The organism is Rhodococcus sp. NPDC003322 (genome assembly GCF_053589555.1).
The window spans coordinates 1-56836 of record NZ_JBSFSC010000011.1; the positions used below are offsets into that span (position 1 = coordinate 1).

Sequence of the window (56836 nt, forward strand, 5' to 3'; positions counted from 1 at the left end):
CGCTCCTCCGCCAGCACCGCCAACTCCACCAACTCCCGCGGACCGAACTGCTCCGCCGACGCCTTGTACCCGAGCTTGAGTGCCACCGTTCCTCCAATTCCGCAGGTGGCGATTCGCGCCCAGCACACACGCCAACCTTGCACGCTTTCGCGCATCAATTGCCTGCAATCATGCAAACCGCGCGTTCGACTGTCAATATGTGAGCGCTAGGACGGCTACTATCGGGTGCACGTCGCCCCCGAAGCAGCCGGACACCGCCCGAGGAGGAACCCGCTTTGTCTGCGAGCACACGACGACACGAGATACTCGAGCGACTCGCGACGGACGGTTACGTCGAGGCGAAGACGCTCTCGCGCGACCTCGGCGTGGACGCGTCGACGATTCGCCGCGACCTCGATGCGCTGGCACGAATGGGCAAAGCGGAACGGACCCACGGCGGCGCCCGTCCGGTCGAGGGCGCACTCTCCGAAATCCCCTACGCGGTAAAGGAAAACACCCGCAGGGCCGAGAAGGCCGCGATCGCACACGAAGCGGCGGGCCTCGTCCGCGACGGCGACAGCGTGATCCTCGACAGTGGCTCGACCACCTATCAGATCGCCACCGCCCTGCGGCAGCGGTCCGGCCTGACGATCCTCACCAACGACCTGCGCATCGGCAAGTACGTCGCCACCTTCCCCGATGTCCGACTGCTGGTGGCCGGTGGCGAGCTGCTGGGGTCCGTGTTCACCCTCGTCGGCGAACGCACCGTCGAGTTCCTGTCCGACTACTCGGTCGACTGGACGTTCCTCGGAGCGGACGCCATCGACCCCGGCGCCGGAATCACGAACACCAACACCCTCGAGATCCCGGTCAAGCGCGCCATGATCGCCGCGGCCGCACGCACGGCGGTGGTCGCGGACAGCTCGAAGTTCGGGCAACGCGCCCTCGCCCGGGTGGCGACCCTCGCCGAGGTCGACACGATCGTCACCGACGCCGGGCTGACCTCCGAGCAGATCGACGGGTACGGCGAGGGTCTGCGACTCGTCGAGGCGGACACCGCCGCGACGTGAGCGCCGCCCTGATCGACAATGCAGGTCACCGGAAGAAGGAGTGACCATGGTGACCGCAGGCTTGACCCTCGCCGCGCTGGCGGCTGCCCTGCACGTCTACATCTTCGTGCTCGAATCCCTGCTGTGGACGGCGCCGCGCACCCGCGCGACGTTCGGGACCTCCGCCGACGAGGCACTCGCCACGAAGGAACTCGCGTTCAACCAGGGGTTCTACAACCTGTTCCTGGCGATCGTCACCACCGTCGGAGTCATCACGGTCGCGATCGGCTCGACCGCGGTCGGAGCTGCGCTGGTCTTCGCGGGAGCGGGCTCGATGCTGGCCGCGGCACTGGTCCTGCTGGTCTCGTCGCCGGACAAGGCCCGCGCGGCGCTCACCCAGGGCACCCTGCCGCTGCTCGCCGTCGTCCTCCTCGCGCTCGGACTCGCGCTCTGACGAACCCTGCCGACGGTCGCGCCCGATGTGGCACGACCGCGGCCAGGCGCGGGACTACGCGGGGAACCGGACGTGCGCCTGCGTCTTCCCCAGCACGGTCTGCCCACCACAGGTGACAGTGATGTCGAGCCGCGCGGTCCGCGTCTCGTCGTCGAGGCGCGCCACCTTCGCGGTGACGGTCAGGTCGGCGCCGGTGATCGGGTCGACGACGACCGGCCGCGTGAACCGGGTCTCATAGGAGGTCACGGCGGTGGGGTCGCCGACCCAGTCGACCACGACCTGCAGCGCCAGGCCGGCGGTGAGCATCCCGTGGGCGAGCACACCGGGCAGCCCGACACTCTCCGCGACGGCATCGTTGTAGTGGATCGGGTTCGTGTCCCCCGACGCACCGGAGTACCGGACCAGGTCCTCCCGGGTGACGGTGAGGTCCGACTTGGCGACGACCGCACCGAGCTCGAGGGCGGCGAAGGGGGTGGTGCTGGTGGTCATGCGTCATCTCCTCGGACGAGCAGGCTGGAGGTGATGGTCGCGACCGACCCGCCGGCGGCGTCGCGAATCTCGAAGACGGTGGTGAGGATCGCGTTGCCGGCGCGCTCGGTGACGTCCGTGATCGTCAGCGTGGTCGCCAGGTCGTCGCCGGCCACGATCGGGCGATGCGGCTCGATCCTCTCCGATCCGTGCACGACGCGGCTGGGCTCCAGGCCGGTGTCCGGGGACTCCACCAGCTGCAGGATCGCCCGGCCCGCCATCACCGTGGTGAACGTGGGCGGCGCGATGACGTCGTCGAAGCCGGCCGCGCGGGCCGCCTCGACGTCGTGGTGCAACGGGTTGGTGGACCGCACGGCGCGGGCGAACTCCCGGATCTTCTCGCGGCCGACCAGGTAATTCGTCGGCGGGAAGACCCGGCCGGCAAGGGTCGGGATCGGTGATGGCATCGCCCGAGCCTATCGGGGCGCGACGTTTTACTGGGCGGTACCGGTCGAGATTTGTGACCGGAACTACGAGGTCACCGTCTCCGTGCACACCGTGAACTCCCGCTCCGGGTGGGTGAAACCGCCCTCGGAGCACCGTTCGACGTCGGTGACGCCCTCGACGATCTCGGTCACCCGCTCGACCGACGACGCGGTCGGGTCCGTGCATTCGACCCGGAACGGTTCCTCGTCCCCGTCCGGCACGCTCATGCAGCCGCCGACCACCCAGTCGATGTCCAGGCAGAGTGCGCCCTGCTCGATCGACCCGAAGGTCTCGTAGTAGACCTGATCGGCGTCCGACGGGCACTGCGCGTTCTTCGACGCCTTGCCGATGACCTTGTAGTTCGAGTCCGCGCTTCCGCAGGTCGCCTTATCGATCTCGGCCGCGTCCACGGTTCCGCCGAGCTGCACGCAGTCGCCGACCTCGGCCCGGAAGTCCGTCCGGCCGCCGCCGTCGCCGACGTCCTGGCCCACGATCGTCGGCACCGGCGCCGAGATCGTCGTGTCCTGCGCCTCGGCAGTGCCCTCGACGGTCTCCGCCGAACAGGCCACGGACGCGGCCACGAGGAACGCTCCGGCGACCACCCCGGCCACCCGTGCCGCCGCTCCCCAACCAGTCACCGCGCAACCTCCGTCATCGTCGAGTCCGTCACCGGTCCGGCGATGCGCCGGATCGGCTCCGATCCTCACCGATCGGCTCGGCGCACCGCTCGGCACCCACCCCGTCCCGCCGACCGCGGGGTCTGCTATCGGCGGCACCGGGGGCCGGCGGCGGTCAGGCGAGCGGCCCGTCCTCCCGCGGTCCCTCGTACTGCTCCAGGAACTTCTCGACCAGCGCGAAGGATTCCTCGTGTCCGCCGGCCATGCCGAGGTGGGACTCCATGACGAGCACCCGGGAGAGGCTGGTGATCAGCACCGACACCACCTCCGGGGTGTAGTCGGGGTCCACGCCGTACCGGGGCAGGATCTCGGCGAGCGCCTCGGCCTGCGCGGCGCGGAATCGCTCGGAGTAGTCCGCGATCGCCTGCCGGATCTTCGGGCGGTGGTTGGCCATCGCGATGAACTCCATCGTGACCACCACGGCGTTCGGGTCCGTGCTGAATTCCCACAGCGCCCGCAACGGCTGCGGCGACTTCATCAGCCGAGCCTGGTACTCGAGTCCCATGTCGGAACGACGCTGGAACATCTCGAGCAGCAACTCGTCCATGGTGCGGAAGTAGTAGTACACGAGCTGAGGTTTGAGACCGGCCTTCTGCGCGACCCGACGCGAGGTGACCGCCGCGTATCCCTCCTCGAGAAGGAGTTCCTCCGCCGCATCCAGCAGCACGCCACGGTTCTTCGCATCCGGCGCACCGATCCTGCGCGTCGACACGCTATTGCCACCTCCGCGTACACATCTCGCGTCGCCTTGGCCCCCTTACGAGAATGCAGCAGATACTAGCGTGCACGCACCCACTGCCCTCGCGTCCGTCCCCGGTCACGGCAGGTCCACCTTCGACGCCAGCCACCGGCCGTCCACCAGCTCCATCGTCATCACCACCCGGCTGCGGTCCATCCGCGGCTCGGGGGTGACCGTGTTCGTGACGGCCTGGTCGACGAACAGCAGCACCTCCACCTTGGTCTCGGTCGCGGACTTGATGCCGTCCTCGATCACGGTCCCCTTGGCGGTGGCGTGGTTGTCCATCAGCAGTTGTTTGAGCTGTTCACTCGACTTGGCGTACATCTCCTTGAATTCGCCGGTCGCGCCGTCCAGCACATCGGCGAAGTTCTGGTCGAGCCCGTCGGCGTTCACGCTCGTCAACGTCACCGCGTAGTTTCGCGCGGTCGCCCGCGCCTGATCGGCGGCCGACTCGATGTCGTTGGCCTCCTTCAGCTTCCAGCCGAGAACGGCCGCGCACGCCAGCGCGGCAACGGTCACGAGAACCAGCGCCGCGACACCCAACCGGCGAAACCGCCGCCCTCCGCTCGACCCGACGCCGGGCGGGGGCGGCGCCTGGTCGCTCCCGCCCTGGTCCGGAGAGTCGTTCTCGGCCTTGGACGTTTCGTCGGCCGAGCCCTCGAGTTCGCGACCTTCGGTCTCGATTCGGGTGTCCGTGCTCATGTCACTCTCCTGTTCGTCATCCATCGGTCAGCCACCCTGGCCGGGAAGTACGGGGCCCGCGTAGGGCAGCGGGATGGAGTAGGGGCCGGTCGGGGTCGGCGTGGCCGTCTGCTCACGATCGCCCTGCGGGCTCGGACTGGAGAACGGATCGTTCGCCGGCCGTGGCGCGTTGCGGGCGCCGCGGATCAGCACCGACGGGTCCGGGTCCGGGCAGTCCACGTTCAGCAGCGGTTCCGGGAAATCGGCCTGCCACGGAGGCAGCCGCGACACGTTGTAGTCGCACGAGTTGCGGGGATGGATGTTCACGGCCGCCCAGATGCCGCCCTCGTGGAACACCTTCGAGATCGCGTCCAGCGTGGACCCGGTGCGGTACTGCGGGAAGAAGAACTCCTGCAACGCCGGCACCCGGAGGTAGGCAAGCTGGGAGACGGTGGTCAGGTTGCCGAGCAACTGCACCATCGTCGGCGAGTTGTCCGCGATCATCGCGTCGACGGACGCCAGTGTGGCGGGCGCCCGATCGAGCAGGGCGCGCAGCCCCGCGTCCTTCGCCTCGACCCCCGCGAGCACCTGCTTCAGGCTGCTCGCCGTGGACTGCAACCCGCTGCCGTCACCCAGCGAGCCCAGCGCCACCCGGCTGGTGTTCATCAGGCTGACCGTCTGGGGCAGAACGGAATCCAGCGTCGACACCAGGAAGGTGCCGCCGTCGACGATCGCGGCGAGCTTCCGGGGCCCGTCGGGGCCGACGCCCAGTTCGTCGATGACGGCGTGCAGTTGATCCGGGTCGATCTGGGCCAGCATGCCGTCCAGGTTGCCCATCAGGGAGGACAGCGGAACCGGGGTCACGGTGTCCGCCGCGGCCACCTCCGAGCCGTCCTCCAGGTACGGTGCCCCGTCGTCGGTGGGCCGGAAGTCCAGGTACTGCTCGCCGGCAAGCGACAGCCCTGCCACCCGCACCTCTCCCCCGGTGGGGATCCGGGTGGACGAGTCGATGGCGGCGAGCGCGACGACACCGTCGTCGGTCAGCTCCACCGCCTCCACCTTCCCGACCGGGACACCACGCAGGGTGACGTTCTGGTCGGGCAGCAGGCCGCCGGTGTCGGCCAGGTGCACCCGCACGGTGATCGTCGAATCCGTCGGCCGGACCCCGAAGACGCCGACCGTCATGTAGGCCGAGCCCAGCAGGAGGATGGCCGCCAGCCCGAGTGCGGACGCGCCGAGGCGGTGTGCCGAGACGTAGCGCACCGCCGAGACCAGCCAGCCCGCCGGCCGTTCCAGCATGCCGGTCACCGTCCCGGTCCGATCCACTTGTCCCGCAACCGTTGCAGCGTGTACGTAAGGGTGCCGACGGCAGCGGCGGCGTCACCGCTCTCCGGGATCCTGCTGCCCGGATCGGCCGCGTGGTTCGGATCGGCGATCGCGCCGAGGGCGAGGTCCTGCAGGTCCGCGTTCACGTGCGCGGACGTCGAGTTGGTGATCTTGATGATCGGGGCGAGCATCTCGTTGACCGCGTCGAGGTCCGCGTTCGGATCGTTCGCGGCACGGGCCAGCTCCGCCGCAATGCGGTTGAGGTCTGCGACCATGCCACCCGGCGCGGTCCCCGCGATGGACGGATACCGTTCGAGCTGCCGGGCGACCCGGTCCAGCCGGCCCAGCAGGGCCAGCGCCTGCTCGGTGTTGGCGGACACCGCACCGGTCGCCGGTGCCGCTGCCGCCATCAGATCGGCGATCGCGGTCTGCTGGCCGGCGAGCGTCCGCGCCAACTCCGCGGACTCCTCCAGGACGCCGCGGATCTCGTCGTTGCGGGACGCAAGGTTGTTCACCAGACCGGTGGACCGGTCGATCAAGCCGGACAGCCCCTCGCCGCGATCACCGACCGCGGCGCCGAGACCGTTGACGACCTTCGTCGCATCCCGCAGGACGCCACCGTTGACCAGCAGCGCCGCAGTGGTGAGCACCTCCTCGACCGTGGCGGCGGCCGACGTCGACTCGAGCGGGATGCCGTCACCGTCACCGAGCATCGCGGTGCCCGGCGGTGGGTTGTCGGGGATGTGCACGGCAACGAAGATGTCCCCGAGCGGCGTCGCGGAGCGCAGTTCGGCGGTGCTGCCGACGGGCAGCTGCACCCCGTCCATGATCCGCATCCGCACCACGGCCGTGTAGTTGTCGACGGACATCGACTCGACCTCGCCGACGTCGACGCCGGACAGCTTGACCTTCGCCGCCGCGGGCAGGTTCAACGCGTTGGCGAAGGTTGCGGTCAGGGCGTACGAGTCACCACCGACACCGGGTGCGGGTAGTGGCAGGTCCTCGAGCCCGACGCCGCAACCGGAGACGAACACCGCCGCCGCGACGCAGATCCCGGCCAGTGCGGTCCGCCGGCTGTTCACCGGGCACCCCCCGCCAGTCCCTCCAGCATCCCGGAGATGCCGTAGTCGGGGCCGAAGTCCGCGAGAGTTCCGGTACTGCAACCCAACTGCTTCATGCCGAGCAGGTTGCACACCTCCTTCGTCAGCTGGCTGTCGAAGAACACCTTCTCCAGCTGGGCGTGCACCCGGGCGCTGCCGGTCTGCTGGTCCATCGAGTTGTAGGCGTTGTCGAGCAGCAGCGGGGCCAGGTCCAGGAACTCGGCCAGCTGCCGCTGGTAGTCGACCAGCGCACCGGTGACGGTGGTCGCGCCGGATGCCGTGCCCTGCAATGCTTCCCGGTTGGCGTCCAGGATGCTGGTGGCCTGGTCGAGGATCGCGTTGAGTTTCGCGCCGGTGTCCCCGGAGCCGACCTCCGACTTCGCGAGCACCTCGGCGAGCTGGTTCATCGTGGAACCGAACTCGGTGATCTGCTGCTGGTTGTCGGCCGCCACCCCGCTCAGTGTCGCCAGGTTGTCCACGACGGTGGTGATCGCGTTGCGGGTCTGGTCACCGCCGTCGTCGCCGAGCCGCAGGGCCTGCGACAGGCTGGTCAGCGCGGACTTCATCGCGTCCCCGTTCCCGACGGTGATCGCCGCACTCACGTCCAGCAGGTTCGACACCGGCCCGTGCCCCTGCCCGTCTCCCTGCAGTTCCTGCGCCATCGCGTCCGCCATCGACAGCAACCGGTCGAACTCGACCGGGGTGCGGGTGTGGTCGGGGCCTATCACCGCGCCGTCAGCGAGGATCGCGCCCCCGGTGTACGGCGGGGTCAGTTCCACGTGCCGGTCGGTCAGCACCGAGGTGGACACCGTGACCGCGGATACGTCCGCCGGGACGGCGACGTGACGGTCGAGGCTCATGGTCACGTCGACCTTGGTGCCCTGCGGCTCGATCCGGATCACCGAGCCGACCTCGATGCCCAGCACCGAGACGGCGTTGCCCACGTACAGTCCGGCGCCGCTGTCGAATTCGGCGGTCACCTCGATGGTGTCGTCAGACGTGACGGCGCTGCCGACCAGGCATGACGCCAGGACCGCGAGCACGCCGAGCGCGACGATCCCGAGCAGTGGCTTCGTCACCTTCATCGGCAGTCTTCCAGGTAGGGCGGCAGGTTCATCTCGTTCGCCCGGCCGCTGATCGCACACATCCAGCTGTCGATGAGCGGTCCGGCGGGGGCGGTGAAGTCGACCTCGTTGGCGGTGCCGGTGGCGTTGGTGAAATTGCGCAGCGGCACCGGCAGGATCTCCAGGATGTTGCGCAGCAACGCGTCGTTGTCGGTGAGCGTCTGGAGCAGGCCCCGCAGGTCGGCGACCAGGGCGTCGATCTCCGGCTGCCGGCCGACCACGGTGCTGTCGAGCCGGTCGATGAGTGTGGTGGTCGCCGACAGCAGACGTTCCAGGGTGGCCTGCCGCAGCACCACGTCCTGCACCAGTCCGGTGCCGTCGGTGACGAGCTGTCCGAGCTGTCCCTGCTGGGCGCGGACCGCATCGGTCAGGTCGGCGGTGTTGCGCAGCAGCGACCCGATCTGGTCCCGGCGGTCGGCCAGGATCGACGACAGGTTCCCGATGTTGGTGAGTACCTGTGGCACCAGCTCGGGAGTTCCGGCCAGCTGGTCGGACAGGGTGTTCATGGCCTGCCCGATCTTCGCGGCGTCGACCTGCTCGAAGGTGGTGGTGGCGTCGCCGAGGACCTGCTGCAGATCGTACGGAACGTCCGTGTGGTCCAAGGGGATCCGGCGGTCCGTGAGTTCACCGTCGCCGGCCGGACGCAACTCCAGGTATCGGGACCCCAGCAGGGTGGTGAGCTTGATCGACGCCCGCGTCGACGATCCGAGTGGGACGTCGCGGTCGACGCGGAAGCCGACCACCACGTGGTCGCCCGCGAGTTCGGTGCTGTCGACCGAGCCCACCTGGACACCGGCGACGCTGACCGAGTCGCCGGGCGCGATGCCGGCGGCCTGCGCGAAGTCCGCCCGGTAGGTGACCTCCCCGGCGCCCGAGCGCGACACGCCGAGCACCACCGCCAGCGACACGACGATCGCCGCGACGGTGACGATGCCGACGGTCAGCGGCCGGTGTTCCTCGACCGGACGGCGCAGCGTGCGCAGCGCATTCTTCACATCGATTCGCGACATCGGGTCACCTACAGACCGGGGACTGGGTGATCCGGCCGCCGGGGGTGGCATTGGCGACGACGGTCGGGATCACGTTGCTGAGCGCGGGTACCAGGGTGACGTTGAAGTTGCACAGGTAGGTGTTGAGGTAGCTGCCCTCCTGGCTCACCCGGGCCAGGCCCTTGAGCAGCGGCGGAAGGTTGAATCCGAAGAACCCGAACGAGTCCTTGTTCTCGAGGAAGTGATCGACGAAACCCGGTTCGCGCGAAAGAATCTGGTCGATCTCGGGTTGCGCCTGTTCGGCGAGGCCGGCGGCCTGGTCGGCGACGGTGGCGACCCGGCCCAGCTGGTCGGACAACTCGTCCCGGCGCGCCGAGAGCGAACTCAGGATGGCGTGCGACTGCGAGATGACGGTGTCGAGGTCGCCGCGCTGGGCGGCCAGGGAGCCGACGACCCCGTCCAGGTTGACGATCAGGTCGCCGAGGACCTGATCGGGCCCGGCGAGCGACTCGGCGAGGCTGGAGGTCTGTGCGACCAGTGTGGCCACCGACCCGGTGTCCCCCTGCAGTGCGCTGATCACCGCGCTGGTGATGTTGTCGACCTGGGCCGGGTCGAGGACGCTGAACAGAGGCTCGAATCCGTTGAGCAGTCCGGAGATGTCGAACGACGGCTCGGTGTGCTCGACCGGGATCTCGCTGCCGTCCTCGAGCACCTGCGGATCGCCGAAGTTGCCCAGCGACAGGCCGAGGTACCGCTGCCCGATCACGTTCTGGTAGGTGACGGACGCCTTGGTGTTCCCGAAAAGCAGCTGGTCGTCCTCGACGCGGAACGCGACCCGGGCGAGCGTGCCGTCGAGGGTCACGCCGTCGACCCGGCCCACCCGCACCCCGGCCATCCGGACGTCGTCGCCCTCGTGCAACCCGGACACATCGGTGAACATCGCCGTGTAGGACCGCGTCGCACCCTGCACGGAGCGCTGCAGCGTGACCACCACTGTCGAGGTGAGCAGCGCCGACACCAGCAGGAACAGGGTCAGGCCGATCAGCGGCCTCCGGATGCTCACGGCCCCTCCTCCGGTGTCACGTGCACGACCGCCCCACGGGCGAGCGGACCGAGGAGGAACTCACCGGCGCTCGTCAGGTCACCACCGAGGATGCGCGAGAGCATGTCCTTCTCCTCGGGGCTGCCCACCGGCCCGACGTTGCCGCCGACCGGTCCGGTGGTGTCCACCGCGTTCGGCACCACCGGTTGGACCTGGTTCTCGGGGATCACCGGTTGGGCGACGGTGTCCGGAGCGGTGGTGCAACTCGGTCCTGCGAGGTCGCCGTAGCGGGGGCAGTCGGCGCGGGTGTAGAGGCGATGCGGAGTGAGCTGAAACATGAACTTGCCGGTGGCATTCTGCTGTCCGCGCGGCCAGAACTCCTGGAACCACTTGGCGGAGATGGCGTTCATGCGGGTGACGATCGGAGTGAACGAGGGTGAGCCGTCGGCGAGCACCGAGAGCACCGGCGCCATCTGCGTGGTGATACCGATGATCCGGTCGGTGTTGTTCTCCAGCGCGTCCCCGACCGTGCCCAGGGTGCCGGAGCCGGCACTGAGCAGAGAGGTGAGCGCGGCCTCCTTCTCGGTGAGGGTGCGCAGCGGGACCACCGCGTGGTGCAGTGCGTCGAGCAGGTCAGGGGCGGAGTCACGCAGGCCGCGGACGGCGGTGCCGAGCGCGTCGAGGGTGGACGGCGCACCGGTCGGGGTGACCACGGCGCCGATCTCGCGGGTGATCCGGTCGAGTTGCCTTCCGGCCTCGACGATGTCGTCGCCGCGCCGGTCGGTGGCCGCGGCCACCGCGGCGAGGAGGCCTACGGTGCGTTCGCTGCCGACCCGCCCGGTGGCGGCGACGATCTCGCGCAGCTTGGTCAGCGCGGACTGCAGTTGCACCGTTTCCAGGCTCTCGTCCTGGGGAATCTCGGCGCCGGCCTGCAGAGCCGGTGCGGGCCCGTTGTCGACCAACTGGATCGAGGCGACGGCGAAGACGTTGCTTGGCACCACGCGGGCGGTCACCGTTCCCGGAATCCCCTCGGCGTGGCCCGGTTCGAGGGCGACCTGCACCCGGTTCGGGGCGCCGCCGGTACCCGGCGTCACGCCGGTGACCTCGCCGACCAGCAGACCGCGGAACTTCACGTCGGAGTGCGAGGGCAGCCCGTCACCGACGTCGGCGAGCAGCGCCGTGGCCGGAATCGCCTGGGTGAAACCGCCGTTCATCTTGACCACGGCGCCTGCCACCACGATCCCGACGACGAGCAGCGCGAGCGCGCCGCGCAGCAGCAGGCTGGTCTCCGACGGCCCTCGGCCGTCGATCTCGAAGCGGTTCGGCACCGGTCAGCCTCCCAGCCGCGCGCTCGAACCGATGCCCCACAGGATGATGGTGAACAGCAGGTTGATCACAACCATCGTGGAGATGCTCGCCCGCATGGCCCGCCCGGCGGCGACACCGACGCCCTGCGGACCCCCCGCCGCGTAGTAGCCGTAGTAGCACTGGATTGTGCTCGTGATAAGCACGAAGACAACGGCTTTCACGAGCGAGTAGACGACGTCGGTCCCACTGAGCACCATCCGGAAGTAGTGGTCGTAGGTACCGGAGGACATGCCGCGCGACATCCCGATGACCAGTCGCACCGCCACGTAGTTCGCGGCCAGGCACACGAGGTAGAGCGGAATCACCGCGACCACGGACGCCGCCAGCCGGGTGGTGACCAGGTACGGGATCGACCGGATGCCCAACGCCTCCATCGCGTCGATCTCCTCGGAGATCCGCATGGCACCGAGCTGGGCGGTGAACCGGCACCCGGCCTGCGCGGCGAACGCGAGCGAGGCCATGATCGGCGCGAGTTCCCGGGTGATCGCGGTCGCCGAGATCATGCCCGTGGCCGGCTCCAGCCCGAGCAGGTGCAGCGCGTTGTACCCCTCGATGCCGACGATCGCGCCGGCGGCCGCACCGAGGACGATGATCACTCCCGCGGTGCCGCCGCCCACCACCAGGGACCCGTTGCCCCAGGTGACGTCGGACAGGATCCGCAGGAACTCCTTCCGATAGTGCCTGAGCGTCAACGGAATCGACGCCAGCGCACGCACCAGGAAGGTAACCATGTGGCCGAGCCGGACCGCCGTCCCGGTCGGCGCCGCGACGGCCCGACCGATCGCGCGGCCACCGGGAACCGCGAAGTACCGCGACGCCATCTAGAACCCGACCCGGGGGAAGAGGATGACGTACAGCTCGGTGAGCCCGACATTGACGAGCATGAGCAGCAGGATCGACGCGACCACGGTGGCGTTGACGGAGTTCGCGACACCGGCGGATCCGCCGCGGGTGTCGAGTCCCTTGTGGCAGGCCACGATTGCCACGATCGCACCGTAGACGACGGCCTTGATCATGGTCAGCACGAAGTCGCCGATGGTAGCGAAGGAGGCGAAGGTGGCCACGAAGCTGCCCGGGGTTCCGTTCTGCACGAACGTGTTGAACAGGTAGCCGGTCAGGAAGCCCACGAAGCAGACCAGCCCGGTCAGGGCGACCCCGACGAGGATCGCCGCCGCCAGCCGCGGCACGACGAGGCGGCGCACCACCGAGATGCCCATCACCTCGAGGGCGTCGATCTCGTCGCGGATCTTGCGTGAGCCCAGGTCCGCGCAGACGGCCGAGCCCGCGGCGGACGCCATCAGCAGGGCCGCGACCATCGGCGCGCCCTGCCGGATGACGGCGAGTCCGCTCGCCGCACCCGCCAGCGAGGTCGCGCCGACCTGGCCGGCGAGCAGCCCGAACTGGATGGACATGGTGACGCCGATCGGGACCGCGACGAACAGGGTCGGCATCGCCGTCGCGGAGACCATGAACGCCGCCTGGCGGACGAATTCGCGGAAGGGGAACTTCCACGTGACGATGTCGAGGATCAGGTACTGGATGGCGCGAATTCCCAGCACCGCCTGCCCGCCGACGGTCTCGAGCGACGCCACCGGATGCCGCTGGAGGTAGCCGCGCATCCACTGGGTGATCTCGCGGACCGACGACCGTCGTGTCGGTTCGTCGCCGAACGGCGCGGCCGAGACGCCGTCGCCCCGTCCGTCCGCACGAACACCCACGTGTGCCATCGAGCCTTCACCACCATCCCGCGAGCCCCGGGCGTCGACCCGGGAGCATTCGATCGTGATCGGTCCTGCTCACTGTTGATCCCCTGTAATGCTGATCAGGTGCTCAGCATGTGGGGAGAATGTCTATCACGCACGTCCGAGTGTGGTCAAGGACACATCGATCGGACCCGCACGAAGACCGGACAGAGCCGACCAGGTCGGGCACGAGCCAACTGCACCAACGGATCTCACAGAGATCGCAGGACGCGAACCGACACGAGCGGCCGAATGGCCGTGGTGGTTCGGCGAGGGGCCGCGTCAGTCCCGCGACCCGAACCGGCTCAGCAACGCGGCCGTGGTGGCGAGCAGCGTGATGACGGTGCCGTATCCGTAGGCGGTCACGGCGAGGCCGAGATGCGGCACGAGGAGACCGGCGACGACGGCCGGGACGCCGAACGCCACGTAGCTGACGACGAAGATCGCGGCGAACACCTCGGCGCGGTCGCCGGGCCGGGTCAAGGGCGTGATGGAGCGCAGCACCCCGAAGAAGGCGGTGCCGAATCCGGTCCCGGCGATCATGACCGCGAGGTAGTAGCCGGGCAGCGAGTCGACGGCGAGAGCGGCGAGGGTCGACGCGGTACCGACGGCGAGGGCGGTGGTCCCGTACAGGGTGATGGCGCGGGGCGTGCGGTTGCGGATCAGGAAGGCGGCGAGCGCACCGCTGCCGGCGAGCAGCGTCACCACCAGCCCCTGAGCCAGATGTGAGGACCCGCCGAGTTCGGTGGCGACGATCGCGGGGCCGAGGGAGAGATACAGCCCACCGGTGGCCCAGCCGGCGAAGACCGCGGGGGCGCTGCGCGCGAACACCGCCCGCACGTCACCCGGCAACGCCACCCGCGGCCGCAGCGACGACCACAGTCCCTCGTGACGCGGCGCCGTCTCGGGGACGGTCCACACCCCGACGGCCAGGAGCAGGTAGAGCCCGGTCAGGGTGCCGAACACACCCGCCAGCGCACCGTCCTCGGCACGGTCGAGGACGACACCCGACACCAGCGCGCCGACCGCCAGGCCCATCATCGGTGTGATCGCGTTCCACGCCGCCGCCGACCCGGGTCGGTCCCGCGGTTCGAGGTCCACCACGGCCGCCGACAGCGCGGACAGCAGCACACCGCTGGCGACGCCCTGCAGGATCCGGGCCGCGACGAACCCGGCGGCGCTGTCCGCGTGCCAGAACAGCACGACGCTGACGGCCAGGAGCACGAAGCCGACCGAGATCACCGGTCGCCTGCCCAGATGGTCGGAGACCGACCCGACGACGAGCAGGGTGGCGAGCAGCGCGATCGCGTACACGGCGAACACGGCGGTGGTCATGACGGGGGTGAACCCGAGCTCGGCCTGGATCACCGGATAGAACGGGGACGGCGCGCTTGCGCCGGCCATCATCGCGGTGGCCGCGGCGAGCACCAGCCGAAATCCCCGACGTCCCCGAGCCCCGAGGTCCGGCGTCGAGGGCGGTACGACGGGAGTGGTCACATCGACCGCATAGTTCGACTTGTTTGGAACCATTAGCGAAGGTTACATTCGCACCGGGAATGGTTCAACTATTATCGAACCATGACCGAGGTTTCGAAGCTGCCACACCCGGACCGCGAGGACATCGAACTCACGGGCGTCCTGTTCGCGCTCAGCGACGACGCGCGGCTGGCCCTGGTGCGGCAGTTGTCGGCCGGCCCGCAGGACATGGTGGACTGCTGCACGGCGCTCGGCGAGGACCTGCCCAAGTCCACGAAGTCGCACCAGGTGAAGGTGCTGCGGGAGGCGGGCGTGATCAACAGCGAGCTGCGTGGACGCAACCGCCGGTTGACGCTACGCCGCGCCGACCTCGACGCCCGGTTCCCCGGACTGCTCGACGCGGTGCTCACCGAGCACCACGAGGGCTGACCCGGGTCCCGTCCCCGACCGCGCGCGAACGTCGCACGGCCACAGCGCAACACGAGTGGGAGAATCAATGACCGACCTGCGCGAGGAGACCATCGACGTCAACCCGGCGAGCACCCTGCTCGACGGCGCCGACGTCACCCCGTTGCTCGAACCCGCCTCGATCGTTCCGGGTCTCGAACTCTCGAACCGGTTCGTTATGGCCCCGATGACCCGGAAGTTCTCGCCCGGCAACACCCCCGGCGACGACGTCGCGGAGTACTACGCGAAGCGCGCCGCCTCCCTCGGGCTGATCGTCACCGAAGGCACCTACGTCGACGAGTACTCGGCCGGCGCCAGCAACCGCGTCCCGGTGTTCTACGGCGAGGAATCGCTCGCCGGCTGGCGTCGCGTCGTCGACGCGGTGCACGCCGAGGGCGGCCGGATCTTCCCGCAGCTGTGGCACCTCGGCGGCACCCGCATCGCAGGCGCAGGCCCGAACACCGACGCCCCGATCGTCAGCCCCTCCGGCCTCGGCCTCGACGGCGGGCAGGTCGGCGACCCGGCAACCGCCACCACCATCGACGGCATCATCGACGCGTTCGTCCGCGCCGCCGCCGACGCACAGGCTGTCGGCTTCGACGGGATCGAACTACACGGCGCCCACGGCTACCTGCTCGACCAGTTCACCTGGGAGCACACCAACCGGCGCACCGACTCCTACGGCGGCTCCGTCGCGAACCGGATGCGGATCAGCGCCGAGATCGTCGCGGCGATCCGGGACCGCGTCGGCGCCGACTACCCGATCTCCTACCGCTTCTCCCAGTGGAAGGGTGGCCATTACGACGCCCGGATCGCCGAGAGCCCGAACGAACTCGAACAGCACCTGACCCCGCTCGTCGACGCGGGCGTGTCGCTGCTGCACGTGTCGACGCGCCGCTACTGGCTGCCCGAGTTCGACGGCTCCGACCGCACCCTGGCCGGCTGGACCAAGCACCTGTCCGGGCTTCCGGTGATCGCGCTCGGCTCCGTCGGGGTGTCCGCACCGTTCCTCGGCCAGGCCGCCGAGGGCCAGGCCAGCCTGTCACTGGCGCCGCTGATGGAGCTGTTCGCACGCGGCGAGTTCGACCTGGTCGGCCTCGGCCGCGCCGTCCTCGCCGACCCGCACTGGGTGCGCAAGGTCGCCGCGGGCGAACTCGACTCGATCCAGCCGTACCACAAGGATCTCGAGTCGGTCCTCGTCTGATCCCGCGATGCTCCTGCCGCGGAAGATTCTGCGCGGCAGGAGCATTGCGGTGTACCCTCGACCGCATGACCGTCACGACTTGCCGAAAGAATGTCCCGGCCGCCTGCTAACCCGCGAGAGCACAGGCTCTCCATCCCCGAGATCACCCGGGCCGTCACCGAACGATTCCCCGAGCAACTGGCCGCGTTCCGCGAGGTACTCGATGCCGCCGTCCACGAGCGTGGATGGCCCACCAGCGCGCACCGCCGATGGCCTCGGGACTCGTACGAGCCCGATGGAGCGGCGATCGACACGCCCGACGCCCGCGTCCGGATCGGCTACAGCTTTCAGGATGCCGACGATCTCGGTTCGTTTGCGCCGGGTACCGATCCCCAGGCATTCCGCATTCACGTCCACGGCTACCCCGGTCGACACCCCGACCTGAGGTCTTCCGGAAGCGAACGAATACCACTGTCGCGGAACGAGAGCGAGGGATGGGTACGAGCCGCGCTGCCTGCCGACTGGAGCGACCACGCCTACGAACTCATCCAGGTCGACCGGCCTCGTCGATCGGGCGTGCCCTACCCCCAGTCGATCTACCTGGTCCTCGTCGACGGAGGTGGCACGCCGATTCTCGCGCCGGACAACATGTCCTGGAATCGGTTGTGGCAAGGACAGTTCGAACCACGCAAGCTCGAACCCAACCCCGTGAACACCGATCTCGTCGAGTACCTCGCCCGCTTCGGGCCCTTCGTCGACACCGCGACGATCCGCGACCCGCGCACCGACCCGGACGGCGGCTGGAGGGTCGAGATCTCCGGCGACGATCCGGCCGGCCTCACCCCGGTCGCCCGGGACACCTTCGACCGTGCCTGCCGGTCGCTGCGCATCCGCGGCGCGGTCACGAGAGGTTTCCACCCCCTCCGCATCGTCCTCGACAGCACCGTCGTACACGTACATTTCCACTGGAAGCTGAACCCGAACGTTTTCGCGATGAACTTCCGGCTGCCGCAGACCGAGAAGGACTTCCGCGGTCCACCGATCGACAGCCCGGGCGGCGTGGTCTCCACCCTTCTCATGGACTGGATGGAGGAGCTCGACACCGGGCTGGTCGTGCGCGGCACCCGCACCCGACGGGACGGCGTCCTGCACATCGGACCTCCGTCGCGGCGCCGGTCCAAGCGCAGCGCCTACGGGATCGGCACCGTGCCACTGCACGAGCGATCCGGAGCGTGGCTGGCGACAGAGGGCCTCCACATCGACCCGGCACTGTCCGCGAAGGACGGCGTGACGCTCGCGGCGTGGATCCAGGCGTACGAGAACAACGCCGACGGCCGTCCGTTCGTCGGGCATGCCGCAGCCGTCTGGATCGCGGACGGCATCGCGCGGATCGACGTGCTCGAGGTGGTGCCGGGCACACCAGACGAGGTGCTCGAGCGGCTGGCGTTCGCCCTGACGCACAGACTCGCCGACGCCGGCGCCACCCGCATCGACGCGGTGGCCGACCATCCGGTGCTGACGGCTCTCGGATATCGACCGGGGCCGTCGGGTGGTGCGACTCTCGACGTCAGCACGATGCCGTGAGCGGCAACGGAGCCCGCGTGCACACACGCTTTCGGGCGTGCACACACGTAATACACCGTCATCAGGTGTGTGCACGCGGGAAAGTCTGTGTGGACCGACACAGCGGACGACAACCGGCCTCACCGCCTAGTCTCGGATCCATGGCCCGCCGACCCATGTTCGACCCAGGCCCGGGCGAACGGAACACGCACCTGACCTACCCGGAGGTCGGTGCCACCGCGACGGAGCTGCCTGCGGGCTACCACCACGTCCGCCGGTCGCGGACGATCGGCCGCGGCGAGGCGGCGTTTCGTGCGGCGGCCGACGCCGTGCTCGGCTGGGACATGCACCGCCGCGCGGGTGTCGACGTCACCGCGACCACCCTGCACGCCGAGGTCGGTTCCCGGGTGACGCTGCGTGTCGGCGTGGGTCCGCTGCACCTCGACGCCCGCTGCGAGGTGGTGTACGTCGTCGACGAACCGCGACGGCGGGGCTTCGCCTACGGCACCCTGACCGGACACCCCGAGCGCGGGGAGGAGCTGTTCTGCGTCGAGTGGTGCGGCGACGACACCGTGGTGCTGGACGTCGTGGCGTTCTCCCGCCCGGCGACGTGGTGGTCGCGGGCCGGTGCGCCGATCGCCCGGCTCGTGCAGCGTCGCATCACCGACCGGTATTTGCGGGCACTGTGACGCGCGGCGGCACAATGGACGGGGAGCACCTTTTACCGTGCCGCCGTCCCGGGCGGCGCAACCGCAGTGAGGAAGTACCCGTGAGCACCCACTTCTCCGGCGACGGCACCGAGCCCGAGCTGGCGATCCTGTCCGATCTCGTCCGCGAGGTGACCGGCACCGGGGAGGGCACTCCGGCAGAGCCGACGCTGGACTCACTGCGTGAGATGCAGCAACGTCTGACCCGATTCCGGCTCAACTACAAGTTCGCGATCGACGCCACCCTGACGAAGATCACCATCCTGCGCGAAGAGTTCGAACTCGCCCACGACTACAGCCCGATCGAGCACGTGAACACCCGGCTCAAGTCGATGGAGTCGCTGTTGACGAAGGCGATCCGCATCGGGTGCCCGCCGGACATCGACTCGATCCGCGCCCAGATCCGGGACATCGCCGGCATCCGGGTGACCTGCGCCTTCGTCTCCGACGCGTACTGGGTCGCCGAGATGCTCACCAGCCAACCCGACGTGACGCTCGTCGAGGTCAAGGACTACATCGCCAACCCGAAGGCGAACGGCTACCAGAGCCTGCACCTGATCGTGCAGGTGCCGGTGTACCTCTCCGATCGCACCGAGATGACGTACGTGGAGATCCAGATCCGCACCATCGCAATGGATTTCTGGGCAAGCCTCGAACACCGGATCTACTACAAGTTCGACAAGGCGGTGCCGCAGCGGCTGCTCGAGGAACTCAAGCAGGCCGCCGACGTGGCGACCGAACTGGACCGGACGATGGCCAGGCTGCACGACGAGGTCGCGGCGATCGAACGGGCCGCCGGGTCGTGAACCGGTGGCCGGCGGCGCCGGAACTCATCCCTTCTGCGCCGCCTTCACCAGCCCGCGCCCGATGATCAGCCGCTGAATCTCGCTGGTGCCCTCGTAGAGGCGCAGCAGCCGCACGTCCCGGTAGATCCGCTCCACCGGGACCTCGCGCATGTAGCCGCTGCCGCCGTGCACCTGGACGGCGAGATCTGCGACCTTCCCGACCATCTCGGTGCAGTAGAGCTTCGCCACCGACGGCGCGATCCGCCGGTCCTCACCGCCGACCCACTTGGCCGCGGCGTCCCGGACCAGCGCGCGGCCGGCCATCACCCCGGTCTGCTGGTCGGCGAGCATCGCCTGCACCAACTGGAAGTCGCCGATCGCGGTGCCCCCCTGGGTGGCGGTCGCCGCGTAGGCGACGGATTCGTCGAGGGCCCGCTGCGCCTGCCCGACCGCGAGCGCCGCGATGTGCACGCGCCCCCGCGCGAGCGATGTCATCGCGGCCCGGTAGCCGTCGTCCTCGTTGCCGCCGACGAGCGCCGCGGCGGGCACCCGGACGTCGGTGAACCGGACGTCGGAGGTCCAGGCTCCCTCCTGCCCCATCTTGCGGTCCTTGTGCCCGACCTCGACACCGGCAGTGTCCGCGGGGACCAGGAACACCGCGATCCCCTGGCCGTCGGCGTCGGCGGGACGGGTGCGCGCGAACACCACGAACAGGTCCGCGATGGGCGCGTTGGTGATGAACCGCTTCTCCCCGCTGATCACCCAGTCGTCACCGTCGCGGACGGCGCGGGTGCGGAGCCCGGACGGGTCGGAGCCCGCGCCGGGCTCGGTCAACGCGAACGAGGCGACCACCTCACCGGACGCGATCCGGGGCAGCCACTGTGCCTTCTGCTCGTCGGTGCCGAACCCGACGAGCACCTGTCCCGCGATGCCGTTGTTGGTGCCGAACATCGATCGCAGCGCCAACGTGGTGTAGCCGAGTTCCATCGCCAGCTCGACGTCCTGGGCCAGGTCGAGTCCGAGGCCGCCCCACTGCTGCGGGATCGCGTACCCGAACAGCCCCATCTCCTTGGCTGCGGCGCGGATGTCCTCCGGAATCGCGTTGCCGTCCATGATCTCCGGCTCACGCGGGACGACGGTGGACCGGACGAAGCGCCGGGTATGGTCGAGGATGTCGCGCAGATCGTCGGCGCCGACCTCGGCGCCTCCGGGCAGGGTGCTCATGCCGTCCACCCTCCCCCGCGCGCCGGACCGCGTCCAATAGGCATCCGCGCACCCGACCGTTAGCCAATCCCGATCTCGAGAACCTTCCTCGACGGCACGGGCCGTCACTACTGTGGCCCCCAGCATCGGATCACTTTCTGGAGAAGGACACCGACATGCCATTGCTGACCGACCGCACCGCCGTGATCACCGGCGGTGCACAGGGAATCGGCTATGCCATCGCCGAGCGTTTCGTCGCGGAGGGGGCGCGAGTCGTGCTCGGCGACGTGAACGCCGCCCAGGTCGAGAAGGCCGCCACCCGGCTCGGCGGACCCGACGTCGCGCGTGGGGTGGTCTGCGACGTCACCGTCGCCGACGAGGTGCAGGCCATGCTCGACACCGCGGTGAATTCGTTCGGCGGCCTCGACGTCCTGGTGAACAATGCCGGCATCACCCGTGACGCGACGATGCGCACGATGACGGAGGACCAGTTCGACCAGGTGATCGCCGTCCACCTCAAGGGCACCTGGAACGGGCTGCGGTTGGCGTCGGCGATGATGCGCGAACGCAAGAGCGGTGCGATCGTCAACCTGTCGTCGCTGTCCGGCAAGGTCGGTCTGGTGGGGCAGACGAACTACTCGGCCGCCAAGGCGGGGATCGTGGGCATGACGAAGGCCGCCGCGAAAGAGGTGGCGCACCACGGCATCCGGATCAACGCGATCGCACCGGGACTGATCCGTTCCGCGATGACCGAGGCGATGCCGCAGAAGGCGTGGGACCAGAAGATGACCGAGATCCCGATGGGTCGCGCCGGGGAGGTCACCGAGGTGGCGAACGTCGCCCTGTTCCTCGCCTCCGACCTGTCCTCGTACATGACCGGCACCCTGCTCGAGGTCACCGGCGGGAGGTTCATGTGATGCGTGAGGTCGTGATCTGCGAACCCGTCCGCACCCCGATCGGCCGGTACGGCGGGATGTTCAAGGGGCTCACCGCCGTCGATCTGGGGGTCACCGCGCTGCAGGGACTCCTCGAGCGCACCGGCGTCGCACCCCAGCAGGTCGAGGACGTCATCCTGGGGCACTGCAACGGCAACAGCGAGGCCCCCGCGATCGGCCGTGTCGTCGCGCTCGACGCCGGCCTGCCGGTCACCGTGCCGGGCATGCACATCGACCGGCGCTGCGGGTCCGGCCTGCAGGCGGTGATCCAGGCGGCGCTGCAGGTCGGCGCGGGAGACAACGACCTGATCGTCGCCGGCGGCAGCGAGTCGATGAGCAACGCGGCGTTCTACTCCACCGACATGCGCTGGGGCGGTGCCCGGGGAGGCGTGGCCGTGCACGACGGTCTGGTCCGCGCCCGCGAAACCGCGGGCGGCCGGTTGTATCCCGTTCCCGGCGGAATGATCGAGACCGCCGAGAACCTGCGTCGCGAATACAACATCGGCCGCACCGAGCAGGACGAGTTGGCGGTCGCGTCGCACCAGCGCGCCGTCGCCGCGCAGCGGGCCGGGATTCTCGCCGAAGAGATCGTCCCCACCACCGTCCCCGGGCGTCGCGGCGACACCGTGATCGACACCGACGAGCACCCGCGCGCCGACACCACCGTCGAATCCCTCGCCGCACTGCGTCCGATCATGGCGAAGACCGATCCCGAGGCCACCGTGACCGCGGGCAACGCCAGCGGCCAGAACGACGCCGCCGCACTGTGTTTCGTCACCACCCGGGAGAAGGCCGACGAACTGGGGCTGCGGCCGCTGGTGCGGCTGGTGTCCTGGGGACTGGCCGGGGTCGCGCCCAAGATCATGGGCATCGGCCCGGTCCCGGCCACCGAGGTCGCGCTGCGCAAGGCCGGCCTGACGCTCGCCGACATCGACGTCATCGAACTCAACGAGGCGTTCGCCGCACAGGCGCTCGCGGTGATGCGGGAGTGGAAGTTCACCGACGCCGACCGCGACCGCACCAACGTGCACGGCTCCGGCATCTCGCTCGGACACCCGGTCGGCGCCACCGGCGGCCGGATGCTCGCCACCCTGGCCCGCGAACTGCACCGCCGCGACGGCCGGTACGGACTCGAGACGATGTGCATCGGCGGCGGGCAGGGCCTGGCTGCGATCTTCGAGGCGGTGAGGTGATGGCCCTGCGTACCTTCGACTCGATCGACGCCCTGCGGTCCGCGCTCGGCGAGACCGTCGGCCCCGGCGAGTGGATCACCGTCGACCAGGACCGGATCGACGCGTTCGCCGAGACCACCGGCGATCACCAGTGGATCCACACCGATCCGGCGCGGGCGGCCACCGGGCCGTACGGCGCGACCATCGCCCACGGCTACCTCACCCTGTCGCTGCTCCCGGCGCTCGCCGCCGGCCTGTACGCGATCGACACCGGGTCGGCGCGGGTGAACTACGGCAGCAACAAGGTTCGCTTCCCCGCCCCGGTCCGCGTCGGCTCCCGGGTCCGGGCGTCGGCGACGCCGCTCGAGTGCCGCACCACCGACACCGGAACCTTTCTCACCACCCGGTTCGTGGTCGAGATCGAGGGCGGCGACAAACCGGCACTGGTCGCCGAGACGGTGACCCTGGTGGTGCCCTGACGGCGGTGCCGTCGAATTTGCCCTGACGGCGGCGCCGTCGAGACCGCCCCCGGCGGTGCCGTCGGGTCTGTCCTGCGCCCGGGTTCTACGATGGGCCGGTGGACCTGCTGCTCGCCGCCTACTTCGTCGCGGTGGTCGACCATGGCGGGATCACCAAGGCCTCCCGCGCGCTGTACATCTCGCAGCCGTCACTGTCCCAGGCGATCCGTACCCTCGAACGCAGGCTCGGCGTCACCCTGTTCGACCGCTCCGGCCGCACCCTCGAACTCACCGAGGCGGGCCGCAAACTCGACGTCGCGGCCCGCCGGATCCTCGCCGACGTCGAACGGGCGAAGGCCCGGGTGGCGTCGGTCCGCGAACTCACCTCCGGGCGGGTCGACGTGGTCACCACGTCGTCGTTCTCGATCGACCCGATGGTGACGCTGGTCGAGCGGTTCCGCCGACGACACCCGCAGGTCACCGTCAGGATCCGGGACACCCCGGGCCCGCTCGGCGTGCTGGCGGCACTGCGCAGCGGCGAGGCCGAGATCGGGGTCGTCGACCTGGCCGCCGACACCGGAACCCTGCGGACGGTGCCGATCACTTCCCAGGAAGTGGTGCTGGCGTTGCCGCCGGACCTGGCGGCCGGGCTGCCCGATCCGGTGCCGCGGGACCGGGTTCGGACGCTGCCGCTGATCGTCGACGGCGCGGGCCGGGGCGGCACCGGGCTGATCGGCGACCTGGTCGGCGAGTCCGGCGACCCGGTCGTGGTGGACTGCGCCCATCCGACCGCGACCTGGGACCTCGTGGCCCGCGGCACCGGCGCGACGGTACTGCCGCGAGCGGTCGCGGAGGGTCAGCTGCGGGGCCTCGCAGTCCGTTCCCTGGATCCCCCACTGGTCCGGCGGGTGGGTCTGGTGCTGCGCACCGGTCCGGCCTCTCCGGCCGCGGAGGCATTCGCGGCGGCCGCCGCCGACGGTGGGGAGGACTGATGGAACGACGACAGCTCGCGTATTTCCTCGCCGTCGCCGAACACGAGGGCCTGGGTGGCGCGGCCGCGGCACTGTCGGTGGCCCAGCCGACGATCTCGCAGGCGCTGCGGGCCCTCGAGCGCGAGCTGGGGGTCCCGCTGTTCCTGCGGGTCGGCCGCGGCATGGTGCTCAGCGCGGCGGGCCGCAGCCTGGTCGGTCCGGCCCGAAAGATACTGCGCGACATCACGTCCGTGCACGACCTGCTCGGCACCGCAGGCCCGCTGACCGGGCGGCTGGACATGACGGCGTTTCCCGCGCTGGCCTCGGCGGCGGTTCCCCTGGTCGCCGAGTTCCGTGCCACCTATCCGGAGGTCGTGGTCGGGTTCGGGGAGATGGCCGACGAGTCGACGGCGTCGGCACTGATCCGGGAGGGGCACAGCGAGTTCGTCCTCGCCCACCTGCCGATCGACGACCCCGCCCTCGAGGTGATCGAACTCGGCAGCCAGGAGTACTGGCTCGCATATCCGGCAGGCACCGATCTGCCGGACGGACCCGTCGCTCTGGCGCGGCTCCCCGAGATTCCAATGGTCTTCGTTCCGCAGGGCCACTCGGTGGCCGACGAGATCCAGGACGCCATCCGGGCCGCCGGGATCCGGCTGCCGAACGCGGTGCTGGTGGACCACCGTGAGGCCCGCATACCGATGGTGCTCGCCGGCATCGGCGGCAGCATCGTCGAGCGGTCGCTGGCCGAATCGGTGGCCGACCGGGCGGTGGTGCGGCCAATCGACCCACCGATCCGCCGGGGCTTCGGACTCGCCTTCGACCCCGAGACCCTCTCTCCCGTCGGCCGGGCCTTCGCCGACCTGGCACGCGACCGGACACACCCTAGGCCGGTGGAGTGACGGCACCTCCCGAATTCTGCGACGCGAACGCGGGGGCCGCCCTCGGCCCTCCGGGTGCAGGCGTCTTCGGCCATGATGGCGAGAGTCCCCGGCCGGGCATGTGGTCGTGGTATATCGGAACCGGGACGCGAACCGAGAGGACATGGGCGTAGTGGTCAAGCAGCAGAGGGCTATCGCAACCCGGCAACAGATCGTCCGGGCAGCCGCCACACGGTTCGACGAAACCGGATACGAGCGCGCCAGCCTGTCCGAGATCGTCGACCTGTCCAGCTTCACCAAGGGCGCCGTGTACTTCCATTTCAAGTCGAAGGACGAGCTCGCCGCGGTCGTCATCGAGGAGCAGCACGCGATCTCGATGGCCATGGCCGGGCGCATCCGGGAGACGGGCGCGCCTGCCCTCGAACAGCTGGTGATGTTCTGCTACGAGATGGGCCGCGAGATCATCGAAGACCCCATCGTCCGAGCCGGCATTCGCCTGACGCTCGAGATGAGCGCCGAGTCCGGCCCACCGCAGCCGTACCTCGACTGGATCGACAACCTCGATCAGGTGTTCCGATTGGCCATCGAAGAGGGCGACGTACTCGACAGCATCGATCCGGCCGCGGTCGCCCGCTACTTCGTCTCGGCGTTCACCGGCGTCCAGCTCGTGTCGAACGTGCTCGCGCAGCGCAGTGACCTCGAGGCTCGGCTCGCCGAGATGTTGACGTTCATCCTGCCGGCGATCGTCGCACCGCGGCGCCGTCACAAGATCCCTCGATACCTCGAGGCCAGGTGGGATCCGACGACCGCGTGACCCCACCTCACGGCCGGTGGCCCGCCGGATCGCGTCGTTCGTCGTCGCGATCGGCGTGACGTTCCCGGCCTGCCTCATCGCCCGTGAACTCCGCCTGTCGGAGACCACGGACAGGGCAGAGGCCTGACCGGGCGAACGGTCCTGCCGACCGCTCCGGCCGACACGCGACAACCATGCACGCGGACGATCCGACAAGCGCATTCGGTGAATCGCCCGGTTAGCCAGAAGCTATGGCCGGCGCCCGGCCGGGCCCCCGTCGGTGCTGCATGATGGATCCCGACCCGCTCCGCGCCGAACCTGCCGAAGGATCAGAGATGACCAGGCTCGCCCAGACCCCCGGGCTCACCGACACCCAGTCCGAGATCCTCGCCACCGTCCGCGCGTTCGTGGACAAGGAGATCATCCCGCACGCGCAGGAGCTCGAACACGCGGACGAGTACCCGCAGCAGATCGTCGACGGCATGCGCGAGATGGGCCTGTTCGGGCTGATGATCCCGGAGGAGTACGGCGGCCTCGGCGAGTCCCTGCTCACCTACGCCCTGTGCGTGGAGGAGCTGGCCCGCGGGTGGATGAGCATCTCCGGGGTGATCAACACCCACTTCATCGTCGCGTACATGATCCGTCAGCACGGGACCGCCGCGCAGAAGGCGCACTACCTGCCGCGGATGGCGACCGGGGAGGTCCGGGGCGCGTTCTCGATGTCCGAACCGGAGCTCGGCTCGGACGTCGCCGCGATCCGCACCCGGGCGACCAGGGACGGCGACGGCTACTCGATCACCGGCCAGAAGATGTGGCTCACCAACGGCGCCAGCTCGACCCTCGTGGCGGCGTTGGTGAAGACCGACGAGGGCGCGGACAAGCCGCACCGGAACCTGACCACCTTCCTGATCGAGAAGCCGGCCGGGTTCGGCGAGGTGGTGCCGGGGATCACCATCCCCGGGAAGATCGACAAGATGGGCTACAAGGGCATCGACACCACCGAACTGGTCTTCGACGGGTACCGGGCTTCCGCCGACGACATCCTCGGCGGCACAACGGGACTCGGGTTCGGACACATGATGGACGGCATCGAGGTCGGCCGGGTCAACGTGTCGGCGCGGGCCTGCGGCATCGCGATCCGCGCGTTCGAACTCGCCGCCCGGTACGCGCAGCAGCGCAACACCTTCGGCAAGCCGATCGCCGAACACCAGGCGATCGCATTCAAGCTCGCCGAGATGGCCACCAAGGTCGAGGCAGCACACCTGATGATGGTGAACGCGGCCCGGCTCAAGGACTCCGGCGAACGCAACGACGTCGCCGCGGGCATGGCCAAGTATCTCGCCAGCGAGTACTGCGCGGAGGTGACACAGGAGTCCTTCCGCATCCACGGCGGTTACGGATACTCGAAGGAGTACGAGATCGAACGGCTGATGCGGGAGGCACCGTTCCTGCTGATCGGCGAGGGCACCAGCGAGATCCAGAAGACCATCATCAGCAAGGGCGTGCTGCGCAGCTACCGGATCTGAGCACGAGAGCACCACAGGAGCAACCGATGCGCACACCACTGGTCCCCGCCACGACCGCACCCGAACCCGCCGTCGAGGAGCTCCGGGCGCAGGTGCGGTCGTGGCTGCGCGAGCAGGTGTACGCCGACGCCTTCGCACCAGGTGTGGACACCTGGCTCACCCGCTGGGACACCGCCTTCACCCGCGCGTTGGCGGAGCGGGGCTGGGTGGGGATGACGATCCCGGTCGAGTACGGCGGGCACGGCCGCACCTTCATGGAGCGGTTCGTCGTGACCGAGGAACTCCTCGCGGTGGGCGCACCGGTCGCCGCACAGTGGGTGGCCGACCGGCAGGCCGCGCCGTCGCTGCTCAAGTACGGCACCGAAGAGCAGAAGCAGCGCTTCCTGCCCGGCATCGCCCGCGGCGAGATCTGCTGGGCCATCGGCATGTCCGAGCCCGAATCGGGATCCGACCTGGCAAGCGTGCGGACCAGGGCGGTGCGGGTCGACGGGGGCTGGTCGCTGACCGGCACCAAGTTGTGGACATCTGGGGCCCATCATGCGCACGCGTTCTTCGCCCTCGCCCGGACGGCACCGCTGGACACCGCGCACCGGCACGACGGGCTGAGCCAGTTCATCGTCATGCTCGACTCCCCCGGGGTGACCATCGAACCGATCCTGTCGATGTCGGGCGACCACCACTTCAACGAGGTGCGGCTCGAGGACGTGTTCGTGCCGGACGAGCTGGTGCTCGGCACCATCGGCGAGGGGTGGACCCAGGTGACCTCCGAACTCGGCTACGAACGCAGCGGACCGGAACGGTTCCTGTCCACCTTCACCCTGCTGGCCGCGACCGTCGACGAGGTCGCCGCGGGCCGACTGCCCGCCGACCCGCGGATCGGCGCCCAGATCGGCAGGCTGGTCGGACTGCACCACATGTCGACCGCGGTGTCCGAGGCGCTCGAACGCCACGAGAGCGCGGAGGTCGCGGCCTCGGTGGTGAAGGTCCTGGGCACCGCCACCGAAGGCGACATCGCCGACCTGGCCGAGGAACTGAGCGGGGAGAACGCAACCGAGGGGTACGCCGCGCTGGTCGCCGCCGGCGCCATGCAGCGGCCCGGCTTCACCCTGCGCGGCGGTACGAGCGAGATTCTGCGCGGCGTGATCGCGCGGGGACTGGGGATGCGATGAGCACCGAGCTGGACGACCTGACCCGCATGCTCGAACAGGTTCTCGACCGGGCCTCGGACACACCCGAGTTCGACACCACGCTGTGGGCGACGCTGACCGACCTCGGGGTGACGCGGCTGACCGGCCCAGAGTCCGGCGGCGGCTGGCCGGAGGCAGCGGTTCTGCTGGCCGCGGCGGGGGCGACCGCGGCGCCGGTTCCCCTCGCGGAGAACGACCTGCTCGCGGGCTGGCTGGCCGACACCGCGGACCTCGGCGACACCGCCGCAGTACCCCCGGGCGGCACCGTCGCCGTCCGCACCGTCGCGGCACTGGACTCCGACGGCACGGCGCAGCACGTCCCCTGGGGCCGAATTGCCGACGCGCTGGTGCTGATCTGGCCCAGCGGCGACGGCCACCGGGTCGCGCAGGTGCCGCGCTCCGACGTGACCGTGGCCCCGGGCACGAACCTCGCCGGCGAACCCAGGGACCGGGTGAGCGTCGACCTGACCGGAGTCGGCGGAATCCCCGTGCCCAGCACCGTCGCCCGTGAGCTGTACCTGCGCGGGGCACTGTCCCGGGCGCTGGCGATGACCGGGGCGGCGGGGCGGGTACTCGACATCGTGGTCGGGCACACCACCACCCGCACGCAGTTCGGCAGGCCGGTGGCGGCGTTCCAGGCGGTGCAGCACCTGGTCGCGGACATCGCCACCGCCGACGCGCTCGCCCGGGCCGCCACCGAGGCCGCGGTCACCTCCGTGATCGATCATGGATTCGATTCCACGGCAACCGAGTTCGCGATCGCTGCCGCCCGATCCTGCGCCGGGCACGGCGCGTCGACGATCGTCCGGAACGCCCATCAGGCGATGGGTGCGATCGGCTTCACCGCCGAACATCCCCTGCACCGCTACACGAACCGACTGCTCTCCTGGCGCGGCGAGTTCGGCTCCGTCCGCTCGTGGGACGACGCACTCACCGCCACCGCGGCCGCCGCCGGCGGTGCCGGACTGTGGCCGCTGATCAGCGGCTCTCACCACACCGCCTGACCGTTCTCGCCCCCTACGGATGCGCGCCCGCATCCGCAGCTTCGGCGTGCCCGATCGACCTTTTCCCAGGCCACACGGCCAGAGCGCGCGCAGTCACTCACCCACCAGAACCGATCACATTCGGATATTCATAAATATCGGCATATTTGCTACAGTTCACACCACTCGCCAAATGTGGCCCAGCGCACACAAGCGTGACTGGCCGCACACGGCAGGCGAGACCGGACGGTCGGTGCATACGGACGTGCACCGCGCTCACTTCAGCCAGGTGGTGCAATGGGTATCGAAACTGTTCTGGACATGACGTCCTCGATTCATCCCGACAGAATCGTCATCGGACGGCGCAGCTCCGGGTTGACCTGTCGGCAGCTCAGCGACCTCGCATCGGGAGGAGCCACGACGCTCCGCGACCGGGGTGCACGGCACGTCGTGTTCGTCGGAGTGAACGGCCCGGCACTGCCGGTCCTGACCTTCGCGGCGGCTCGGGCGGGCATTCCACTCGCACCACTGAACTACCGGCTTTCCGACGAACAATTACGTGGCCTGGTCGCCCAGTTGGACCGACCCGTGGTCGTCGCGGACCCCGCGTACGCGGACAAGATCGCCGACGCGGCGGAGACGGTTCTGACCACCGATCGGTTCCTCGACCTCGCCCACCGCGCCGGGCCCGCCGATTTCGCGCCGGCACCCGACGACGCGACCGCGATCGTACTGTTCACATCGGGTACGACATCGGCTCCGAAGGGTGTCCTCCTCCGGCATCGCAACCTACTGTCCTACCTGTTCAACACCGTCGAATTCGCTTCCGCGGGTGAGGAAGAGGCCACCCTCGTGAGCACCCCGCCCTACCACATCGCGGGCATGGGCGCGGTCCTGAGCAACATCTACGCGGGCCGCCGGATGGTGCACCTGCCGGACTTCTCTCCCCAGGGGTGGCTCGAACTCGTCCGCGACGAGGGCGTGACGAGCGCGATGGTGGTCCCCACGATGCTCGCACGCGTCGTCGAGCACCTGAACGGGGAACCGGCGCGGACACCCCGCCTCGCTTCCCTCGCCTACGGCGGCGCCCGGATGCCGCAGCCGGTCCTCGAACGTGCGCTCGCCGCGTTCCCGACCACCGGGTTCGTCAATGCGTACGGACTGACCGAAACCAGTTCCACCATTGCGGTTCTCGGCCCCGCGGATCACCGCGAAGCGCTCGCCGATCCAGCACTCCGCACTCGACTGTCATCGGTCGGCCGGGTAGTGCCGGGCATGGAGGCGCAGATCCGCGCCGACGACGACGCCACCGTCCTCCCCGACGGCGCGACCGGTCTGCTGTGGGTGCGCGGCCCACAGGTCAGCGGCGAGTACATGGGGAGGGGGACCGTACTCGACGAGAACGGCTGGTTTCCGACCCGAGACCGCGCCCACCTCGACGACGGTTACCTCTACATCGGCGGTCGCGCCGACGACACGATCATCCGCGGCGGCGAGAACATCGCGCCCGCGGAGATCGAGGACGTCCTTGTACGTCACGACGGTGTTCGCGAGGTCGCGGTGATCGGTCTCCCCGACGACGAGTGGGGTGAACGGATCTGCGCCGTGGTCGTTCCCGAGCCGTCGGAAACCCTCGAACCCGAAAAGATTCGCGCGTGGTGCCGTGCGCGCCTGCGCGGATCACGCACACCGGACGACGTGGTCTTCGTTGACGATCTGCCCCGAACTCCCACCGGGAAACTCGTCCGTCGTGATCTCGTCCTGCAGGTGGAAGCCCTCCAACCCGCCTGAGGAGAACCAGCCGACCGCCCGCCCTCTCTCCGGAGGAAAAATGCTTCCGACACCCAGCCGTGAGTGGCGCCTTCGCTCGCGCCCGACAGGACGTCCCCGCGACGCGGACGTCGAACTCGTCCAGACCATGTGCCCGCCGCCGGCGTCGGGCATGGTCCGCGTCGCCAACCAGGTGATGTCCGTCGAACCGTACATGCGTGGACGAATGGGTGGTGAAGCGACCTACGCCGAGCCCTACCCGTTGAACGCGCCGATGTCCGCGCCGACCGTTGGCCGGGTGACGGAGTCGGCCGACTCCTCGGTCCCGGTCGGCGCGCTCGTCCTCCACGACCACGGGTGGCGGGAGCACTCCACCTTTCACGCCACCGAATGCCGCATCCTCGAACACGACGATCTTTCCCCCGCAACTCATCTCGGACTGCTCGGGATCCCGGGCATGACCGCATGGGTCGGCCTGACGCGAATCGCGCGACTGGAAGCGGGTGACGTCCTCTTCGTCTCGTCCGCAGCGGGAGCCGTCGGGTCCACCGTCGTTCAGATCGCCAAACGGATGGGCGCCACCGTCATCGGGAGCGCGGGGTCACCGGAGAAGGTGGCGCTCGTTCGCGATCTCGGTGCCGACTCCGCCTTCGACTACCACGACGGGCCGGTGAAGGACCTCCTCGGCAGATCGCTCGCGGAGGCAGGCACGACCTCGCTGGACGTGTACTTTGACAACGTCGGCGGGGAGCATCTCGAGGCCGCGATCCGAGTCCTGTCCGATCATGCGCGAATTGCATTGTGCGGCATGAGCAGTATCTACAATGCGCGGGCGCCACAGCCGGGGCCCGCCAACCTGCTCAAGCTGATCTGGCGTCGCGCCCGAATGGAGGGCTTCCTCCTGGGTGACCACGAGGACGCCCGCCCCGAATTCGAGAACCGCATGGCGGCCTGGATCCGTACCGGTGCGGTCCGACCCGTCCACACCGAGTTCCCCGGCGGCATCGCAGGTGCGTGGCCGGCGTTCAACGGGATGCTGGACGGCACCTCCGTCGGAAAGGCCGTCGTTCCTCTCCTCTGACTCGAACCAACCACCCCCACATCACCCCAGCCCGGCACAACTGTGCCGCCATTCCCGACAGGAGCCTTCGTGAGCGCATTTCGACGAATCGCCAGCGCGGCAGCCGGACTCACCGCCACAGTATTGCTGTTGACCGCGTGTGGCGGCGCCGGCGCGGACCAGCGAATCGCCAACGACTCGATCGGATCGACCGGACCGACCGGCGACGCCTCTTGGCAGCAACTGATCGAGGATGCCAAGGCCGAGGGCGAGGTCACGATCTACTCGTCGAACACCAACGAGCAGCTGGCAGAACTCGCCTCCCGGTTCCAGAACGAATACGGGATTCGGGTGGACGTCGTCCGCGACGTCGACGCCAACCTGCATCAGAAGATCGGAGCCGAGCTCACCACCGGCAACACCGTGGCAGACGTCGTGCTGCAAGCCACGCCGGCGTGGAGCGAGCAGCTCGGGACCACGGGAGAACTGACCGCTCCCGTCGGTCCCGCCGTGACGGAGTCCGAGTACGACGCCGCCACGCTGCTGAGGCCCAGCCACGACTTCGTGACCAATGCGTCCGTCGGGACATTCGCCTGGAACACCGACCGCCTTCCAGAGGGCCTCACCGGCTACGAGGACCTGCTCGATCCCGCCCTTGCCGGCGGCAAGATCGGCACCGTTCTGCCCACCTCTGCGGCGCACATCGACCTCTACGAGAACTACCTGGACAACGTCGGCGGCGCCGACTACATGGAGCGGCTCGCCGCACAGAAGCCGCGCATCTACCCTGGCGCTCTACCACTCGCCCAGGCGCTGGCATCCGGTGAGATCGCCGCCGCGACATTCGTGCAGGACCAGACGAAGGAAGCCGAGGCAGGCGCACCGGTCGCATCCGGCTTCGACGACATGGTCTGGGGCGGGCCGATGTATGCGGGCATCCTCACCGACGCCCCGCATCCCGCCGCCGCGCAGCTGCTCGCCAACTACCTGGTCACTCCAGCCGGCCAGGAGGCCATCTCCTACCGCGCGGCGTCGGTTCTGCCCGACATCGCGAGCGCCGTCATCACGATCGACAAGGTTGCGCCACAGGACACCGCGGCAATGACGCCCGAGGCCCTGGAGGCACTCAAGGCCCGATTCAACCAGCTCTTCAACTGATTTCACGGCTCCACAAGCATCGCGAAAGGACACGAACTCATGGGACGGGTGTCGGGCAAGGTCGCACTGGTCACCGGTGGCGCACGCGGGCAGGGCCGTTCACACGCGGTCCGTCTCGCCGAGGAGGGAGCCGACGTCTTCCTGATCGACGCGTGCACGGACATCGCGTCGGTGCGGTATCCCCTGCCAACGGAAGCGGACCTGAAGGAGACCGCCGAACTGGTGGCTGCGACCGGGCGCCGCGCGGTGTCCCGGGTCGCGGACGTGCGAAGCCAGCAGCAGATGAACGACGCCGTGGGCGAGGCAATCTCGGAGTTCGGTCACGTCGACATCGTCTGCGCCAACGCGGGCATCGTCGGCTTCGCGCCCACCTGGGAACTCACCGAAGGCGAGTGGCAGGACGTCATCGACGTCAACCTCACCGGCGTCTTCCACACCGTGAAGGCCGTGGTGCCCGGAATGATCGATGCCGGCCGGGGCGGATCGATCGTCATCACCAGTTCGATCCAGGCGTTCCGCGGCTCCGCGAACATCGCGCATTACAACGCCTCCAAGGCCGGCGTGATGGGGCTGATGCGCACACTGGCCGGCGAGCTGGGGCGCAACAGGATTCGCGTGAACACCGTCAACCCGAGCGCGGTGGCGACTCCGATGCTCCACAACGAGGCAACCTTCGCCGTGTTCGGACCCGACCTGGAGAACCCCGGGCCGGACGACCTGTGGGACCGCTCGAAGGCGCGCAACGTCATGGACGTCGGGTGGGTGGAGCCGATCGACATGAGCAACGCCGTCCTCTTCCTCGCCTCGGACGAGTCCCGATACATCACCGGCGCGTCGCTCCCGGTCGACGCCGGCCTCCTGCTGCAGTGACGAAAGGAAACATCATGAGTTCACGACTGGCGGGGCGCCGGGTATTCGTCACCGGCGGCGGCAGCGGCATCGGTGAGGCAGTCGCCCACCGGGTCGCAGCGGAAGGTGCAGCCGTCGCTGTGACCGACGCGCGCAAGGATGCAGCCGAGAGCGTCGCCGAATCCGTGCGCGCGGCCGGTGGCACCGCCGTCGCCATCCACTGCGATGTCGCCGACGAGCAGTCGGTGGCATCGGCAGTGGAGACCGCGGCGCTCGCACTGTCCGGTCTCGACGGTGTCGTGACGTGTGCCGGCATCACCCGTGCCGGCCTCGCCCACGAGCTGAGCCTCGACGACTGGGACATCGCGCTCCGCGTCAATCTGACCGGCACGTTCCTGCCACTGCGTGCCACCATCCCGCACCTGCTCCAGGCCGGCGGCGGCTCCATCGTCACCGTGGGCTCGGTGGCCTCACTGGTCGCACCGAACTTCAACACCCCGGCATACGAGGCGTCCAAGGGCGGCGTGCTCCAGCTGACGCGGTCGATCGCCCTCGGCTACGCCGAGCACGGTATCCGCGCCAACTGCCTGTGCCCCGGCGTCGTGAGCACCGGCCTGGCCGCGAACACCGCCGCGCTCCACGGAAAGATCCAGGTGCGCACCCGCAGCGATGCGATCGAGGCGACGCCGATGGGACGCAAGGCGGCTCCGGACGAGATGGCCACCGTCACCGCATTCCTGCTCTCCGACGAGGCCTCGTTCATGACCGGCGCAGCCATCGCCGCCGACGGCGGCCTCACCGCGCACTGACAGCCCGTTCGACCCTTCCGAAGGAGCCCTCATGCCCACAGACACCATCGCCTGGCAACGCGACGCGTGCGCCATCGCGGGAATCGGCACAACCGCGTTCTCCAAGGACTCCGGCGTGTCGGTGACCGCTCTCGCCGTCGAGGCCGCGGCGAACGCGCTCGCCGATGCCGGCCTCACCGTCGCCGATGTCGACGGAATCGTGCGCAACGACATGGATCTCGTGTCGTGTGCCGCCCTCGCCGACGGTCTCGGCGTCCCCAACCTCACCTACTGGGGGGAGGCGGGGCCCGGCGGGTCGGGTCCGTGCGCCATGGTCGCCCAGGCGGTCGCCGCGATCATGAGCGGCCAGGCCACCACGGTCGTGGTCTTCCGTTCCCTCAACGGCCGATCGGGACGCCGGTTCGGGCTCTCTCCAGTCACCACGCCCGAGGTCGGCGGCCAGGAGACCATGGAAGAGTTCTTCGGACCGTACGGGCTGCTGTCCTCCGGCCAGTACTTCGCGCTGATGGCGCAGCGGTACATGACGCAGACCGGCCTGAAGTCGGAACAGCTCGCCGAGATCGCTCTCGTAGCCCGCAGGCGCGCCAACGCCAATCCGGCCGCGCAGATGCACGACCGCACGATGACCCTCGACGACTATCTCGACTCGCGAATGCTGTCGTCGCCGCTGCGCCTGTTCGACTACTGCCTCGAAACCGACGGTGCCGCAGCGGTGGTCGTCACGACCGCAGATCGGGCACGGGACCTGGCGCAGCCGCCGGCGCTGATCCGGTCGGCCGCGATGTCGACGTGCCCGCGGCCGCAGCCGGGAATCATGTACCCGACGCTGATGCGCGAGGACGTCACAGTGCTGCCGTCACGGGTCTGCCAGGACACCCTGTACTCGCGCGCAGGCCTCGGACCGACCGACGTCGACGTCGCACAGATCTACGACTGCTACTCCATCACCGCGCTCATCCAGATCGAGGACTACGGATTCTGCAAGCGCGGCGACACCGGCGACTTCCTCGCCGACGGCCAGATCGATCTCGGCGGATCGATTCCGATCAACACCAGTGGAGGACACATGTCCGAGGGGTACATCCACGGGATGAACCATGTCGTGGAGGGTGTGCGGCAGATCCGCGGCACCTCCACCAGCCAGGTGCCGGGTGCGCAGGTCTCGCTAGTGACCTCCGCTCCCCCGCCTGCGGCCAGCGCACTGATCCTGGTGGCGGCATGAGCGCCCCGGCCGCAGTCGGGCGACTGCGTCCCACCGTCGTCGATCGCGGCAGCCGTGGGTTCTTCGACGAGGCAGCACAGGGACGGCTGTCCGTGCTGACCTGCACTTCGTGCGGCAAGCGGATCCACTTGCCGCGGCCGCGCTGCGTGTACTGCGGCGGCACCGGTCCTGTGTGGCAACCGGTGGCACGCACCGGAACGGTCTACGCGCACACGGTCGTCGAGCACCAGGTGCACCCCCTGTTCCCGGTGCCGTACACGGTGATCGTCGTCGACGTCGACGGCGAAGAGGACGGGGTCCGGATGATCGGCAACCTGCCCGGCCGCGCGGACGTGTCCGCGGGTACACCGGTGGTGAGCGACTTCGAGGATCTGGGTGAGGACGCGGAGGGTAACGCGGTGGTGATTCCGGTATGGCGGGTCGACACCGGCCGCGCGGCCGCGAAGGCAGACGACGGTGGTGCCGCATGACGACGACAACACCCGCGTGGCGGTTCGTCGACGACACGCTGTTCGCCACGGCAGACGCGGATTCCGCTCTGGTGGGCGCAAAGTGCGCCGGATGCGGGACCGTCACCTTTCCAGTGCAGGCGTCCTGCCCGCGGTGCGGCGGCTCGTCGATGGAGAGCACGCCCCTGCCCCGGGAGGGCACCCTGTGGTCGTACACGGTGCAGACCTTCGCCCCGAAGGCCCCCTTCCGCACCGTCGACCCGTTCACTCCGTTCGGTGTCGGCTACGTCGACCTCGGCGAGGTGATCGTCGAGTCTCGGTTGACGGTCGCCGACGCCGATGCCCTCACTATCGGGACGGCTGTGCGACTCACAACGATCGTCAACCATCTCGACGAGGGCGGCACCGAGGTGCGCACGTTCGCATTCGAACCCGCGGAAGGAGAGTCGTCGTGAAGGTCGCGATCGTCGGAGTCGGTATCCACAAGTTCGGCCGCACGGAAGGCGTCAGTGGACGCGACCAGGGCGCTTTCGCCGCCCGGCAGGCACTCGCCGATGCCGGGGTCGAGTTCAAGGACATCCAGTTCGCCTACGGTGGAAGCGATTCCGCGGGTAATGCGGACACGCTCGTGTCGGATCTCGGGCTCACCGGGCTGCCCTTCGTCAACGTCTCAAACGGCTGCGCCACCGGTGGTAGCGCCCTCACGTCCGCGCTCAGCAGGATCCGTTCGGGTGAGAGCGATCTCGGCATGGTCGTCGGTTTCGACAAGCATCCGCGGGGCGCGTTCAACGCGCGCCCCGAGGACAACGGACTGGGGCGCTGGTACGGGGAGACCGGGATGATGGTCACCACGCAGTTCTTCGCGATGAAGATCCAGCGCTACCTCGTCGAGCACGACCTGCCGAAGAGCCTCCTGGCGACGGTCGCGGCGAAGGCGTTCCGCAACGGCGCCCTGGCTCCGCATGCATGGCGGCGAACACCGCTGTCCGAAGAGGAGATCACGGGCGCCACGATGGTCAGCGACCCGCTCACGCAGTACATGTTCTGCTCGCCGGCCGAGGGCGGTGTCGCGCTGATCCTGGCGCGCGCCGACCACGCGCACCGGTACACCGACACCCCCGTGTTCGTCGAGGCCGCGGCGCTGCGGTCACGCCAGTTCGGGTCGTTCGAGGTGTTCAGCCCGTGGGTGTCACCCGAGCGCGCCGACGGGCCGACCGTCACCGCCTCGCGCGCCGCCTTCGAGACCGCGGGCATCGACCCCACCGACGTCGACGTCGCGCAGATCCAGGACACCGAGGCGGGCGCGGAGATCATGCACCTGGCCGAGACGGGGCTGTGCAAGCACGGCGAGCAGGAGTCGCTGATCCGCTCCGGCGCAACGGAGATCGGTGGTTCCATCCCCGTGAACACCGACGGCGGCTGCATCGCCAACGGCGAGCCGATCGGCGCCACCGGCCTGCGACAGGTGTACGAGAACGTCGTCCAGTTGCGCGGCCGTGCCGGCGACCGGCAGGTCGCCGGCAATCCGCGGGTGGGATTCACACACGTGTACGGGGCACCAGGCATCAGCGCCTGCACCGTCCTGACCCGCTGACCCTCGCAGCACACATCGAGGCCCGAACCACTAGGAGAGCGCAATGGCATGGGATTTCGAAACCGATCCACTGTTTCAGGAGAAGCTGGACTGGGTCGACCGGTTCGTCACCGAGGAGGTCGAGCCCGTCGACCGCATCGTCGAACACGCGTGGGACGTCTCCGATCCCACCCGCAACAAGCTGATCAGGCCGCTGCAGGAGAAGGTGCGCGAGCAGGAACTGTGGGCCTGCCACCTCGGCCCCAACCTCGGCGGACCCGGCTACGGTCAGCTCAATCTCGCCCTGCTCAACGAGATCCTCGGCCGCACCCACAGTGGACCGGTCGTGTTCGGTTGCCAGGCACCCGATTCCGGCAATGCCGAGATCCTCGCCCACTACGGCACACCGGAGCTCAAGGCCCGCTACCTCGGCCCCCTCATCGACGGCGACATCATGTCCTGCTACTCGATGACCGAGCCGCAGGGCGGGTCCGACCCGACCAGCTTCGTCACCCGCGCCGTTCGCGACGGCGACCACTACGTCATCAACGGCGAGAAGTGGTTCTCCTCCCATGCCCGGTTCTCGTCGTTCCTCATCGTCATGGCCGTCACGGATCCCGACGCACCCCGCACCCGGCGCGCGTCGATGTTCGTCGTGCCGACGGACACACCCGGCATCGAGATCGTCCGAAACGTCGGGGTGTGGGGACATTCGGAGTCCGAGGGCACACACGCGTACATCCGCTACACCGACGTCCGCGTCCCCGTCGACCACCTGCTCGGGGAGGAGGGCAACGGCTTCGAGGTCGCCCAGACCCGCCTCGGTGGCGGCCGCATCCACCACGCGATGCGCACCGTCGGCCTCGTCCGCGCGTCGCTGGACATGATGCTCGAGCGGGCGGTCTCACGACACACTCGCGGGCGGAGCCTGGCCGACATGCAGCTCGTGCAGGAGATGATCGCCGAGTCCTGGGTGGAGCTCGAGCAGTTCCGCCTGCTGGTGCTGCGCACCGCCTGGAAGATCGACAACCTGCAGGACTACAAGAAGGTGATCGCCGACATCTCCGCGGTGAAGATGGTGATGCCGAAGGTCCTGAACAGTGTGGTGTCGCGGGCCATCCAGCTGCACGGGTCGCTCGGCATCTCCACCGAGATGCCGTTCGGAAAGTGGCTGCTGGAGAGCTACCACATGGGCCTGGCCGACGGTGCGACGGAACTGCACAAGCAGCAGATCGCAAAGCAGCTGCTCAAAGACGCCACGCCCGCCGAGGGCCTGTTCCCGACGGTGCACCTTCCCGTCCTCGACGGTGCGGCGGAACGGAAGTTCGGGCTGCCTGCCAAGGGGACCTGGTGATGGCGTCCTCCTCTCCCTCCGAAGTCACGGAACCGGTCGACGAGATCGCCCCGGTCCGGGCCGGCGAAGAGCTCGACTGGGCCTCGCTCGAAACGCACCTGCGGGCGAACGTCGAGGGCCTCGACGGGGAGTTCTCGGTGCTCCAGTTCCCACGTGGCTCAGCCAATCTCACCTACCGCGTCAGCTTCGGGGACCGTCGCCTGGTGGTTCGTCGTCCCCCGTTCGGGAAGATCGCGCCGGGCGCACATGACATGGGCCGTGAGTACCGGGTGCTGTCGCGTTTGCACGAACGCTACGACCGCGCACCGCGGGCCCTGCTGCACTGCGCGGACGCAGCGGTGATCGGTGCGGAGTTCCTGGTTTCGGAGTACCGCGACGGAATCGTGGTGTGGGATTCGATTCCGGTGTCGATGGCGCATCTACCCGACGCCGGACGCCGGATCGGGCTGGCGGTGATCGACGGCCTCGCGGAGCTACACGCGGTCGATCCCGCGTCGTGCGGACTGTCGGACCTCGGGCGGCCGGACGGCTACCTCGATCGGCAGGTCCGCGGCTGGTCGTCGCGGTGGGACGCGGTAGCCGAGCACGCGCCGTCCGCGGAGGCCGCGCGAGTGGTCGACGAGGTGGGCAGGCTGATTCGTGCCGCGATCCCCACCTCCCAGCGGGCCGGCATCGTGCACAACGACTACAAGGTGGACAACTGCCAGTTCGCGCCGGACGACCCCGACCGGGTGAAGTCGGTCTTCGACTGGGACATGGCCACCACCGGTGACGTCCTCGTCGATCTGGGGACGCTGCTGAACTACTGGCCCGACCGGACCGTGGACCCGGACTCGGCCGCGGCGTTCATCGCGGTCCCGGGGATGCACGGCCTCGACCTGCCGTCGCGAGCCGAGGTCGTCGAACGGTACTCCGCCGGAAGTTCTCTCGACCTGTCCCGGATCTCCTGGTACGAGGCGTTCGGGTGCTGGAAGACCGTGGTGATCCTGCAGCAGCTGTACGCACGCTTCGTGCGAGGTGAGACGTCCGACGAGCGGATGGGGGAACGCGGCGACCTCGTGGCACCGCTCGCCCGGCGTGCGCTGGAGCTCCTCACCGACTGAGACGAGAACGGGGTGTGCCGCGGGCCTGGTCCCGCCGCACACCCCTGTTTTCGGGCCACCGCCCGGGAACTCACACTTTCGCGACCGTTGTCAGCACGCTCCGGCGGTGTTGGCCACAGGAATCGATGCACCCGTCACCGCGCGGGAGGCGTCGGAGAGCAGGAATCCGATTACTTCGGCGATGTCCGACGGCCGCGCCCAGCTCGTCCGATCGGCCTCCGGCATCGCCTCCCGGTTGGCCGGGGTGTCGATCATCGTGGGGAGCAGCCCGTTTACGCGGATGTTGTCGCCGGAATACTCGACCGCAAGCGCCTCGACGAGAGCAGCGACGGCCGCCTTGGAGGCGATGTACGTCGCGGCGCCGGGGAACGGGCGGACCGCGGCCGCCGAGCCGATGCACACGACGGAGCCGCCGCCGCTGCGAATCAGGTGCGGCAGCGCGGCCTGGACCACCCCGTAGGCGATGCGCAGGTTGATCGACAACTGGGCGTCGAGCACCTCGATCGGGGTCTCGTGCACCCGCTGCCCCGAGACGAAACCTCCGACGAGGTTGACGATGCCGAACAGGGGGCGTTCCTCGTCCTTTGTGGCGAGGTCGACGACGGCGTCGACGCCTTCCTGGGTGGACAGGTCGGCGCGGATCAGCTCGAGGTCGGGATGTTCTGGGACCCGGTCGAGTTCGCCTTCCACGCACCACGGGACGACGAGGTGCCAGCCACGGTCGAGCAGGTGTTCCGTGACGGCGGAGCCGAGGCCACCGGTCCCTCCGGTGACGATGGCGGTGTAGGGCAGCGAGGTGGTCATGCGGTCCTCTCGGAGCGGTAGCCGAATCGACGGAAAGAAAACATTGCAATATTTCGTGTAGTTGGTAGGTTCTACGGTACAGGTCGATGTGGCGCATGTCACGAGAGCATCCGAATGAGAGTGACACCACCGACTTGGTTCGCGACCACAAGAGACCACAGTGCGCAGCCGCCCCGCTGGGGCCGGCGCCACGCGGAGAAATCGGAGACACCATGTCGGATCAGAACCTCGACACGACACCGCTCGCCGGCAAGGTCGCTTTGATCACCGGAGGAAGCCGAGGCCTCGGCCGCCAGATGGCAGTGGCCTTCGCCCACGCCGGGGCAGACGTTGCGATCGTCAGCCGCAAGCTCGATGCCTGCGAGGCCACCGCCAAGGAAATCGAAGCAGCCACCGGGCGTCGCGCAGTCGGCTTCGCGTGCCACATGGGTGAGTGGAACGCCCAGGAGGAACTCGCCGACCTCGTCCAGGCCGAGTTCGGACGGATCGACATCCTCGTCAACAATGCCGGCATCGCACCCGTGTACCCGAGCCTCCCCGAGGTGACCGAGGCCTTGTACGACAAGGTCTTCGACGTCAATGCCAAGGGCGCTTTCCGACTCATGTCGGTGATCGCGCCGCGAATGGCCGCGGCTGGCGGAGGCTCGATCATCAACGTCAGCTCCATCGCCACCAAACGGCCCATGGCAAGCGAACTTCCGTACGCCGCCGCCAAGTCGGCGCTCGAGATCATGACGATGGGTTTCGCCCAGGAGTACGGACCGTCGGTGCGGGTCAACGCCATCCTCCCCGGTGCATTCGACACCGACATCGCCGCGTCCTGGGACCCGGAGGTAGTCGCCGGCGAAATGGCTCACCTACCCGCGCGACGCGTGGGACGCCCCGAGGAGATCGTCGGCACCGCGCTCTACCTGGCGGGTCCGGCGTCCAGCTACACGACCGGGGTGCTCCTCCCCGTGGACGGGGGGCGAACCGCGATGGGTCGCTGACGAACGACACCGATCAGACCGGGGTGAGTTCGGCGAATACGCCACGCCTCACCCACTAGACTTGGGGATTCGCATAACGTGTCCCCGGACCCGGATGCGTGGTGACCTGTGCAACGAGTGAGAACGAGGGACGAGATGGTTAAGCCGGGGGGCGACCCGATCAGGAACCTGGCGGTTCGGCGAGCGATCGCGGCCACCCGGGGGGAGAAGGTGTCCCGCACGGTCGCCCGACTCGTGGCGAAGACCATCGCCGACGATCGACTGGAGCCCGGCGCTGCACTGCCCTCGGAGCAGGAGATGGCCAACAACTTCGGGGTCGGTCGCGCATCCGTGCGCGAAGGGCTCCGACTTCTCGAGGCACAGGGCCTCGTCACCGTCCGCCAGGGACTCGGGGGCGGACCCAGCGTGGCCGAGCCGACCGGCGCCGCCTTCGGTGACACCATGTCGATGTACCTCCAGGTCAACGACATCCGACTCGCCGAGGTCGTCGAGGCCGTCATCCAGATGGAGGGTCTGACCGCGGCGCTCGCGGCCGAACGGGTGGCGAGCGGCGAGATCACCGACCCGGAGGTACTCGAGCCTCTCGATGCTCACGACCACGACGTCGAATCACACCGCGAGTTCATCGAGACCACCGTCGGCTTCCATGACCACCTGCGGCAGATGGCCGGAAACTACATCCTTGCCCTCGTCGGTTCCGCACTGGCGCACCTCTTTTCGGATCGCGCGATCGGTGCCCACCCGAGTGAGTGGAGCGACCAGGAGCGCACGGTGTTCGCGGACGCACACGCCGAAATCGGCGACGCGATCCGCGCGGGCGACGCAGACAAGGCGCGCGAGCTCGCGGTGGCGCACATGCGCGAGTCGGTCGCGATGACGCTCGGCGACCATCCTTCCATCCTGCAGGACCGCGTCGACTGGAAGTGAGTGACGACTGCGGTCCCGGCCAACGGACCGCAGTCCCACACCGCAGTGACTCCGGCCCGAAACCTCGCCGACGCCTGCCCTCCAAAATATACGAATATTAATATCCTTTGGAGTCGACCATGACCATCAGTTCCACCCCTCACCCCCTCCTCGGACAAAACATCCTCGTCACGGGCGCGAGCGAAGGCATCGGCCACGGCATCGCCGCACGACTCGTCGAGGCCGGCGCCAACGTCGCCCTCGCCGCCCGCCGCGCCGAGGTCCTCGCAGACGCAGCCGAGCTCCTTCGCACGAAAGCAGATGCGGGACAGCGCATCCTGACGGTGGCATCGGACGTGAGCAATCCCGACTCGGTCCACGAGCTGTTCGCACATGTCGCCGAGGAGTTCCCGATCCTCAACGGCCTCGTCGCCAATGCGGGAAGCGGATCCGTCGCCTCGTTCCTGGATCTGACGCTCGATGACTGGCGGCGCACGATCGACCTGAATCTCACCGGGACGTTCCTGTGCGTCCAGGCCGCCGCTCGCCGGATGGTGACCACACCGGACGCCAATCGCTCGATCGTGGTCACCTCCTCCATCCGCGCCCTCGGAGCGCGCGTCGGCGTCGCGCCGTACGCGGCATCCAAGGCGGGAGTCAACCAACTCGTCCGCGCTGCGGCCTACGAACTGGCGGCGACCGGGGTCCGCGTGAATGCACTCTCGCCCGGCATCACCGCGACACCGCTTTCCCAGGAACGCAATTCACTGTTCGACGAACGCGCCGCCACCGTCCCGATGGGCCGCGCCGGTACACCCGCCGACATGGCCGAAGCCGCACTGTTCCTCCTTTCCCCCGGATCCGCCTTCGTGACCGGAACCAACATGGTCGTCGACGGCGGTGAATCGCTCTACTGAGCGACGACCGACCACTCTCCACTCCACCCTCATTCACACGGAGGCTTCCAATGACCAAGGTAATGAACGGAATCAAGGTGGTGGAGGTCGCGCTGTACGCGTTCGTCCCCTCCGCCGCCGCAATCCTGTCCGACTGGGGCGCCCAGGTGATCAAGGTCGAGCACGCGTCTTTCGGCGACCCGATGCGAACCACAGCGGCCTGGGGCGTACCCGGACAGGTCGACGGCATGTCCGGGTTGTGGGAGGTCTCGAACCGCGGCAAGCGCGGCGTCGCAATCGATCTCGCGCACCCCGACGGCCGGGAACTGCTCATGAAGATGATCGACGAGGCCGACGTCTTCATGACGAACTTTCTTCCCGACGCCCGTCAGAAGCTCGGCATCGACGTCGAGCACGTCACCGCTCGCAACCCCCGCATCGTCTACGCCCGCGGGACCGCCCAGGGCCCCGAGGGTCCGGAGCGCGAGAAGGGCGGATTCGACGGCATCACATACTGGGCACGCTCCGGCGCCGCCGGCTCGATCGCGCCCGACGACCTCGACTGGCCCGCGAACATGCCCGGCCCCGGATTCGGCGACGTCCAGAGCGGCATGGCCCTGGCCGGTGGCGTCGCCGCGGGCCTCCTGCACCGCGAACGCACCGGCGAGGGCACCGTCGTCGACGCATCACTGTTCTCGGTCGGCGCGTGGGCGATGCAGCCGACGATCGTGGGCGCACAGCTGATCGTAGAGGCCGAGCTGCCGTACCCGAATCGCGACATCCCGGTCAACCCCGTGTCGAACATCTACCGCACGAGCGACAACCGGTACATCCACCTGGCCTTGCTCCAGAGCGACAAGTACTGGCCGGGCCTCTGCGAGGCGATCGGACGCGCAGACCTCGTCGACGATCCGCGGTTCTCGACATTCGACTCCCGCGCCGAGAACTCGCGCGAGTGCGCGGCCGAACTGACCTCGACCTTCCAGGCCCGTCCACTGAGCGAATGGGTGGACATCCTCGGCAAACAGGAGGGCCAGTGGGACGTCTTCCGGAGGCCGGGCGACGTGGTGACCGATCCGCAGGCCGTCGAGAACGGCTACGTCTGCCCGGTCGAGTATCCGAACGGCCGCTCCTTGAACCTCGTGACCGCGCCGGTCCAGTTCGACAGTGCGACCCCGATTCTCACCCCCGCACCCGGTCACGGCGAGCACACCGAGGAGGTACTGCTCGAACAGGGCCTGAGCTGGGACGAGATCTTCGCGCTCAAGGTCTCGGGCGCGGTCAAGTGAGCAACTGACCCGCTCCCGCCCGCAAACCCCGGCGACCCCACGTTCACCGGATCACACCCCCCTTGGTAGTGACGGAAATCTCAACAGGCCTTCCAATGTGAGCTAAATCCCTCTAATATTCGAATATTAGAGCTTTCGCCCGCGAGGCCCCGCTCCAGGCGCATCCGTCCAACCACCGACCCTCACTTCAGGAGGAAACGTGTACGACCTTCGCGACATCAAGATCATCGACACCGACACCCACGTCGTCGAACCCCCGGACCTGTGGACCTCCCGGATCTCGACCAAGAAGTGGGGCGACCTCGTCCCCCACGTCCGCTGGGACGACCAGCGTGGCGACGAGGCCTGGTTCGTGTCGGGAACCCGCATGAGCGCGGTCGGCTCCCCGGCCATGGCCGGCTGGCACGAATACCCGCCGAACTGCCCGCCCCGGTTCGCCGACGCCGACCCGCGGTCCTGGGATCCTGCCAAGCGCCTGACCCTCATGGACGAGTACGGCATCCACGCACAAGTCCTGTACCCGAACGTCGCCGTGTTCAGCTCGAAGACACTGCAGTCCAACGGCGACAACGAACTCCAGATCGAGTGCATCAAGGCGTACAACGACTACCTCACCGAGTGGGCCGACTTCGCGCCCGGCCGCTACATCCCCGTCGGCATCCTCCCGTTCTGGGACATGGAGGCCACCCTTTCCGAGGTCGAACGCGTCGCCGCCGCCGGACACAAGGGCCTCGTCTTCACACAGAACCCTGCCGCCTTCGGCCTCCCCATGCTCACCGACCCCTACTGGGACCGGCTGTGGGCGTCCGCGCAGGAGAAGAAGCTGCCGATCAACTTCCACATCGCTTCCGGTGAAGTCGATCTCAGTGGATTCGGGCACGAGAGCAACGGGGTCGCGGCGAACTACGGCATGATGGGCATCTCGTTCTTCATGGACAATGCCCGCACCCTGTCGCAACTCATCTTCGGTGGCATCTGCGACCGCTTCCCCGACCTCAAATTCGTGTCCGTCGAGTCCGGGATCGGCTGGATGCCGTTCGCCCTCGAGGGCATGGACTGGCAGTGGCGCAACAGCGGCGTACACAAGGAGCACCCGAACTACGAACTGCTGCCCAGCGAGTACTTCAAGCGGCAGATCTACGGATGCTTCTGGTTCGAGCAGGCGTCCGCGCTGAGTGCCATCGATCAGATCGGCGCCGACAACGTGCTGTACGAGACGGACTACCCGCACCCGACGTCGATGTCGCCCGGCCCCGCCTCCGACGCACAGCGCCCCGACGACTACCTGCGCAAGAACTTCGGCCACCTGAGCGAAGCAGATGCGCGAAAGATTCTGCACGACAACGCCGCCAAGCTATACAACCTGGACGACTGAGGCTCCGCGCCCGCCGCACCTTCGCCACCACCAGCCCCCGGAGGAACGATGTCCCTTCCCGCCTTCGAAGCCGAGGCACGCGAGTGGATTCCCGCCACGGCCGCTCGCCTCGGCCTCGACCGGGTCGACGACCCCCACGATGTCGCGGTCTTCCACGACATGGACTTCGAGGAGGAGCAGCGACTCCTCGACCAGCACCGAACGTGGCAGCGCGCCAAGTTCGATGCCGGCTACGCGGCACTCGACTGGCCGGTGGAGGTCGGCGGCGCCGGACTCGACTCGGCGTACACCGAGACGTTCGTCCGCCTCGAGAACGAACTCTGCCCGCTGCGCCCACACGAGTTGTTCGCGGTCACCATGCATCTCGTGGCTCCCACCATCAACCTGCTGGGCACCCCGGAACAGAAGGACGAGTTCCTTCCGCACATGCTGCACGGCGAGCTCCTCGCCTGCCAGCTCTTCTCCGAGCCGGATGCGGGTTCCGACCTCGCCAACGTCGCGACCCGCGCCCTCCGCGACGGCGACGACTGGGTGATCACCGGGCAGAAGGTGTGGACGTCCGGTGCCCAGTTCGCCCGTTGGGGTGAGCTGATCGCCCGCACCGACCCCGACCAGCCGAAGCACGCCGGCCTCACCGCGTTCATGGTTCCGCTCGACGCTCCCGGGGTCACGGTGCGGCCGATCCGTCAGATGTCGGGCGGCACCAGTTTCAACGAGGTGTTCCTCGACGGGGTTCGCATCCCCGACCGTCTCCGCCTCGGCGAGGTCGGCAAGGGGTGGGGTGTCGCGCTGACGACCCTCGCCTTCGAACGCGAGGGTGGCTCGGACAGCAGCAGCATCGGCGGACAGTTCACCCAACTGGTCTCCACTGCACAGGATCTCGGGCGAGATCACGATCCGCGGGTGCGCGAGCTGATGGCGCAGGTGTACCTGCGACAGATGCTCGCCCGAGTCGACACCCTCCTCGATCGGCAGTCCCGCGACGGGGGCGCGGCGCCGAGTGCGATGGGTTCGATCCGCAAGGTCCAGTGGGTGGACAAGCTCACCGCCGTGTCCGCCGCGGCACGAGCGATCCTCGGCCGCGACCTGATCGCCGACACCGGTGCCCCCGGAACGTTCTCGTGGAACGCCCACGTGCTCGGAGCACCCGGCTACAGCATCGCGGGCGGCACCGACCAGATCCAACGCAACATCATCGCCGAGCGGGTCCTCGGCCTGCCGCCCGAGCATCGCTCGGATCGCGGCCTCACCTGGCGCGAGGCCCGTGCCGCACAAGCCGATGCCCAGCGGTGACCCAATCCCCCAATCGATTTCAGAAAGGCCCGCACAATGAGAGTCACGACTTTCCGGCGCGTTCTCGCCGGCCTCGGCGTCGCCGCAGTCACGTTCGCGACCGCCGCATGCGGTTCCGGCGAAACAGTGGAGGTCTCGGCCGGCGATCTCGGTCCCAGTGGGGACACTTCCTGGCAGGAGGTGATCGACAAGGCCAAGGAGGAGGGTTCGGTCACCTACTACTCGGGGCAGGCCACCGACAACCTCCAGACCGCCGCCACCGCCTTCGAATCCGCGTACGGCATCAAGGTCGACATCGTGCGAGACAACGACGCGAACCTGCAGACCAAGCTGGCCGCGGAGGAGACGACGGGCAATCAGGTGGCCGACGTCGTCGCGTCCGCTGCACGGCCATGGGTGGACGAACGCCTCACCCAGAACTACTTCGTGCCGGTGACGGGTCCGGCGTTCTCCGCTCCCGAGTTCGATGCCGCCAAGTTCGTCCAGGACGACACGATCTTCACCTCGTCCGCGGCGGTCCTCACCTACGCGTGGAACACCGACCGGGTCCCCGCCGGCCTGTCCGGGTACAAGGACCTGCTCACTCCCGACCTCGCGGGCGGGAAGATCGGCGTGATCCTGCCCATCTCGGCCGCGATCGTCGACTTCTACGGCTACCTGAACGAGACCGTGTCCCCGGACTACGTAGAGAAGCTCGCCGCGCAGCGGCCCCGCACCTACACGGGCGCACAGGCCATCGCCCAGGCACTGACCTCCGGCGAAATCGCCGCCGCCGCATACACACTTCCGCTGACGGCCGAGAAGGAGAAGGGGGCGCCCGTCGACTTCGGTCTGGCATCGCCGGTGTTCGGCGCCCCGTTCCTGACGGGCGTCGTGGCGAAGGCGCCGCACCCCAACGCCGCTCAACTGTTCGCCAACTTCCTCGTCACGAAGGCCGGCCAGAACGCCGTCGCCAACCGCGCCGGAGCGGTGCTGCCGGACATTCCGACCGCAACCACGTCGGCCGACAACATCTGGACGAGCAGCCGTGCCGTCTCCGCGGACGACACCGTCGCCTTCCGCAGCGAGTTCGAGCGCAGGTTCGGCGCGAGCCAGTAGAAGACCACAAACAACTCCGGCCCATTGCGGACCGGATTCGGAAAGGACAACCCATGAATGTCGGCGAACGCTTGAAGAGCTCGGTGTCCGATGTCGAGGTGATCGTCGTCAAGGTCGGGGATGCCGTGAACGGCCCCCTGCACTGCGCGGGCGTACCGATGGGTTCCGGCGGTGCCACTGGCGCGGCGGAAGCGCAGGCGTCCACAGACGGTGCACCCCTCGTCCTCGGCAAGCGGTACTCGGGCGCCGGCGTCGAGGTGCTGTGCGTGACCGCCGGCCCGGGCCCGCTCACCGTCGACGGCGTCGACCTCGAGCTGGCAGCGCCCCGCCCGCTCCCCGCCTCGGACTGACGCCCGGCCGCCTCGACGATCGCAGAAAGGCCTGCACCATGATTCTCGGCACGACAACCACCGAACGCGCAGACACCGAAATGCTCGTGTCCACGGTCCAGTCGGCTGTCCACCGTCTCGACCCCGCCGACGGACGATCGGAGCGAATCGATCGGGACGGACCGTTTGATCACGCCCTGTGGTCGTTGCTCGCTCGCGAAGTCGGCATCGGTGCCCTGTCGGTGCCCGAGGACCGGGGCGGTCTCGGTGCGTCCTTCCAGGACGTGTCCGCGGTGCTCACCGTCCTCGGTGCCGAGCTGTCACGCGTGCCGTACCTTTCCGCGGTCGTCTCGACGACCGCCCTGATCGACGCGCCTGCCTCCGCCACTGTCGACGACTACCTGGCACGCATTGCCTCAGGTGAACTGATCGCGGCCACCGTGGTCCCGGTTTCCTGCGACGACAATGCATTCCGGGTAACGAATGCCACCGAAGGGGCCACACTCACGGGATCGGCGTCCTTCGTCGTGGACGCGGACATCGCCGACGTCGTGCTCGTGTTCGCACAGGCCGAGGACGGCACCACCGGGCTGTACGCCGTGGCCGCCGAGGCGCTGTCCCGGACGCGGATGACCGCAACCGACGGCACCCGCGTGCTGTCGACGGTCACCGCGAACGGCGCATCCGCCGCGCTGCTGGATCCCCACCCGTCGGTTCGTCGTCTCCAGGACCGCGCCCTCGTCGCGCTGGCCTGCGACAGCCTCGGGGTCGCTCGACGCGCCCTCGACGACGCGGTCGCCTACGCGGGCAGCCGCGTCCAGTTCGGACGGGCGATCGGTGGCTTTCAGGCCGTCAAACACCGGTTGGCCGAAGCCGCCGTCGCAATCGAGCTCGCCACGTCAGCTGTCGCTCACGCCGTGTGGGCGGTCGAGGAAGGCACCGATCACGAGCTCGCGGAAGCCGCCGCGATCTCCGCGATCGCGTGCGGGGACGCCGCGTCCCGAACCACCGCTGACACCGTCCAGATTCACGGCGGCATCGGATTCACCTGGGAGCACACCGCTCACCGCTACTACCGTCGCGCCCTGACGAACGCGGTGCTGTGGGGCAGCGGCGACGAACACGCGCAACGCCTCTACGAACTGGCCACCGGTGCGCACACGTGCGCGCACGCGGACGCCGTGCCCATCCCTGCGTCCGCCCTCTCGTCGTAGCACCCGACCCAGCCCGGTCAGAAAGCGAGTTCCCGTGTCCCACGTATCCGTTCGTCAGCTCCTCAAGAACTTCGACGGCAAACCGCCCACCGTCGCCGTGGACCACCTCGACCTCGAGATCGAGGACGGAGAGTTCCTCGTCCTGCTCGGCCCCAGCGGCTGTGGCAAGACGACGACCCTCCGGTGCCTCGCCGGTCTGGAACAGCCCGTCGGCGGCACCATCTCCCTGGGCGACCAGGTGGTGTTCGACGCCGACCGAGGTCTGAACCTGACTCCGGACAAGCGGTTCATCGGCATGGTGTTCCAGTCGTACGCGCTGTGGCCGCACATGAGCGTCCGCAAGAACATCGCCTACCCCCTCAAGTCCCGCAAGATGACCGACGAACTGCGTGGTGGACGCGTCGAGGAGACCGCAGCCCTCGTCGACTGCGAGCGCCTCCTCGACCGACTGCCCGCCGAACTGTCGGGTGGACAGCAGCAACGCGTGGCCCTCGCCCGCGGCCTCGTCGCACGCCCCGATCTGGTGCTGTTCGACGAACCGCTGAGCAACCTCGACGCGCGACTGCGCGACCAGGTGCGCGCCGAACTGCACGACCTGCACCAGCGCAATCCGTTCACCGCGGTCTTCGTTACGCACGACCAGAGCGAAGCGCTCGCGCTCGGCACCCGCATGGCCATCATGAACGCCGGCCAGATCGTCCAGATCGGAACTCCCCGTGAGGTGTTCGAGGAGCCGGTCGACGAGTACGTCGCCGGGTTCACCGGCATGTCGAACCGGCTGTCGTGCGAGTACGTCGATGGGCACTGGTACGCCCTCGGCACCGAGCTCATCGGCGCCGAGCCGCGGGCGGCCGCGGGCACCCGAGACTTCGTCCTGCGACTGCGTCCCGAGAAGGTGCGGCTGATCGGCGACGCGAGCGACCTGCGCGCCGGCGAGGCCGGCATCGCCGTGAACGTCGACGACGTGGAATTCGGCGGTCTGCACCTGGATGTGATGCTCTCCTCCACGGCACGGGACTCGCGACGGCGCGAACTGCACGCCCGGATCTCGACGTACGACCGGTCCCGCGCGCCGCGGACCGTCGAACGCGGCGACCGGATGATCCTCGCGTTCGACGCCACCGACGGACGGATGTTCGGCAGCGACGGACGCATGCTCTCCACCGAGCAGTCCGCGGTCCTCACGGCGCTGGTGGGGTGACGAGAATGGCTACCCTGACCCTCCCCACCCCGTCGACTCCCACCCCGTCGGCTCCGACCACCGGGACGCCGTCGCTGATGGAGAACGAGAAGGTGCGCTCCGGAGCCCGACGGCTCGGCGTCATCGCCTTCGCGGCGTTACTCGCCTACCTCGTCATCCTGCCGATCGTGCGCCTGCAGGCGACCGCGTTCGAAGACGGCAGCGCCGGCTTCAGCCGTGCGTTCGGACTCGATCGCATCGGCGAGATCCTGAAGTACACGGTCGGACTCGCGATCGGATCGGTCGTCATCGCGATGGTGCTCGGCACGGCGCTGGCGTGGGCCGCGAGTCGGCTCCCGCGGCGCCTCGAATTCCTGCGCATCCTGCCGATCCTCCCGATCGTCATCCCCTCCGTCGCCGCGATCGCAGGCTGGGCGTTCCTGCTCTCCCCGCGGCCCGGGTATCTCAACGCCGCCCTCCGGAACCTGCCCTGGTGGTCACACCTGGAGGAGGGCCCGGTCGACGTCTACTCGATCGAGTGGATCGTCATAATCACCGGCTTCTCGCTGAGCTCGTTCGTGTACATGTTCGTCAGCTCCGGGTTCTCCAACATCAACTCCGAGATGCTCGAGGCCGCACAGGTTTCCGGAATGCCGGAGTGGAAGGTGTTCTTCAAGGTCACCCTTCCGCTGCTGCGCCCGACCCTCATCTACGGCGGTGGCGTCGCGCTGCTTCTCGGCCTCGGCCAGTTCACCGGGCCCCTGCTTCTCGGCACCAACAGCGGTGTCAGCGTTCTGACGACGGAGATGTACTTCCAGATCAGCGACAGCCCTGCCCAGTTCGCCACCGCGGCAGCTCTCGGTTCGCCACTGTTGCTCGCGGGCATCGCAGTCGTGTTCGCGCAGAAGGCGATGCTCGGCAACCAGAAGCGCTTCGTCACCCACGGCGGCAAGGCATTCCGCTCCCAGGGGCGCCCGTCCCGTATCGGCGTCGGCCTCATCGTGCTCTTTTCGCTGCTGTCGACGGTCCTGCCGATCCTGGCGCTGGCCTTCGTCTCGCTCTCCCGGTACTGGCGTGGCAGCATCGACCTCTCCACCCTGACGGTCGACAATTTCCGCACCGTGTTCAGCACGACCGCGGTGCCGTCCGCGATCACCAACAGCCTGGTCTTCTCACTCGGCTCGATGGCGATCGCGTTGCCGCTCGGCTTCATCGCCGCCAGCCTCATCGTCCGAGGCGTCCGCCCTGCCCTGCGCGTCCTCGTCGACGTGCTGGTCTCGATGCCGCTCGGCGTTCCTGCGGTCATCTTCGGCGCCGCGTTCCTGCTCACCTACACCGAGGGACCGATCGTGCTGTATGGCACGCCGTGGGTCGTCATCCTCGTGTACGTGACGCTGATGCTGCCGTTCGCCACCCGCATGCAGCTCTCGACGATGCTCGCACTCGGCGACAGCTACATCGAGGCGTCCCGGGTCAGCGGGGCAGGCTTCCTGCGCACCAACATCCGCATCCTGCTACCGCTGATGCGAGGAAGCCTCGGCGGCACCGCGGCCCTGATCTTCGTGCTCCTGACGCACGAGTTCACCGCATCGCTCCTCGTCCGGGCGTCCAAAACACAGGTCATGGGCACCGTCCTGTTCGACGCCTGGTCCAACGGCAGCTATCCCCTCGTTGCCGCCGTCGCGCTCATCATGACGGGCGTCACCGCGGTCGGCGTCGCCGCCGCGATGCTCGTGGGCGGCGCGGATTCGCTGAGCAAGATGTGATCGGGACACGACGCCCGACCATCCGACAATGTGCCGAACGGAAAGGAAGTGGCCCGTGGGGTCGATCGGACTGAGTGCGTACGGCATGACCGTCGCCGAACTCGTCGAACTCGCCGTGTGCGCCGACGAACTGGGCTTCGACGCGCTGTGGCTGGGTGAGCACGTGATCCGACCTGCCGGCTACGGCAGCGAACATCCCACGACGGGAACCGTGCAACACCACACGACCATCGTCGACACCGACACCGAACTGATCGATCCGTGGGTCGCCCACGCGGCGATCGCCGCGGTCACCTCCCGCATCAAACTCGGGACCGCCGTCTACGTGACCGCGCTGCGGCACCCCCTGCACACCGCACGGACCACGATCTCCGTGCAGGAACTCAGCGGTGGCAGGGTGCTGTTCGGGGTCGGATCCGGCTGGCTCGAGGAGGAATTCGCCGCACTGGGGGTGCCCTTCCGCACCCGGTTCTCCCGCACCGAGGAATGCCTCGACATCCTCCTGAAGTCGTGGTCCGGCACCGAGTTCGACCACAGCGGGAAGCACTTCACCTTCGACCGGATCCAGGTGCATCCACGGCCCACGCCGGTCCCTGTGGTGCTCGGCGGCAACACCGCACCCGCGTTGGCCCGCGCCGCACGGCTCGGCGACGCGTGGTTCGCGTCAGGTACCCCAACCCCGGACGAGGCGGTGGAACTGGTAACGGAACTGCGGCGGCTGCGCCGGGAGTCCGGCAACCCCGAAGAGTTTCCCTGCTATGTCCGGGTCTCGACCACCGACCCCGCGGTCCTCTCCGACTACCGGAACAACGGTATCGAAGACCTGGTGTTGTGGGCCGACGCACTCTGGACCGGTGACACCCCGGGCGAGCGCCGACGCAACCTCACCGCGGCGGCGGAGCGTCTGGGGCTGTGCGCCCAACGCCGGTCGTTGTCGGCAACGGCAGAACGAAACTGACAATCCAGCGCCGCCCCGGATCCGACCGTTTGCGGATCCGGGGCGTTCGTCTGTCGCGTCGACGACCTCGTCAGGCGATCTCGTCGACCAGGCCCCACGCGAGGGCGGTGTCCGTGTCCAGCGGGACGTTCGTGACGCACATCCAGTAGGCGCGCCAGCGGCCGATGCGGCGGGGCACGCTGACGCAGCCACCGGCGCCCGGAACCAGGCCCATCGACACCTCAGGCAGCCGGAACACCGTCCCCGGCGCCGCGACAACCCGAGATGCGAACGCGGGCACCTCGATGCCGGCGCCGACGCAGCTGCCGTGCACCCGCACCTCCATCCGGTCCGCCAACGCCGCCATCAGGCGTCCCGCCCCGGCCCGGGTGCGGATCAGGTGCGCCGTCGCGAGGTCGGGGGTGGTGCCGAACTCGTCGAGGTCGCCGCCTGCGGAGAACACCGGCCCGGCGCCGTCGAGCAGCACCGAGGTGATGCTGTCGTCGGCGAGGGCGAGCCGCAACCCTTCCACCAGGCCGTCGCGCACCTGCGCCCCGTAGGCGTTACGCCGCTCCGGCCGGTTCAGGGTGATGTGCAGGCGGTCGCCGTTCCGATCCAGCAGCACCGGCTCCTGCGGCGCCGGCGGCGGCAACGGCCGCGGCCCGCGCACCGCCAGCCACCGCCGGAACCCGGGGGTGCCGAGCAGCGTGGAGTAGGCCAGTGACTCGACGTCGATGGCCTCGGGTACTGGCAACGACTCGGACACCCGCAGCACCTGCCCGAGCACGACCGCCGCGTGCACCTGCTCGGCGACGGCGGCGAGCACGGTCTCAACGGCGGCGGCCGGGTCCGGGACGCCGACGAGGGTCCGATCGGTGGCGACGGACTCCGGGACCAGGGAGGTGTCGAGGGCGGCGGCCAGCTCGAGGTGCGCGGCCGTCAGCGGCTGCGCCCGGGTGCGCAGCCCGACGAGAACCCGGGTGCCGCCGCGGGCCCGCGCCGCCGCTCGCGCGGCCAGGTCGGCGTCGATGTCGGCGTCGAGATCGACCACCAGCAGCGGCCGATCGACGGCCGCTCCCTCGGCGAGCAGCGGCTGGTCCGCGACTCCGGCGGCGAGGTCGGTCGCGGTGATGGCTTGCTGCGGTGTTCCCATTGTTCCAGCTTGCCAGCTAACAATTTTCGAATAGGCGTGCGGGTACCATCACGAGGTGTCCGACTTCTCCACCTCGACCCAGGATCGGGTACATGACTGGGCGGAGAGCGGCATCCCGATGCTCACCGGGCGCCCCGACGGACCACCGATCGTGCCGCCCGGAGCGGCGGCGAGCAACGCCCGCGCGCTGGCCGGGCACATCACGTCCGCCGCTGCGCTGGCCGGCCGGACGGTGGACCTGGACGGGGCGCCACTGCTGTCGGAGCGGGCCGCGTTCACCGGCTTCACTCGCCGCGGCGACATCACCCTCGGCGGCAGCGGCCGGTTGCTGCGCACCGCCGACGGCTGGACGGCGGTCTCCTGTGCCCGTCCGGACGACCCGATCCTGCTTGGCGCGCTGATCAGCACCGACATCGACGTCGACGACCCGTGGCCGGCGGTGACCGCGTGGGTGGCCGGGCACACCGGCGACGAGCTCGCCGAGCGCGCCGAACTGCTCGGGGTTGCCGCCGCGCCGATCCGCCCACCCTCCGTACCGGCTCCGCTCCCGGCGCCGGGGGCGCCCCGGTCGGTCGAGGGGCTGCTGGTGGTGGACTTCGGGTCCCTGTGGGCCGCCCCGCTGTGCGCGCACCTGCTTGGCCTGGCCGGTGCGCGGGTGGTCAAGGTCGAGACGCCGCAACGACCGGACGGGGCGCGGCGCGGCAATCCCGATTTCTACGCGCTGCTGCACGGCGGGCACGAGGCGGTGTGCCTCGACCCGGCCGAC

The 56836-nt window shown here is 68.9% G+C and carries 57 protein-coding genes (1 of these 57 cut by a window edge); 40 read left to right on the top strand and 17 right to left on the bottom strand.

All coding sequences use genetic code 11. From position 1 onward, the window contains the following. The first annotated feature begins 275 nt into the window (after positions 1 to 275). Positions 276 to 1049: a DeoR/GlpR family DNA-binding transcription regulator gene (locus ACWDUM_RS27805; RefSeq protein ID WP_450116011.1), complete on the top strand. Its 774-nt coding sequence runs from the start codon at positions 276 to 278 to the stop codon at positions 1047 to 1049. Positions 1050 to 1095: 46 nt separating this feature from the next. Beyond that, on the top strand, positions 1096 to 1482 hold the full coding sequence (locus ACWDUM_RS27810; protein WP_450136475.1) for a DUF1304 domain-containing protein: 387 nt from the start codon (positions 1096 to 1098) through the stop codon (positions 1480 to 1482). Positions 1483 to 1536: 54 nt separating this feature from the next. On the opposite strand, the gene ACWDUM_RS27815 is transcribed toward ACWDUM_RS27810, so the two are convergent. The 14 genes from ACWDUM_RS27815 to ACWDUM_RS27880 form a co-directional block, all read right to left on the bottom strand. Continuing rightward, complete coding sequence (locus ACWDUM_RS27815; protein ID WP_450116013.1) at positions 1537 to 1971, bottom strand: MaoC/PaaZ C-terminal domain-containing protein; 435 nt, start codon at positions 1969 to 1971, stop codon at positions 1537 to 1539. Next, positions 1968 to 2417: an FAS1-like dehydratase domain-containing protein gene (locus ACWDUM_RS27820; RefSeq protein ID WP_450116014.1), complete on the bottom strand. Its 450-nt coding sequence runs from the start codon at positions 2415 to 2417 to the stop codon at positions 1968 to 1970. The genes ACWDUM_RS27815 and ACWDUM_RS27820 overlap by 4 nt, the downstream gene beginning before the upstream one ends. A 63-nt stretch (positions 2418 to 2480) precedes the next feature. Further along, positions 2481 to 3074 carry an LppU family putative lipoprotein gene (gene lppU, locus ACWDUM_RS27825; protein ID WP_450136476.1) on the bottom strand — a complete coding sequence of 198 codons (594 nt, stop codon included), beginning with the start codon at positions 3072 to 3074 and terminating at the stop codon, positions 2481 to 2483. 154 nt (positions 3075 to 3228) lie between these two features. Further along, positions 3229 to 3825: a TetR/AcrR family transcriptional regulator gene (locus ACWDUM_RS27830; protein WP_450116016.1), complete on the bottom strand. Its 597-nt coding sequence runs from the start codon at positions 3823 to 3825 to the stop codon at positions 3229 to 3231. A gap of 105 nt (positions 3826 to 3930) precedes the next feature. Beyond that, positions 3931 to 4554, bottom strand: coding sequence for a hypothetical protein (locus ACWDUM_RS27835; RefSeq protein ID WP_450136477.1), 624 nt, complete (start codon positions 4552 to 4554; stop codon positions 3931 to 3933). Between the two features lie 27 nt (positions 4555 to 4581). Next, positions 4582 to 5832: an MlaD family protein gene (locus tag ACWDUM_RS27840; protein ID WP_450136478.1), complete on the bottom strand. Its 1251-nt coding sequence runs from the start codon at positions 5830 to 5832 to the stop codon at positions 4582 to 4584. Between the two features lie 5 nt (positions 5833 to 5837). Then, positions 5838 to 6941: an MlaD family protein gene (locus ACWDUM_RS27845; protein ID WP_450136479.1), complete on the bottom strand. Its 1104-nt coding sequence runs from the start codon at positions 6939 to 6941 to the stop codon at positions 5838 to 5840. Then, on the bottom strand, positions 6938 to 8044 hold the full coding sequence (locus ACWDUM_RS27850) for an MCE family protein (protein WP_450136480.1): 1107 nt from the start codon (positions 8042 to 8044) through the stop codon (positions 6938 to 6940). Before ACWDUM_RS27850 ends, ACWDUM_RS27845 begins: the two co-directional genes overlap by 4 nt. After that, complete coding sequence (locus tag ACWDUM_RS27855; protein ID WP_450136481.1) at positions 8041 to 9093, bottom strand: MCE family protein; 1053 nt, start codon at positions 9091 to 9093, stop codon at positions 8041 to 8043. Before ACWDUM_RS27855 ends, ACWDUM_RS27850 begins: the two co-directional genes overlap by 4 nt. A 4-nt stretch (positions 9094 to 9097) precedes the next feature. Next, the gene (locus ACWDUM_RS27860; RefSeq protein WP_450136482.1) at positions 9098 to 10135 is read right to left on the bottom strand and encodes an MlaD family protein; all 1038 of its coding nucleotides are present in this window, start codon (positions 10133 to 10135) and stop codon (positions 9098 to 9100) included. After that, positions 10132 to 11442: an MlaD family protein gene (locus ACWDUM_RS27865; protein ID WP_450136483.1), complete on the bottom strand. Its 1311-nt coding sequence runs from the start codon at positions 11440 to 11442 to the stop codon at positions 10132 to 10134. The genes ACWDUM_RS27860 and ACWDUM_RS27865 overlap by 4 nt, the downstream gene beginning before the upstream one ends. Before the next feature lie 3 nt (positions 11443 to 11445). Further along, positions 11446 to 12303 carry an ABC transporter permease gene (locus ACWDUM_RS27870; RefSeq protein WP_450136484.1) on the bottom strand — a complete coding sequence of 286 codons (858 nt, stop codon included), beginning with the start codon at positions 12301 to 12303 and terminating at the stop codon, positions 11446 to 11448. Further along, complete coding sequence (locus ACWDUM_RS27875; RefSeq protein ID WP_450136518.1) at positions 12304 to 13101, bottom strand: MlaE family ABC transporter permease; 798 nt, start codon at positions 13099 to 13101, stop codon at positions 12304 to 12306. 405 nt (positions 13102 to 13506) lie between these two features. Beyond that, a complete protein-coding gene (locus ACWDUM_RS27880; RefSeq protein ID WP_450136485.1) occupies positions 13507 to 14754 on the bottom strand; it encodes an MFS transporter in 1248 nt (415 codons plus the stop codon). A gap of 48 nt (positions 14755 to 14802) precedes the next feature. Between ACWDUM_RS27880 and ACWDUM_RS27885 the strand changes: the two genes are divergently transcribed. From ACWDUM_RS27885 to ACWDUM_RS27905, 5 genes are all read left to right on the top strand, one after another. After that, positions 14803 to 15129 (top strand): ArsR/SmtB family transcription factor, encoded by a 327-nt coding sequence (locus ACWDUM_RS27885; protein ID WP_450116026.1) that lies wholly within the window; start codon positions 14803 to 14805, stop codon positions 15127 to 15129. Between the two features lie 67 nt (positions 15130 to 15196). Further along, entirely contained in the window at positions 15197 to 16351 is a 1155-nt protein-coding gene (locus tag ACWDUM_RS27890; RefSeq protein WP_450136486.1) for an NADH:flavin oxidoreductase, read from the top strand. 90 nt (positions 16352 to 16441) lie between these two features. After that, entirely contained in the window at positions 16442 to 17914 is a 1473-nt protein-coding gene (locus ACWDUM_RS27895) for a hypothetical protein (RefSeq protein WP_450136487.1), read from the top strand. 140 nt (positions 17915 to 18054) lie between these two features. Next, positions 18055 to 18582, top strand: a complete 528-nt coding sequence (locus ACWDUM_RS27900; protein WP_450136488.1) for a DUF1990 family protein — start codon at positions 18055 to 18057, stop codon at positions 18580 to 18582. A gap of 80 nt (positions 18583 to 18662) precedes the next feature. Then, on the top strand, positions 18663 to 19406 hold the full coding sequence (locus ACWDUM_RS27905; RefSeq protein WP_450116030.1) for a GTP pyrophosphokinase: 744 nt from the start codon (positions 18663 to 18665) through the stop codon (positions 19404 to 19406). Positions 19407 to 19430: 24 nt separating this feature from the next. On the opposite strand, the gene ACWDUM_RS27910 is transcribed toward ACWDUM_RS27905, so the two are convergent. Continuing rightward, positions 19431 to 20609: an acyl-CoA dehydrogenase family protein gene (locus tag ACWDUM_RS27910; protein ID WP_450136489.1), complete on the bottom strand. Its 1179-nt coding sequence runs from the start codon at positions 20607 to 20609 to the stop codon at positions 19431 to 19433. 155 nt (positions 20610 to 20764) lie between these two features. Between ACWDUM_RS27910 and fabG the strand changes: the two genes are divergently transcribed. From fabG to ACWDUM_RS28010, 20 genes are all read left to right on the top strand, one after another. Beyond that, positions 20765 to 21505, top strand: a complete 741-nt coding sequence (fabG, locus tag ACWDUM_RS27915) for a 3-oxoacyl-ACP reductase FabG (RefSeq protein WP_450136490.1) — start codon at positions 20765 to 20767, stop codon at positions 21503 to 21505. Further along, entirely contained in the window at positions 21505 to 22716 is a 1212-nt protein-coding gene (locus ACWDUM_RS27920; RefSeq protein WP_450136491.1) for an acetyl-CoA C-acetyltransferase, read from the top strand. The genes fabG and ACWDUM_RS27920 overlap by 1 nt, the downstream gene beginning before the upstream one ends. Before the next feature lie 5 nt (positions 22717 to 22721). Then, entirely contained in the window at positions 22722 to 23174 is a 453-nt protein-coding gene (locus tag ACWDUM_RS27925) for a MaoC family dehydratase (RefSeq protein ID WP_450136519.1), read from the top strand. Between the two features lie 98 nt (positions 23175 to 23272). Beyond that, the gene (locus tag ACWDUM_RS27930; RefSeq protein ID WP_450136492.1) at positions 23273 to 24145 is read left to right on the top strand and encodes a LysR family transcriptional regulator; all 873 of its coding nucleotides are present in this window, start codon (positions 23273 to 23275) and stop codon (positions 24143 to 24145) included. Next, positions 24145 to 25026, top strand: coding sequence for a LysR family transcriptional regulator (locus ACWDUM_RS27935; protein ID WP_450136493.1), 882 nt, complete (start codon positions 24145 to 24147; stop codon positions 25024 to 25026). Before ACWDUM_RS27930 ends, ACWDUM_RS27935 begins: the two co-directional genes overlap by 1 nt. Before the next feature lie 142 nt (positions 25027 to 25168). Continuing rightward, positions 25169 to 25819 (top strand): ScbR family autoregulator-binding transcription factor, encoded by a 651-nt coding sequence (locus ACWDUM_RS27940; protein ID WP_450116036.1) that lies wholly within the window; start codon positions 25169 to 25171, stop codon positions 25817 to 25819. Between the two features lie 314 nt (positions 25820 to 26133). After that, positions 26134 to 27324, top strand: a complete 1191-nt coding sequence (locus ACWDUM_RS27945) for an acyl-CoA dehydrogenase family protein (RefSeq protein ID WP_450136494.1) — start codon at positions 26134 to 26136, stop codon at positions 27322 to 27324. A 26-nt stretch (positions 27325 to 27350) separates the two neighbouring features. After that, on the top strand, positions 27351 to 28493 hold the full coding sequence (locus ACWDUM_RS27950; RefSeq protein WP_450136495.1) for an acyl-CoA dehydrogenase family protein: 1143 nt from the start codon (positions 27351 to 27353) through the stop codon (positions 28491 to 28493). Then, positions 28490 to 29515 (top strand): acyl-CoA dehydrogenase family protein, encoded by a 1026-nt coding sequence (locus ACWDUM_RS27955; RefSeq protein ID WP_450136496.1) that lies wholly within the window; start codon positions 28490 to 28492, stop codon positions 29513 to 29515. The genes ACWDUM_RS27950 and ACWDUM_RS27955 overlap by 4 nt, the downstream gene beginning before the upstream one ends. A gap of 276 nt (positions 29516 to 29791) precedes the next feature. Further along, positions 29792 to 31285, top strand: coding sequence for a class I adenylate-forming enzyme family protein (locus ACWDUM_RS27960; RefSeq protein ID WP_450136497.1), 1494 nt, complete (start codon positions 29792 to 29794; stop codon positions 31283 to 31285). A 40-nt stretch (positions 31286 to 31325) separates the two neighbouring features. Beyond that, positions 31326 to 32345, top strand: coding sequence for an NADP-dependent oxidoreductase (locus tag ACWDUM_RS27965; RefSeq protein ID WP_450136498.1), 1020 nt, complete (start codon positions 31326 to 31328; stop codon positions 32343 to 32345). A gap of 69 nt (positions 32346 to 32414) precedes the next feature. Beyond that, entirely contained in the window at positions 32415 to 33482 is a 1068-nt protein-coding gene (locus ACWDUM_RS27970) for an extracellular solute-binding protein (RefSeq protein ID WP_450116042.1), read from the top strand. Positions 33483 to 33521: 39 nt separating this feature from the next. Next, positions 33522 to 34352 (top strand): mycofactocin-coupled SDR family oxidoreductase, encoded by an 831-nt coding sequence (locus ACWDUM_RS27975; protein WP_450136499.1) that lies wholly within the window; start codon positions 33522 to 33524, stop codon positions 34350 to 34352. 14 nt (positions 34353 to 34366) lie between these two features. Next, positions 34367 to 35140 carry an SDR family NAD(P)-dependent oxidoreductase gene (locus ACWDUM_RS27980; RefSeq protein ID WP_450136500.1) on the top strand — a complete coding sequence of 258 codons (774 nt, stop codon included), beginning with the start codon at positions 34367 to 34369 and terminating at the stop codon, positions 35138 to 35140. A 31-nt stretch (positions 35141 to 35171) separates the two neighbouring features. Then, positions 35172 to 36362 (top strand): thiolase C-terminal domain-containing protein, encoded by a 1191-nt coding sequence (locus tag ACWDUM_RS27985; RefSeq protein ID WP_450136501.1) that lies wholly within the window; start codon positions 35172 to 35174, stop codon positions 36360 to 36362. Then, positions 36359 to 36832, top strand: a complete 474-nt coding sequence (locus ACWDUM_RS27990; RefSeq protein ID WP_450136502.1) for a Zn-ribbon domain-containing OB-fold protein — start codon at positions 36359 to 36361, stop codon at positions 36830 to 36832. The genes ACWDUM_RS27985 and ACWDUM_RS27990 overlap by 4 nt, the downstream gene beginning before the upstream one ends. After that, positions 36829 to 37266: a Zn-ribbon domain-containing OB-fold protein gene (locus tag ACWDUM_RS27995; RefSeq protein WP_450136503.1), complete on the top strand. Its 438-nt coding sequence runs from the start codon at positions 36829 to 36831 to the stop codon at positions 37264 to 37266. The genes ACWDUM_RS27990 and ACWDUM_RS27995 overlap by 4 nt, the downstream gene beginning before the upstream one ends. Next, entirely contained in the window at positions 37263 to 38405 is a 1143-nt protein-coding gene (locus tag ACWDUM_RS28000; protein ID WP_450116048.1) for a thiolase family protein, read from the top strand. The genes ACWDUM_RS27995 and ACWDUM_RS28000 overlap by 4 nt, the downstream gene beginning before the upstream one ends. A 43-nt stretch (positions 38406 to 38448) precedes the next feature. After that, the gene (locus ACWDUM_RS28005) at positions 38449 to 39738 is read left to right on the top strand and encodes an acyl-CoA dehydrogenase family protein (protein ID WP_450136504.1); all 1290 of its coding nucleotides are present in this window, start codon (positions 38449 to 38451) and stop codon (positions 39736 to 39738) included. Beyond that, the gene (locus ACWDUM_RS28010) at positions 39738 to 40841 is read left to right on the top strand and encodes a phosphotransferase family protein (RefSeq protein ID WP_450116050.1); all 1104 of its coding nucleotides are present in this window, start codon (positions 39738 to 39740) and stop codon (positions 40839 to 40841) included. Before ACWDUM_RS28005 ends, ACWDUM_RS28010 begins: the two co-directional genes overlap by 1 nt. A gap of 90 nt (positions 40842 to 40931) precedes the next feature. Here ACWDUM_RS28010 and ACWDUM_RS28015 read toward each other — a convergent pair whose 3' ends face one another. Continuing rightward, positions 40932 to 41645 (bottom strand): SDR family oxidoreductase, encoded by a 714-nt coding sequence (locus ACWDUM_RS28015; RefSeq protein WP_450116051.1) that lies wholly within the window; start codon positions 41643 to 41645, stop codon positions 40932 to 40934. Between the two features lie 212 nt (positions 41646 to 41857). Between ACWDUM_RS28015 and ACWDUM_RS28020 the strand changes: the two genes are divergently transcribed. The 12 genes from ACWDUM_RS28020 (at position 41858) to ACWDUM_RS28075 (ending at position 54938) form a co-directional block, all read left to right on the top strand. Next, positions 41858 to 42634 carry an SDR family NAD(P)-dependent oxidoreductase gene (locus ACWDUM_RS28020; RefSeq protein ID WP_450116052.1) on the top strand — a complete coding sequence of 259 codons (777 nt, stop codon included), beginning with the start codon at positions 41858 to 41860 and terminating at the stop codon, positions 42632 to 42634. Positions 42635 to 42769: 135 nt separating this feature from the next. After that, positions 42770 to 43561, top strand: a complete 792-nt coding sequence (locus ACWDUM_RS28025; protein WP_450116053.1) for a FadR/GntR family transcriptional regulator — start codon at positions 42770 to 42772, stop codon at positions 43559 to 43561. A 119-nt stretch (positions 43562 to 43680) separates the two neighbouring features. After that, positions 43681 to 44457, top strand: coding sequence for an SDR family NAD(P)-dependent oxidoreductase (locus ACWDUM_RS28030; RefSeq protein ID WP_450136505.1), 777 nt, complete (start codon positions 43681 to 43683; stop codon positions 44455 to 44457). A 50-nt stretch (positions 44458 to 44507) separates the two neighbouring features. Further along, on the top strand, positions 44508 to 45725 hold the full coding sequence (locus tag ACWDUM_RS28035) for a CaiB/BaiF CoA transferase family protein (RefSeq protein ID WP_450136506.1): 1218 nt from the start codon (positions 44508 to 44510) through the stop codon (positions 45723 to 45725). 199 nt (positions 45726 to 45924) lie between these two features. Beyond that, complete coding sequence (locus ACWDUM_RS28040) at positions 45925 to 47100, top strand: amidohydrolase family protein (protein WP_450136507.1); 1176 nt, start codon at positions 45925 to 45927, stop codon at positions 47098 to 47100. A gap of 48 nt (positions 47101 to 47148) precedes the next feature. Then, positions 47149 to 48393 carry an acyl-CoA dehydrogenase family protein gene (locus ACWDUM_RS28045; protein ID WP_450136508.1) on the top strand — a complete coding sequence of 415 codons (1245 nt, stop codon included), beginning with the start codon at positions 47149 to 47151 and terminating at the stop codon, positions 48391 to 48393. Positions 48394 to 48429: 36 nt separating this feature from the next. Continuing rightward, positions 48430 to 49491 (top strand): ABC transporter substrate-binding protein, encoded by a 1062-nt coding sequence (locus tag ACWDUM_RS28050; protein WP_450136509.1) that lies wholly within the window; start codon positions 48430 to 48432, stop codon positions 49489 to 49491. Between the two features lie 53 nt (positions 49492 to 49544). Next, positions 49545 to 49841: a hypothetical protein gene (locus ACWDUM_RS28055; RefSeq protein ID WP_450116059.1), complete on the top strand. Its 297-nt coding sequence runs from the start codon at positions 49545 to 49547 to the stop codon at positions 49839 to 49841. 185 nt (positions 49842 to 50026) lie between these two features. Next, entirely contained in the window at positions 50027 to 51034 is a 1008-nt protein-coding gene (locus ACWDUM_RS28060; RefSeq protein WP_450136510.1) for an acyl-CoA dehydrogenase family protein, read from the top strand. 34 nt (positions 51035 to 51068) lie between these two features. Continuing rightward, the gene (locus ACWDUM_RS28065; RefSeq protein ID WP_450136511.1) at positions 51069 to 52235 is read left to right on the top strand and encodes an ABC transporter ATP-binding protein; all 1167 of its coding nucleotides are present in this window, start codon (positions 51069 to 51071) and stop codon (positions 52233 to 52235) included. 5 nt (positions 52236 to 52240) lie between these two features. Next, a complete protein-coding gene (locus ACWDUM_RS28070; RefSeq protein WP_450136512.1) occupies positions 52241 to 53980 on the top strand; it encodes an ABC transporter permease in 1740 nt (579 codons plus the stop codon). A gap of 55 nt (positions 53981 to 54035) precedes the next feature. Next, positions 54036 to 54938, top strand: a complete 903-nt coding sequence (locus ACWDUM_RS28075) for a TIGR03619 family F420-dependent LLM class oxidoreductase (protein WP_450136513.1) — start codon at positions 54036 to 54038, stop codon at positions 54936 to 54938. A 70-nt stretch (positions 54939 to 55008) separates the two neighbouring features. Here the strand turns inward: ACWDUM_RS28075 and ACWDUM_RS28080 are convergent, their stop codons facing one another. Beyond that, positions 55009 to 56070: an enoyl-CoA hydratase/isomerase family protein gene (locus tag ACWDUM_RS28080; protein ID WP_450136514.1), complete on the bottom strand. Its 1062-nt coding sequence runs from the start codon at positions 56068 to 56070 to the stop codon at positions 55009 to 55011. Between the two features lie 118 nt (positions 56071 to 56188). Here ACWDUM_RS28080 and ACWDUM_RS28085 point away from each other — a divergent pair, with 118 nt between their 5' ends. After that, positions 56189 to 56836: the 5' portion of a CoA transferase gene (locus tag ACWDUM_RS28085; RefSeq protein WP_450136520.1), read on the top strand. It continues 546 nt past the right edge of the window; 648 of the gene's 1194 nt are visible here — the first part of the coding sequence; it begins with the start codon at positions 56189 to 56191; its stop codon lies beyond the right edge, outside the window.

What these genes read in the sequence shown, in the direction of transcription:
- ACWDUM_RS28015 (WP_450116051.1), bottom strand. Translation starts at nt 41,645, where the DNA reads ATGACCACCTCGCTGCCCTACACCGCCATCGTCACCGGAGGGACCGGT.
- ACWDUM_RS27810 (WP_450136475.1), top strand. Translation starts at nt 1,096, where the DNA reads ATGGTGACCGCAGGCTTGACCCTCGCCGCGCTGGCGGCTGCCCTGCAC.
- ACWDUM_RS28045 (WP_450136508.1), top strand. Translation starts at nt 47,149, where the DNA reads ATGTCCCTTCCCGCCTTCGAAGCCGAGGCACGCGAGTGGATTCCCGCC.
- ACWDUM_RS27985 (WP_450136501.1), top strand. Translation starts at nt 35,172, where the DNA reads ATGCCCACAGACACCATCGCCTGGCAACGCGACGCGTGCGCCATCGCG.
- ACWDUM_RS27965 (WP_450136498.1), top strand. Translation starts at nt 31,326, where the DNA reads ATGCTTCCGACACCCAGCCGTGAGTGGCGCCTTCGCTCGCGCCCGACA.
- ACWDUM_RS27895 (WP_450136487.1), top strand. Translation starts at nt 16,442, where the DNA reads ATGTCCCGGCCGCCTGCTAACCCGCGAGAGCACAGGCTCTCCATCCCC.
- ACWDUM_RS28025 (WP_450116053.1), top strand. Translation starts at nt 42,770, where the DNA reads ATGGTTAAGCCGGGGGGCGACCCGATCAGGAACCTGGCGGTTCGGCGA.
- ACWDUM_RS27995 (WP_450136503.1), top strand. Translation starts at nt 36,829, where the DNA reads ATGACGACGACAACACCCGCGTGGCGGTTCGTCGACGACACGCTGTTC.
- ACWDUM_RS27850 (WP_450136480.1), bottom strand. Translation starts at nt 8,044, where the DNA reads ATGAAGGTGACGAAGCCACTGCTCGGGATCGTCGCGCTCGGCGTGCTC.
- ACWDUM_RS28050 (WP_450136509.1), top strand. Translation starts at nt 48,430, where the DNA reads ATGAGAGTCACGACTTTCCGGCGCGTTCTCGCCGGCCTCGGCGTCGCC.
- ACWDUM_RS27890 (WP_450136486.1), top strand. Translation starts at nt 15,197, where the DNA reads ATGACCGACCTGCGCGAGGAGACCATCGACGTCAACCCGGCGAGCACC.
- ACWDUM_RS27870 (WP_450136484.1), bottom strand. Translation starts at nt 12,303, where the DNA reads ATGGCGTCGCGGTACTTCGCGGTTCCCGGTGGCCGCGCGATCGGTCGG.
- ACWDUM_RS27840 (WP_450136478.1), bottom strand. Translation starts at nt 5,832, where the DNA reads ATGCTGGAACGGCCGGCGGGCTGGCTGGTCTCGGCGGTGCGCTACGTC.
- ACWDUM_RS27955 (WP_450136496.1), top strand. Translation starts at nt 28,490, where the DNA reads ATGAGCACCGAGCTGGACGACCTGACCCGCATGCTCGAACAGGTTCTC.
- ACWDUM_RS28035 (WP_450136506.1), top strand. Translation starts at nt 44,508, where the DNA reads ATGACCAAGGTAATGAACGGAATCAAGGTGGTGGAGGTCGCGCTGTAC.
- ACWDUM_RS27920 (WP_450136491.1), top strand. Translation starts at nt 21,505, where the DNA reads ATGCGTGAGGTCGTGATCTGCGAACCCGTCCGCACCCCGATCGGCCGG.
- ACWDUM_RS28070 (WP_450136512.1), top strand. Translation starts at nt 52,241, where the DNA reads ATGGCTACCCTGACCCTCCCCACCCCGTCGACTCCCACCCCGTCGGCT.
- ACWDUM_RS27900 (WP_450136488.1), top strand. Translation starts at nt 18,055, where the DNA reads ATGGCCCGCCGACCCATGTTCGACCCAGGCCCGGGCGAACGGAACACG.
- ACWDUM_RS28080 (WP_450136514.1), bottom strand. Translation starts at nt 56,070, where the DNA reads ATGGGAACACCGCAGCAAGCCATCACCGCGACCGACCTCGCCGCCGGA.
- ACWDUM_RS28010 (WP_450116050.1), top strand. Translation starts at nt 39,738, where the DNA reads ATGGCGTCCTCCTCTCCCTCCGAAGTCACGGAACCGGTCGACGAGATC.
- ACWDUM_RS27835 (WP_450136477.1), bottom strand. Translation starts at nt 4,554, where the DNA reads ATGAGCACGGACACCCGAATCGAGACCGAAGGTCGCGAACTCGAGGGC.
- ACWDUM_RS28030 (WP_450136505.1), top strand. Translation starts at nt 43,681, where the DNA reads ATGACCATCAGTTCCACCCCTCACCCCCTCCTCGGACAAAACATCCTC.
- ACWDUM_RS27815 (WP_450116013.1), bottom strand. Translation starts at nt 1,971, where the DNA reads ATGACCACCAGCACCACCCCCTTCGCCGCCCTCGAGCTCGGTGCGGTC.
- ACWDUM_RS27980 (WP_450136500.1), top strand. Translation starts at nt 34,367, where the DNA reads ATGAGTTCACGACTGGCGGGGCGCCGGGTATTCGTCACCGGCGGCGGC.
- ACWDUM_RS28005 (WP_450136504.1), top strand. Translation starts at nt 38,449, where the DNA reads ATGGCATGGGATTTCGAAACCGATCCACTGTTTCAGGAGAAGCTGGAC.
- ACWDUM_RS27945 (WP_450136494.1), top strand. Translation starts at nt 26,134, where the DNA reads ATGACCAGGCTCGCCCAGACCCCCGGGCTCACCGACACCCAGTCCGAG.
- ACWDUM_RS27940 (WP_450116036.1), top strand. Translation starts at nt 25,169, where the DNA reads ATGGGCGTAGTGGTCAAGCAGCAGAGGGCTATCGCAACCCGGCAACAG.
- ACWDUM_RS28020 (WP_450116052.1), top strand. Translation starts at nt 41,858, where the DNA reads ATGTCGGATCAGAACCTCGACACGACACCGCTCGCCGGCAAGGTCGCT.
- ACWDUM_RS27910 (WP_450136489.1), bottom strand. Translation starts at nt 20,609, where the DNA reads ATGAGCACCCTGCCCGGAGGCGCCGAGGTCGGCGCCGACGATCTGCGC.
- ACWDUM_RS27975 (WP_450136499.1), top strand. Translation starts at nt 33,522, where the DNA reads ATGGGACGGGTGTCGGGCAAGGTCGCACTGGTCACCGGTGGCGCACGC.
- ACWDUM_RS28055 (WP_450116059.1), top strand. Translation starts at nt 49,545, where the DNA reads ATGAATGTCGGCGAACGCTTGAAGAGCTCGGTGTCCGATGTCGAGGTG.
- ACWDUM_RS27880 (WP_450136485.1), bottom strand. Translation starts at nt 14,754, where the DNA reads ATGGTTCCAAACAAGTCGAACTATGCGGTCGATGTGACCACTCCCGTC.
- fabG (WP_450136490.1), top strand. Translation starts at nt 20,765, where the DNA reads ATGCCATTGCTGACCGACCGCACCGCCGTGATCACCGGCGGTGCACAG.
- ACWDUM_RS27855 (WP_450136481.1), bottom strand. Translation starts at nt 9,093, where the DNA reads ATGTCGCGAATCGATGTGAAGAATGCGCTGCGCACGCTGCGCCGTCCG.
- ACWDUM_RS27885 (WP_450116026.1), top strand. Translation starts at nt 14,803, where the DNA reads ATGACCGAGGTTTCGAAGCTGCCACACCCGGACCGCGAGGACATCGAA.
- ACWDUM_RS27875 (WP_450136518.1), bottom strand. Translation starts at nt 13,101, where the DNA reads ATGCGCGGCTACCTCCAGCGGCATCCGGTGGCGTCGCTCGAGACCGTC.
- ACWDUM_RS27935 (WP_450136493.1), top strand. Translation starts at nt 24,145, where the DNA reads ATGGAACGACGACAGCTCGCGTATTTCCTCGCCGTCGCCGAACACGAG.
- ACWDUM_RS27990 (WP_450136502.1), top strand. Translation starts at nt 36,359, where the DNA reads ATGAGCGCCCCGGCCGCAGTCGGGCGACTGCGTCCCACCGTCGTCGAT.
- ACWDUM_RS27950 (WP_450136495.1), top strand. Translation starts at nt 27,351, where the DNA reads ATGCGCACACCACTGGTCCCCGCCACGACCGCACCCGAACCCGCCGTC.
- ACWDUM_RS27820 (WP_450116014.1), bottom strand. Translation starts at nt 2,417, where the DNA reads ATGCCATCACCGATCCCGACCCTTGCCGGCCGGGTCTTCCCGCCGACG.
- ACWDUM_RS27960 (WP_450136497.1), top strand. Translation starts at nt 29,792, where the DNA reads ATGGGTATCGAAACTGTTCTGGACATGACGTCCTCGATTCATCCCGAC.